The 55,529-nt window shown below is 61.9% G+C and carries 59 protein-coding genes (2 of these 59 running past the window's edge); 15 read left to right on the forward strand and 44 right to left on the reverse strand.

Annotation, left to right across the window (positions count from 1 at the left end; all coding sequences use genetic code 11):
* Nucleotides 1–524 carry the 3' portion of an aspartate/glutamate racemase family protein gene (locus I2G20_RS13040; RefSeq protein WP_196260166.1) on the forward strand. Its footprint begins 163 nt before the window's first position, so 524 of the gene's 687 nt are visible here — the last part of the coding sequence; the start codon falls outside the window, past its left edge; it ends in the stop codon at nt 522–524.
* Nucleotides 525–560: 36 nt separating this feature from the next.
* Here I2G20_RS13040 and I2G20_RS13045 read toward each other — a convergent pair whose 3' ends face one another.
* From I2G20_RS13045 to I2G20_RS13080, 8 genes are all read right to left on the reverse strand, one after another.
* The gene (locus tag I2G20_RS13045; RefSeq protein ID WP_196260167.1) at nt 561–2,570 is read right to left on the reverse strand and encodes a methyl-accepting chemotaxis protein; all 2,010 of its coding nucleotides are present in this window, start codon (nt 2,568–2,570) and stop codon (nt 561–563) included.
* A gap of 304 nt (nt 2,571–2,874) precedes the next feature.
* Nucleotides 2,875–4,950: a methyl-accepting chemotaxis protein gene (locus tag I2G20_RS13050; protein ID WP_246473080.1), complete on the reverse strand. Its 2,076-nt coding sequence runs from the start codon at nt 4,948–4,950 to the stop codon at nt 2,875–2,877.
* A 172-nt stretch (nt 4,951–5,122) separates the two neighbouring features.
* Nucleotides 5,123–5,545 carry a F0F1 ATP synthase subunit epsilon gene (locus tag I2G20_RS13055; protein ID WP_196260168.1) on the reverse strand — a complete coding sequence of 141 codons (423 nt, stop codon included), beginning with the start codon at nt 5,543–5,545 and terminating at the stop codon, nt 5,123–5,125.
* A 16-nt stretch (nt 5,546–5,561) separates the two neighbouring features.
* Complete coding sequence (gene atpD / locus I2G20_RS13060) at nt 5,562–7,001, reverse strand: F0F1 ATP synthase subunit beta (RefSeq protein ID WP_196260169.1); 1,440 nt, start codon at nt 6,999–7,001, stop codon at nt 5,562–5,564.
* 17 nt (nt 7,002–7,018) lie between these two features.
* Nucleotides 7,019–7,897 carry a F0F1 ATP synthase subunit gamma gene (locus I2G20_RS13065; RefSeq protein ID WP_196260170.1) on the reverse strand — a complete coding sequence of 293 codons (879 nt, stop codon included), beginning with the start codon at nt 7,895–7,897 and terminating at the stop codon, nt 7,019–7,021.
* A gap of 40 nt (nt 7,898–7,937) precedes the next feature.
* The gene (atpA, locus tag I2G20_RS13070; RefSeq protein WP_196260171.1) at nt 7,938–9,473 is read right to left on the reverse strand and encodes a F0F1 ATP synthase subunit alpha; all 1,536 of its coding nucleotides are present in this window, start codon (nt 9,471–9,473) and stop codon (nt 7,938–7,940) included.
* Entirely contained in the window at nt 9,473–10,033 is a 561-nt protein-coding gene (locus tag I2G20_RS13075) for a F0F1 ATP synthase subunit delta (protein WP_196260172.1), read from the reverse strand. The genes atpA and I2G20_RS13075 overlap by 1 nt, the downstream gene beginning before the upstream one ends.
* Nucleotides 10,034–10,264: 231 nt before the next feature.
* Nucleotides 10,265–12,445 carry a primosomal protein N' gene (locus I2G20_RS13080; protein WP_207747637.1) on the reverse strand — a complete coding sequence of 727 codons (2,181 nt, stop codon included), beginning with the start codon at nt 12,443–12,445 and terminating at the stop codon, nt 10,265–10,267.
* Between the two features lie 114 nt (nt 12,446–12,559).
* Between I2G20_RS13080 and I2G20_RS13085 the strand changes: the two genes are divergently transcribed.
* From I2G20_RS13085 to I2G20_RS13095, 3 genes are read left to right on the forward strand one after another with little or no spacing between them, the layout of a single operon-like run.
* Nucleotides 12,560–13,489 (forward strand): tyrosine recombinase XerC, encoded by a 930-nt coding sequence (locus I2G20_RS13085; RefSeq protein WP_196260174.1) that lies wholly within the window; start codon nt 12,560–12,562, stop codon nt 13,487–13,489.
* 47 nt (nt 13,490–13,536) lie between these two features.
* Nucleotides 13,537–14,511, forward strand: coding sequence for a DMT family transporter (locus I2G20_RS13090; RefSeq protein WP_196260175.1), 975 nt, complete (start codon nt 13,537–13,539; stop codon nt 14,509–14,511).
* An 11-nt stretch (nt 14,512–14,522) separates the two neighbouring features.
* Entirely contained in the window at nt 14,523–16,262 is a 1,740-nt protein-coding gene (locus I2G20_RS13095) for a hypothetical protein (RefSeq protein ID WP_196260176.1), read from the forward strand.
* Nucleotides 16,263–16,346: 84 nt separating this feature from the next.
* On the opposite strand, the gene lpdA is transcribed toward I2G20_RS13095, so the two are convergent.
* The 16 genes from lpdA to sdhC form a co-directional block, all read right to left on the reverse strand.
* Nucleotides 16,347–17,753, reverse strand: coding sequence for a dihydrolipoyl dehydrogenase (gene lpdA / locus I2G20_RS13100; RefSeq protein WP_196260177.1), 1,407 nt, complete (start codon nt 17,751–17,753; stop codon nt 16,347–16,349).
* A gap of 37 nt (nt 17,754–17,790) precedes the next feature.
* Nucleotides 17,791–18,180 carry an MAPEG family protein gene (locus I2G20_RS13105; RefSeq protein WP_196260178.1) on the reverse strand — a complete coding sequence of 130 codons (390 nt, stop codon included), beginning with the start codon at nt 18,178–18,180 and terminating at the stop codon, nt 17,791–17,793.
* Between the two features lie 20 nt (nt 18,181–18,200).
* Complete coding sequence (gene odhB / locus I2G20_RS13110; protein WP_196260179.1) at nt 18,201–19,424, reverse strand: 2-oxoglutarate dehydrogenase complex dihydrolipoyllysine-residue succinyltransferase; 1,224 nt, start codon at nt 19,422–19,424, stop codon at nt 18,201–18,203.
* A gap of 77 nt (nt 19,425–19,501) precedes the next feature.
* Nucleotides 19,502–22,489: a 2-oxoglutarate dehydrogenase E1 component gene (locus I2G20_RS13115; RefSeq protein WP_196260180.1), complete on the reverse strand. Its 2,988-nt coding sequence runs from the start codon at nt 22,487–22,489 to the stop codon at nt 19,502–19,504.
* Between the two features lie 141 nt (nt 22,490–22,630).
* Nucleotides 22,631–23,536 carry a succinate--CoA ligase subunit alpha gene (gene sucD, locus I2G20_RS13120; protein WP_196260181.1) on the reverse strand — a complete coding sequence of 302 codons (906 nt, stop codon included), beginning with the start codon at nt 23,534–23,536 and terminating at the stop codon, nt 22,631–22,633.
* Nucleotides 23,537–23,544: 8 nt separating this feature from the next.
* Entirely contained in the window at nt 23,545–23,919 is a 375-nt protein-coding gene (locus I2G20_RS17295; protein WP_196260182.1) for a cupin domain-containing protein, read from the reverse strand.
* A gap of 5 nt (nt 23,920–23,924) precedes the next feature.
* Nucleotides 23,925–25,118: an ADP-forming succinate--CoA ligase subunit beta gene (gene sucC, locus I2G20_RS13130; protein ID WP_196260183.1), complete on the reverse strand. Its 1,194-nt coding sequence runs from the start codon at nt 25,116–25,118 to the stop codon at nt 23,925–23,927.
* Nucleotides 25,119–25,221: 103 nt separating this feature from the next.
* Entirely contained in the window at nt 25,222–26,184 is a 963-nt protein-coding gene (gene mdh, locus I2G20_RS13135; protein WP_196260184.1) for a malate dehydrogenase, read from the reverse strand.
* 175 nt (nt 26,185–26,359) lie between these two features.
* Nucleotides 26,360–27,505 (reverse strand): cell division protein ZapE, encoded by a 1,146-nt coding sequence (gene zapE / locus I2G20_RS13140; protein WP_246473081.1) that lies wholly within the window; start codon nt 27,503–27,505, stop codon nt 26,360–26,362.
* Between the two features lie 4 nt (nt 27,506–27,509).
* Nucleotides 27,510–28,136 carry an AprI/Inh family metalloprotease inhibitor gene (locus I2G20_RS13145; protein WP_196260185.1) on the reverse strand — a complete coding sequence of 209 codons (627 nt, stop codon included), beginning with the start codon at nt 28,134–28,136 and terminating at the stop codon, nt 27,510–27,512.
* A 145-nt stretch (nt 28,137–28,281) separates the two neighbouring features.
* Nucleotides 28,282–28,509: a hypothetical protein gene (locus I2G20_RS13150; RefSeq protein WP_196260186.1), complete on the reverse strand. Its 228-nt coding sequence runs from the start codon at nt 28,507–28,509 to the stop codon at nt 28,282–28,284.
* Nucleotides 28,510–28,578: 69 nt separating this feature from the next.
* Nucleotides 28,579–29,364 (reverse strand): succinate dehydrogenase iron-sulfur subunit, encoded by a 786-nt coding sequence (locus tag I2G20_RS13155; protein ID WP_196260187.1) that lies wholly within the window; start codon nt 29,362–29,364, stop codon nt 28,579–28,581.
* Between the two features lie 11 nt (nt 29,365–29,375).
* Complete coding sequence (locus I2G20_RS13160) at nt 29,376–29,822, reverse strand: DUF3052 domain-containing protein (RefSeq protein WP_196260188.1); 447 nt, start codon at nt 29,820–29,822, stop codon at nt 29,376–29,378.
* Between the two features lie 12 nt (nt 29,823–29,834).
* Complete coding sequence (gene sdhA, locus I2G20_RS13165; protein WP_196260189.1) at nt 29,835–31,634, reverse strand: succinate dehydrogenase flavoprotein subunit; 1,800 nt, start codon at nt 31,632–31,634, stop codon at nt 29,835–29,837.
* A gap of 5 nt (nt 31,635–31,639) precedes the next feature.
* Nucleotides 31,640–31,987, reverse strand: coding sequence for a succinate dehydrogenase, hydrophobic membrane anchor protein (gene sdhD / locus I2G20_RS13170; RefSeq protein ID WP_196260190.1), 348 nt, complete (start codon nt 31,985–31,987; stop codon nt 31,640–31,642).
* Between the two features lie 12 nt (nt 31,988–31,999).
* Nucleotides 32,000–32,383 (reverse strand): succinate dehydrogenase, cytochrome b556 subunit, encoded by a 384-nt coding sequence (gene sdhC / locus I2G20_RS13175; protein WP_196260191.1) that lies wholly within the window; start codon nt 32,381–32,383, stop codon nt 32,000–32,002.
* Between the two features lie 265 nt (nt 32,384–32,648).
* Here sdhC and I2G20_RS13180 point away from each other — a divergent pair, with 265 nt between their 5' ends.
* The gene (locus I2G20_RS13180) at nt 32,649–33,203 is read left to right on the forward strand and encodes an NUDIX domain-containing protein (protein WP_196260192.1); all 555 of its coding nucleotides are present in this window, start codon (nt 32,649–32,651) and stop codon (nt 33,201–33,203) included.
* A gap of 21 nt (nt 33,204–33,224) precedes the next feature.
* Here the strand turns inward: I2G20_RS13180 and I2G20_RS13185 are convergent, their stop codons facing one another.
* Nucleotides 33,225–33,665 carry a MarR family winged helix-turn-helix transcriptional regulator gene (locus tag I2G20_RS13185; protein WP_196260193.1) on the reverse strand — a complete coding sequence of 147 codons (441 nt, stop codon included), beginning with the start codon at nt 33,663–33,665 and terminating at the stop codon, nt 33,225–33,227.
* Nucleotides 33,666–33,741: 76 nt separating this feature from the next.
* On the opposite strand from I2G20_RS13185, the gene I2G20_RS13190 reads away from it, so the two are divergent.
* Together I2G20_RS13190 and I2G20_RS13195 are read left to right on the forward strand one after the other, a co-directional pair.
* Complete coding sequence (locus I2G20_RS13190) at nt 33,742–34,155, forward strand: VOC family protein (protein WP_196260194.1); 414 nt, start codon at nt 33,742–33,744, stop codon at nt 34,153–34,155.
* Nucleotide 34,156: 1 nt separating this feature from the next.
* Nucleotides 34,157–34,396: a YdeI/OmpD-associated family protein gene (locus tag I2G20_RS13195; protein ID WP_196260195.1), complete on the forward strand. Its 240-nt coding sequence runs from the start codon at nt 34,157–34,159 to the stop codon at nt 34,394–34,396.
* Here I2G20_RS13195 and I2G20_RS13200 read toward each other — a convergent pair.
* Nucleotides 34,393–34,602 carry a DUF1737 domain-containing protein gene (locus I2G20_RS13200; protein WP_196260196.1) on the reverse strand — a complete coding sequence of 70 codons (210 nt, stop codon included), beginning with the start codon at nt 34,600–34,602 and terminating at the stop codon, nt 34,393–34,395. The two genes, I2G20_RS13195 and I2G20_RS13200, sit on opposite strands and share 4 nt — an antisense overlap.
* Nucleotides 34,603–34,690: 88 nt before the next feature.
* Here I2G20_RS13200 and I2G20_RS13205 point away from each other — a divergent pair, with 88 nt between their 5' ends.
* Nucleotides 34,691–35,335: a carbonic anhydrase gene (locus I2G20_RS13205; RefSeq protein WP_196260197.1), complete on the forward strand. Its 645-nt coding sequence runs from the start codon at nt 34,691–34,693 to the stop codon at nt 35,333–35,335.
* Between the two features lie 52 nt (nt 35,336–35,387).
* Here I2G20_RS13205 and I2G20_RS13210 read toward each other — a convergent pair whose 3' ends face one another.
* The 3 genes from I2G20_RS13210 to I2G20_RS13220 form a co-directional block, all read right to left on the reverse strand.
* Nucleotides 35,388–36,272: an EamA family transporter gene (locus I2G20_RS13210; RefSeq protein ID WP_196260198.1), complete on the reverse strand. Its 885-nt coding sequence runs from the start codon at nt 36,270–36,272 to the stop codon at nt 35,388–35,390.
* A gap of 104 nt (nt 36,273–36,376) precedes the next feature.
* Nucleotides 36,377–36,685, reverse strand: coding sequence for a YciI family protein (locus tag I2G20_RS13215; protein ID WP_246473093.1), 309 nt, complete (start codon nt 36,683–36,685; stop codon nt 36,377–36,379).
* Nucleotides 36,685–37,728, reverse strand: coding sequence for an aspartate-semialdehyde dehydrogenase (locus I2G20_RS13220; RefSeq protein WP_196260200.1), 1,044 nt, complete (start codon nt 37,726–37,728; stop codon nt 36,685–36,687). The genes I2G20_RS13215 and I2G20_RS13220 overlap by 1 nt, the downstream gene beginning before the upstream one ends.
* 319 nt (nt 37,729–38,047) lie before the next feature.
* Between I2G20_RS13220 and I2G20_RS13225 the strand changes: the two genes are divergently transcribed.
* Nucleotides 38,048–38,332: a hypothetical protein gene (locus I2G20_RS13225; RefSeq protein WP_196260201.1), complete on the forward strand. Its 285-nt coding sequence runs from the start codon at nt 38,048–38,050 to the stop codon at nt 38,330–38,332.
* 4 nt (nt 38,333–38,336) lie between these two features.
* Here I2G20_RS13225 and I2G20_RS13230 read toward each other — a convergent pair whose 3' ends face one another.
* A complete protein-coding gene (locus I2G20_RS13230) occupies nt 38,337–38,918 on the reverse strand; it encodes an acyloxyacyl hydrolase (protein ID WP_196260202.1) in 582 nt (193 codons plus the stop codon).
* 98 nt (nt 38,919–39,016) lie between these two features.
* Here I2G20_RS13230 and I2G20_RS13235 point away from each other — a divergent pair, with 98 nt between their 5' ends.
* The 3 genes from I2G20_RS13235 to I2G20_RS13245 all read left to right on the forward strand — a co-directional run bounded on the left by I2G20_RS13235 (nt 39,017) and on the right by I2G20_RS13245 (nt 41,078).
* Nucleotides 39,017–39,505: a YciE/YciF ferroxidase family protein gene (locus I2G20_RS13235; RefSeq protein WP_196260203.1), complete on the forward strand. Its 489-nt coding sequence runs from the start codon at nt 39,017–39,019 to the stop codon at nt 39,503–39,505.
* 62 nt (nt 39,506–39,567) lie between these two features.
* Nucleotides 39,568–40,560 (forward strand): LLM class flavin-dependent oxidoreductase, encoded by a 993-nt coding sequence (locus tag I2G20_RS13240; protein WP_196260429.1) that lies wholly within the window; start codon nt 39,568–39,570, stop codon nt 40,558–40,560.
* A gap of 62 nt (nt 40,561–40,622) precedes the next feature.
* Nucleotides 40,623–41,078, forward strand: a complete 456-nt coding sequence (locus I2G20_RS13245) for a hypothetical protein (RefSeq protein ID WP_196260204.1) — start codon at nt 40,623–40,625, stop codon at nt 41,076–41,078.
* On the opposite strand, the gene leuB is transcribed toward I2G20_RS13245, so the two are convergent.
* The 4 genes from leuB to leuD all read right to left on the reverse strand — a co-directional run bounded on the left by leuB (nt 41,075) and on the right by leuD (nt 43,716).
* Entirely contained in the window at nt 41,075–42,172 is a 1,098-nt protein-coding gene (gene leuB / locus I2G20_RS13250; RefSeq protein WP_196260205.1) for a 3-isopropylmalate dehydrogenase, read from the reverse strand. The two genes, I2G20_RS13245 and leuB, sit on opposite strands and share 4 nt — an antisense overlap.
* 117 nt (nt 42,173–42,289) lie before the next feature.
* Nucleotides 42,290–42,718, reverse strand: a complete 429-nt coding sequence (locus tag I2G20_RS13255) for a GNAT family N-acetyltransferase (protein ID WP_196260206.1) — start codon at nt 42,716–42,718, stop codon at nt 42,290–42,292.
* Nucleotides 42,715–43,104, reverse strand: coding sequence for a RidA family protein (locus I2G20_RS13260; protein ID WP_196260207.1), 390 nt, complete (start codon nt 43,102–43,104; stop codon nt 42,715–42,717). The genes I2G20_RS13255 and I2G20_RS13260 overlap by 4 nt, the downstream gene beginning before the upstream one ends.
* Nucleotides 43,105–43,110: 6 nt before the next feature.
* Entirely contained in the window at nt 43,111–43,716 is a 606-nt protein-coding gene (leuD, locus tag I2G20_RS13265; RefSeq protein WP_196260208.1) for a 3-isopropylmalate dehydratase small subunit, read from the reverse strand.
* A 164-nt stretch (nt 43,717–43,880) separates the two neighbouring features.
* On the opposite strand from leuD, the gene deoD reads away from it, so the two are divergent.
* On the forward strand, nt 43,881–44,597 hold the full coding sequence (gene deoD, locus I2G20_RS13270; protein ID WP_196260209.1) for a purine-nucleoside phosphorylase: 717 nt from the start codon (nt 43,881–43,883) through the stop codon (nt 44,595–44,597).
* Here the strand turns inward: deoD and I2G20_RS13275 are convergent.
* The 6 genes from I2G20_RS13275 to htpX form a co-directional block, all read right to left on the reverse strand.
* A complete protein-coding gene (locus tag I2G20_RS13275) occupies nt 44,594–44,911 on the reverse strand; it encodes a DUF190 domain-containing protein (RefSeq protein WP_196260210.1) in 318 nt (105 codons plus the stop codon). The two genes, deoD and I2G20_RS13275, sit on opposite strands and share 4 nt — an antisense overlap.
* Entirely contained in the window at nt 44,908–45,873 is a 966-nt protein-coding gene (locus I2G20_RS13280) for a sodium-dependent bicarbonate transport family permease (protein WP_196260211.1), read from the reverse strand. Before I2G20_RS13280 ends, I2G20_RS13275 begins: the two co-directional genes overlap by 4 nt.
* 57 nt (nt 45,874–45,930) lie before the next feature.
* Complete coding sequence (gene purH, locus I2G20_RS13285; protein WP_196260212.1) at nt 45,931–47,523, reverse strand: bifunctional phosphoribosylaminoimidazolecarboxamide formyltransferase/IMP cyclohydrolase; 1,593 nt, start codon at nt 47,521–47,523, stop codon at nt 45,931–45,933.
* An 85-nt stretch (nt 47,524–47,608) separates the two neighbouring features.
* Nucleotides 47,609–49,252 (reverse strand): heparinase II/III domain-containing protein, encoded by a 1,644-nt coding sequence (locus tag I2G20_RS13290; protein WP_196260213.1) that lies wholly within the window; start codon nt 49,250–49,252, stop codon nt 47,609–47,611.
* 202 nt (nt 49,253–49,454) lie between these two features.
* Nucleotides 49,455–50,759, reverse strand: a complete 1,305-nt coding sequence (locus I2G20_RS13295; protein ID WP_196260214.1) for an RsmB/NOP family class I SAM-dependent RNA methyltransferase — start codon at nt 50,757–50,759, stop codon at nt 49,455–49,457.
* A 14-nt stretch (nt 50,760–50,773) separates the two neighbouring features.
* On the reverse strand, nt 50,774–51,745 hold the full coding sequence (gene htpX, locus I2G20_RS13300; RefSeq protein WP_196260430.1) for a zinc metalloprotease HtpX: 972 nt from the start codon (nt 51,743–51,745) through the stop codon (nt 50,774–50,776).
* A 117-nt stretch (nt 51,746–51,862) separates the two neighbouring features.
* Here htpX and I2G20_RS13305 point away from each other — a divergent pair, with 117 nt between their 5' ends.
* Nucleotides 51,863–52,051 carry a DUF1674 domain-containing protein gene (locus I2G20_RS13305; protein WP_196260215.1) on the forward strand — a complete coding sequence of 63 codons (189 nt, stop codon included), beginning with the start codon at nt 51,863–51,865 and terminating at the stop codon, nt 52,049–52,051.
* 154 nt (nt 52,052–52,205) lie between these two features.
* Here I2G20_RS13305 and I2G20_RS13310 read toward each other — a convergent pair whose 3' ends face one another.
* The 4 genes from I2G20_RS13310 to tsaD all read right to left on the reverse strand — a co-directional run bounded on the left by I2G20_RS13310 (nt 52,206) and on the right by tsaD (nt 55,155).
* Nucleotides 52,206–52,619, reverse strand: a complete 414-nt coding sequence (locus I2G20_RS13310) for a DUF1761 domain-containing protein (RefSeq protein ID WP_196260216.1) — start codon at nt 52,617–52,619, stop codon at nt 52,206–52,208.
* Nucleotides 52,620–52,684: 65 nt separating this feature from the next.
* On the reverse strand, nt 52,685–53,101 hold the full coding sequence (locus I2G20_RS13315) for an EVE domain-containing protein (RefSeq protein ID WP_196260217.1): 417 nt from the start codon (nt 53,099–53,101) through the stop codon (nt 52,685–52,687).
* Between the two features lie 9 nt (nt 53,102–53,110).
* A complete protein-coding gene (locus I2G20_RS13320) occupies nt 53,111–54,103 on the reverse strand; it encodes an NAD(P)H-dependent glycerol-3-phosphate dehydrogenase (RefSeq protein WP_196260218.1) in 993 nt (330 codons plus the stop codon).
* Nucleotides 54,100–55,155, reverse strand: coding sequence for a tRNA (adenosine(37)-N6)-threonylcarbamoyltransferase complex transferase subunit TsaD (gene tsaD / locus I2G20_RS13325; RefSeq protein ID WP_196260219.1), 1,056 nt, complete (start codon nt 55,153–55,155; stop codon nt 54,100–54,102). The genes I2G20_RS13320 and tsaD overlap by 4 nt, the downstream gene beginning before the upstream one ends.
* 111 nt (nt 55,156–55,266) lie before the next feature.
* Between tsaD and hemC the strand changes: the two genes are divergently transcribed.
* Nucleotides 55,267–55,529 carry the beginning of a hydroxymethylbilane synthase gene (hemC, locus tag I2G20_RS13330; protein WP_196260220.1) on the forward strand. It continues 685 nt past the right edge of the window, so only the first 263 of its 948 coding nucleotides appear in the window; the start codon lies at nt 55,267–55,269; its stop codon lies beyond the right edge, outside the window.

Genomic DNA, 55,529 nt, shown 5'->3' on the forward strand with positions numbered 1-55,529 from the left:
GCGCATGGGAAGAGGCGGGATTCCTTCTTGCGCAAAGTGCCAGAACGCTTGAAACGGCTGGCGCCCAGATCGTCATTCTTGCAACCAACACAATGCACATCGCCGCCGGTGCGATAGAAACTGCAATTTCATGCCCGTTCCTGCACATCGCCGATCCCACCGCCGACGCGCTGCTGGCCGATGGCGCGGAGACCGTCGGACTCCTCGGCACACGCTTCACGATGGAGATGGATTTCTACAAGGACCGGCTGCGGGAGCGCGGGCTCGACCCACTTGTCCCTGACGTCGATCATACCAATCTCAACGCCATCATCTATGAAGAACTCTGCCGCGGGATCGTCTCGGACGCCTCGCGCGCGATCTATGTGCGCGCCATCGAGCGACTCGCTGCCAGAGGCGCCCAGGCCGTGATCCTGGGCTGCACCGAAATCGGCATGCTTATAGGCGACGACGACAGCCCGCTGCCGGTTTACGACACCACGAGCCTCCACGCCAAGGCTGCTGTCGCGGCGGCCCTGGCATAAAGGGCGTCTAAAAAAGACGCCCTTTCACGGCCAAGGCTAGAACTCGCTCCAGTCCGCATCGACCGCAGCATTGCCCCGCGCGAGGTAGGCACCGCGCGTCGCCTTCATCGTCGCTGGCTTCGGTTTTGAAGCCGGTATTGCCGGGATGGGCACGCTTTTGTCCACGCTCGTATCGAGCCTGAAGATATCGACAATCGTATCGAGGCGATTGGCCTCGGCTTCCGTCTGCTCAATGGCGGCATTGGTCTCTTCGACGAGCGCCGCATTGTGCTGGGTCATCTCGTCCATCTGGCGCACCGCGGTATTGACTTCCTCGATCGCCGATGCCTGTTCGCGGCTTTCCCGCGCAATGCCTTCCATCAGTTCCGTATTTGCCCGCGCCGCTTCGAGCATTACGGCGAGCTTTTCGGCCGCCCGCGCGACGAGTTTCGAACCACCTTCAACTTCCGAGCCGCTCTGCTCGATCAAAGCCTTGACCTCCGAGGAGGCTTCCGCTGCTGATTGCGCCAGCCGGCGCACCTCGATCGCAACGACAGCAAAGCCCTTGCCTGCCTCCCCGGCGCGCGCCGCTTCCACCGAAGCGTTCAGTGCCAATAGATTGGTCTGGAAGGCGATATCGTCGATCAGCTTGATAATATCCGAAACCTTGGCCGACGAGGTCGTGATGCGCTCCATGGCAGCATTGGCTTCACCCATCACGGCGCCGCCCTCTTCGGCCGCGCTGGTCACCGAAAGCGCGGTCTCGCTCGCTTGCTGCGCGCGCTTTGCATTCTCCATGACGGTCGTCGCCAGCTGTTCCATTGCCGCCGAGGTCTCCTCGATCGTCGCGGCCTGCTTGGTGGTGCGCTCGGAAAGATCGTTGGCGCCCGAGAGGATCTCGCTTGTCGCAATCTTCACCGCCCGTGACGTCCCCCGCAGCTTGGTCACGACGTCGGTCAGAGTGTCGGCAACCGTATTCATGTCTGTTTTGAGCTTGAGGAAGGCGCCGCGATGCTCGCCATCCATGCGTCGGGTAAGGTCAGTCTGGGCGAGCGCAGCGAGCACGCTGCCCGCCTCGGAAAGCCCGGCATCGACGCTTCCCAGCAGACCATTGAAATTGGTCGCAATCCGCGCAATGTCGGGGTCGGCGTAGTCTTCCCCGATGCGTATTGAAAAATCACCCTCGAGCGAAGCGGCCACGGCTGCATCGAAGTCGGCCTGGAAGGATTCCATCGTCCGAGCGCGTTCGGCGGTTGCCAGTGCTCGCGCCTTTTCCTCTTCTCCAAGGGCTGCCACAGTCCGGGCGTTGTCCCTGAACACCTCCAGCGTGCGCGCCATTGCGCCGATTTCGTCCTTATTTTCGACATAGTCTATTTGCGCATCGAGATCGCCGTCCGCCAGTGCCTGCATGCTTCCGGTCAGCCGCCCGATGGGGCGTGAAAGGTGAGTATTGCCGATATAAGCCGCTGCGGCGATTCCGGCCCCCAGGCCGATAGCAACGGTCACGAGGATAATCGTGAGCATCTGCAGCTGGAAGGATGTGATGGCGTCTTTGACTGCGTTGAATCCGACGAGATCCTCGGCAACAACCGCATCGATTTCAGCCTGAAATGCGCGCCGGTTCGCCCTATTTTCCGTGTTGTTGCCTTGCTCATTGGCAAGGGCTGGATCGACTTCCCGGCCCAGACGGGCTGTCTCGGTCCGGAATTCACGAAACTCCCCGGCTCGGGCAACCATCGTTTCGAAATCGGTCAGTTCGTCCGCGGCCACCAATGGGCGCCATTCTGCAAGCAACGTATCGATGCGATCGAGATAGTTCATCAGCCCTTCAGCGAAGGGAGCAGCGTCTTCTGTGGTCCGGGAAGCATAGATGCCGCGCGATTCCATCACCACAGCCGTGACGTAGCGATTGAGCCTCTCGCCCAAATAAACCTGATCCGCGTAACTCTCTAACGTGCGGATTTTGGAATTGTATTCGGCAGATACATAGATAGCCATGCCGCCGATAAGCGCCGAGACCAGCCCCATGAGACCGACGATGGCGAAGATTTTTGCCCTAATATTCATGTAATTGCCCCATATGGTCACTGGCTAAGGTGCAACAGCAGGGACAGGCAGGACGCATGGGCTGCTTCTGGCAACCGCCCTTGACGGACAGTCAAGTCCGGACGGTCAATGCGGCCCATGTCCGCCTGTCGGCGGCTCGCATTTGTTTCCCGATTTCGCGCTGCCCCCGCAGCCGATACCGACGTTTTGCATCCTTGGTCGATAAGTTATCCTTGGCGGCTTAATGGCGCGTAAACCTTGACCATACTTGCGAAAAAGAAAAAGCCGCCCACTGGGCGGCTTTTCGGTTCGACGGCAGGATGTGCTAGAACTCGTTCCAGTCCGCATCGATTGCAGCATTACCCTGGCTGAGATAGGCCGTCTGGGCCTGCCGGACCTTGGCTTTGACCGGAGCAGGCGCCGCCTCCGCCGGGCGGGGGGTTGCTGGCGCGGCTGCCGCCCCGCCATCGAGCCGGAAAATCTCGACGATCCGATCGAGCGCTGTGGCCTGCTCCTCGGTTTGGGCGATGGCTGCATTGGTCTCCTCGACCAGCGCCGCATTGTGCTGGGTCATCTCGTCCATTTGCCGTACCGCGGTATTGACCTCCTCGATCGAGGACGCCTGCTCGCGGCTCTGGCGGGCGATTTCTTCCATCTGCGCGGTGTTGGCGCGCGCCGCTTCGAGCATGGCGATCAACTTTTCCGCCGCCTGGGCGACGAGCTTCGACCCCCCGCTCACCTCGCTTGTCGACTGCTCGATCAGCGCCTTGACCTCCGAGGATGCCTCGGCTGCCGATTGCGCCAGCCGCCGGACTTCAACGGCGACCACGGCAAAGCCCTTGCCGGCTTCTCCGGCCCGCGCAGCCTCGACCGAGGCATTGAGCGCCAAAAGGTTGGTCTGAAAGGCAATGTCGTCGATCATCTTGATGATGTCGGACACCTTGGCCGACGAGGTCGTTATACGCTCCATCGCCGCGGTCGCCTCGTCCATGACCTTCCCGCCCTCTTCGGCTGCATTGGTCACCGTTCCTGCCGTCTGGCTTGCCTCCTGGGCACGCTTGGCGTTCTCCATGACGGTCGTCGCCAATTGCTCCATGGCCGCCGAGGTTTCCTCGATGGTCGCCGCCTGGCGCGTCGTACGTTCGGAAAGGTCGTTGGCCCCCGAAAGGATTTCCCCGGTCGCCGTTTTGAGGGCACCCGATGTGCCGCGCAGTTCCATGACGATGTCGGAAAGTTTTTCGGCCACCGCATTGGTATCATGCTTGAGGCGCGCGAAGGCTCCTTCGTAATGACCCTCGACCCGCCGGGTGAGGTCGGTCTGGGCGAGCGCGCTCAGAACGGTCCCGGTCTCGGCCAAACCGCGATCGACCGTCTGGACCAGTTCATTGACCGAATCGGCGAGCGCGTTGAGTTCGGCATCCGCAAATTTTGCTTCGACCCGCTTGCCGAAGTCCCCGGCGACCGCCGCATTGACCACGTCGCCGAAAGCGTCCTGCAATTCCGCCATCATCTTGCGGCGTGCTTCTTCGTCGGCGATGATCTTGGCCGCTTCGGCCTCCGTCATTTCGGCCACTTTGAGCCCATTCTGGCGGAACACCTCGACCGCTCGCGCCATGTCGCCGACCTCATTGGTGAACTCGGTATAGGGCACCTCGAGATCGAATTCGTTTTCCGCAATCCGGCCCATTACGCCCGAAAGTATGGGAATGGGGCGTGAAATCGCCCGCGAAGCAACGATGGCAACACCACCGATGACGACCACCGCGATGCCGCCCACCATCAAAAGGAGGTTCATCGTGTCGGTAACGACAGCTGTGATCGCGTCTTGGTTCACTCCGACATAGAGCAGGCCGAGCACATCGCTGCCCGAGAGATATTTGATCGGTTGGTAGACCGAGAAGTAGTGCTCGCCAGCAAAATCGGTCTCGATATAGACCGCGCCTTCCTCCCTCACCCGGTTGGCAAGGTCGCTGTCGCCTGCGACGGGATCGAGCTTGAGACGTTCGCCATTGGCGTCGGTCATGGAGCCGGTAACTTGCTCGAAAATGCCCGCTTCGGCGTTCCATGCGAAGATCGCCGTCGTTTCGCCGGTCACACGGGCGATCGAATCAGCAAGATCGTGGTTGTAGAAGCGCGGCATCACCCAGGTTCCGATCGAGCCGACGTCGCCCTCCTCGGTCCACTCTACCTGGATGCCGCCCATCCCGCCCAAGACGGTGGCGGCAGTGCGGATGTTGGACTTCTGCGTCGCAACCGCTACGTTCGCGGAATTGGCGGATAGATTGACATAAACGGCAGTGACCACAGCCCCAACCGAGAGTACGACGCCAGCGACCACTGTCGCGGCGATCATGGTCGTCATGCGAATGCGACCGAAGAATTTGCTGGTAAGCCCCTGCATAGCCCTGGCTCCTATCGACGAAATGCCGTGCCCCCACCCAAGGAGATCGACGCATACCCTAAGCAAATTTGTTTAAGTGAACGTTGCCGTTTTTTTCATCACGTTCTTTTTGCGGCCAACAAAAAAGGGCGCCTGAGGCGCCCTTTGACAATTCTTGATTTACTTGCCCTGATCAGTGCGCCGTGGCGCCCAGTGTTCCAAGCTCGAGCAGCAGGTTTTTCCAGGTATCGAGCGCGGTCTGCGCGTGGGCCTTGTCCTCGGGGGATACCGCGGCATCGAGGGTAGCCTGTGCCGCTGCAATGCGCGCTTCCACGTCTGCTCGGCCGAACGCACTGGCAGGCTTGGCCTCTTCGGCGAGGATCGCCACACCCGCATCGGAGATATCGGCAAACCCACCGGCAACAAAAAAGCTCGAACTTGCGCCCGTACGGTCGGTCACCGTGACAAAGCCCGGCTTCAATACGGTCATCACCGGCGCATGATCGCCCATGACCGTCATATAGCCATCGCCCCCCGGCACGACCACCGAGCGGGCTTCGGCGCTGAGAACCAGCGCTTCGGGCGATACGATTTCGACTTTGACGCCATCGGCCATCAGATCGATCCTTTACTTATGCAGCTTCTGCCGCCAGCCTCTGGGCCTTCTTGACCGCATCTTCGATGGTACCGACCATGTAGAAAGCCTGCTCGGGCAGGTGGTCGTACTCGCCGGCAACAAGGCCCTTGAAGGCCTTGATGGTGTCCTCGAGTTCCACATAGATGCCAGGGGCGCCGGTAAAGGCCTCGGCCACATGGAACGGCTGGCTCATAAAGCGCTCGATCTTGCGGGCACGGGCCACGGTCAGCTTGTCCTCTTCGGACAATTCGTCCATCCCGAGAATCGCGATGATGTCCTGGAGCGACTTGTAGCGCTGGAGGATTTCCTGCACTTCACGAGCCGTCTGGTAGTGCTCTTCACCGACAATGGACGCATCAAGCATGCGCGATGTCGAATCGAGCGGATCCACCGCAGGATAGATGCCCTTTTCCGAAATTGCGCGGTTGAGCACGGTCGTTGCGTCAAGGTGGGCGAACGAAGTCGCCGGCGCCGGATCGGTCAGGTCGTCTGCGGGAACGTAAATGGCCTGCACCGAGGTGATCGAACCCTTGTTGGTTGTGGTGATGCGTTCCTGCATGGCGCCCATGTCGGTCGCCAGCGTCGGCTGATAGCCCACCGCCGAAGGAATACGGCCCAGAAGCGCCGACACTTCCGAACCGGCCTGGGTGAAGCGGAAGATGTTGTCCACAAAGAAGAGCACGTCCTGGCCTTGGTCACGGAAATGCTCGGCAACCGTAAGTCCGGTCAGCGCCACGCGGGCGCGGGCTCCCGGAGGCTCGTTCATCTGGCCGAAAACCAGCGCACACTTGGAGCCTTCGGTCGAACCGCCATGCTCCTTGGGGTCTTTGTTCACGCCTGATTCGATCATCTCGTGGTAAAGGTCGTTCCCCTCGCGGGTGCGCTCGCCCACACCGGCGAACACCGAATACCCACCATGCGCCTTGGCGACATTGTTGATCAGTTCCTGGATGAGAACCGTCTTGCCCACGCCGGCTCCGCCGAACAGGCCGATCTTGCCGCCACGGGCGTAGGGGGCGAGCAGGTCCACGACCTTGATGCCGGTCACCAGAATCTGTGCTTCGGAGGACTGATCGACAAAGGCCGGCGCATCCTGGTGAATGCCGCGACGGCCTGCGGTCTTGACCGGACCTGCCTCGTCGATCGGCTCGCCGATGACGTTCATGATGCGCCCGAGCGTCTCGTCGCCCACCGGAACCGAGATCGATTCGCCCGTATCGACGACTTCAGCACCACGGGCCAAACCCTCGGTCGTGTCCATGGCAATCGTGCGCACTGCGTTTTCGCCCAGATGCTGGGCGACCTCGAGCACAAGCCGGTTGCCGTTGTTGTCCACTTCGAGGGCGTTGAGAATCGCGGGCAGGTGACCGTCGAAGGTGACGTCCACAACGGCGCCTGTAATCTGCGAAACGCGGCCGATTTTCTTGTCTGCCATAGTGTTCTGTCCTTACCTTAGAGCGCCTCGGCGCCCGAAATAATTTCGATCAGTTCCTTGGTGATCTGGGCCTGACGCTGGCGGTTGTACGAAAGCGTCAGCTTGTTGATCATCTCCCCGGCATTGCGGGTGGCGCTGTCCATCGCACTCATCTGCGCGCCGAAGAACGAAGCGTTGTTCTCCAACAGCGCGCGGAAAATCTGCACGCTCACATTGCGAGGCAGAAGGTCGGCAAGGATAGCATCCTCGTCGGGCTCGTATTCGTAGTACCGCGCCAGCCCTTCTTGGCCCGTTGTTTCGTCGAACTGCGCCGGGATGAGCTGCTTGGCGGTTGGGATCTGCGAGACGACCGAGCGGAATTCGGCGTAAAACAGCGTTGCTACGTCGAATTCGCCCGCGAGGTACATCGCAAGCACCTTTTCTCCGATGGCCTGCGCGGTGGTGTAGCCGAGCTGCTTGACCTCGCGCAGCGAGATGGTTTCGAGCATGTTCCTGGCAAACGAGCGCTTGAGGATATCGGCGCCCTTCTTGCCCACGCACAGGATCTTGACCGTCTTGCCCTCGGCAACGAGCTTGCTCGCCGTTTCGCGCGCCAGCCGCGCGATCGAGGAGTTGAACCCGCCGGCGAGGCCGCGTTCCCCCGTCGCGACGACCAGAAGATGGACGTCGGACTTTCCTGTTCCCGAAAGGAGCGCGGGCGCGCCCTCCCGGCCCTTACAGGCCGAAGCCAACCCGGAAAGCACCGTGCCCATGCGTTCGGCATAGGGACGCGCGGCAACCGCCGCGTCCTGGGCCCGCTTGAGCTTGGCCGCGGCGACCATCTGCATGGCCTTGGTGATCTTCTGGGTCGATTTGACCGAGGTGATCCGGTTCTTGAGGTCTTTCAATGAGGGCATGACGCCTCAATGCTCCTTGCCAGACGTGCCGAACAGGCCCTTAAGCCGCGTAGGTCTTCTTGAATGCATCAAGTGCTGCAATAAGCCGCTCCTTGATGGAATCGCTGAGCGCCTTTTCCTTGGCGATATCGCCAAGGATATCGGCATGCTTGGACCGCAATACACCCAGAAGCGCCTTTTCGAACGCTCCCACGCCACGCACCGGCAAGTCGTCGAGATAGCCGTTGACGCCCGCAAAGATCACCGCGACCTGCTCTTCGGTCTTCAAAGGTGAGAACTGCGGCTGCTTCAGCAGCTCGGTCAGACGTGCGCCGCGGTTGAGCAGACGCTGGGTCGCCGCATCGAGGTCCGAACCGAACTGGGCGAAGGCCGCCATCTCGCGATACTGGCTGAGCTCGCCCTTGATCGAACCGGCAACCTGCTTCATCGCCTTGATCTGGGCCGAACCGCCCACGCGCGAAACCGAAAGACCCACGTTCACCGCCGGACGAATGCCCTGGAAGAAGAGATTGGTCTCCAAAAAGATCTGGCCGTCGGTGATCGAAATCACGTTGGTCGGGATATAGGCCGACACGTCGTTGGCCTGCGTTTCGATCACCGGCAGTGCGGTGAGCGAGCCGAGCCCGTGGTTCTCGTTGAGCTTTGCAGCGCGTTCTAGGAGGCGGGAGTGGAGATAGAAAACGTCGCCCGGATAGGCTTCGCGCCCGGGAGGACGGCGCAGCAGCAAAGACATCTGGCGGTAGGCGACGGCCTGCTTGGAAAGGTCGTCATAGGCAATCACGGCATGCATGCCGTTGTCGCGGAAATATTCGCCGATCGCGCAGCCGGTGAACGGCGCAAGGAACTGCATCGGCGCGGGGTCCGAAGCGGTCGCGGCAACAATGATCGAATATTCGAGTGCTCCGGCGTCTTCGAGCACCTTGACGAACTGCGCAACGGTCGAGCGCTTCTGCCCGACGGCCACGTAGACGCAGTAGAGCTTTTCGCTTTCTGCAGCCCCCGCGGCGTGCGCGGGCTTCTGGTTGAGGAACGTGTCGAGAATGACGGCGGTCTTGCCGGTCTGACGGTCGCCAATCACCAGCTCACGCTGGCCGCGCCCGATGGGGATCAGCGCATCGATGGCCTTCAATCCGGTCGACATCGGCTCGTGCACCGATTTGCGCGGCAGGATGCCCGGGGCCTTGACGTCGACGCGGCGGCGCTCGGTATATTCGATCGGGCCCTTGCCGTCGATCGGATTGCCCAGACCATCGACAACGCGCCCGAGAAGGCCCTTGCCCACCGGGGTATCGACGATCGAGCCGGTCCGCTTGACGACATCGCCTTCCTTGATGTCGCGGTCGGCACCGAAAATAACGATACCGACATTGTCGGTCTCGAGGTTCAGCGCCATGCCCTTGATGCCGCCGGGGAATTCGACCAACTCGCCGGCCTGCACGTTATCGAGACCATAAACGCGCGCGATACCGTCACCGACCGAAAGCACCTGACCGACTTCGGAAACCTGGGCTTCCTTGCCGAAATCCTTGATCTGGTCTTTGAGGATCGCGGAAATTTCCGCAGCCTTGATATCCATTAGCTGATCCCTTTCATGGCGATCTTCATGGCCGAAAGTTTTGTCTTGAGCGAGGTGTCGATCATCTTCGAGCCGACCTTGACCACAAGGCCCCCGATGAGGCTTTCATCGACACGCGCATTGAGGGTGATATCCTTGCCCAGTTTGCCCTGGAGAACCTTGGCGAGCTCTTTTTCCTGCGCCGCAGTCAACTTGGTGGCCGAGACGACATCCGCCGCCACCTCGTTGCGCGCCTCGGCGGCTAGCGCCTTGTAGGCGGCAATGATCGCAGGCAGCGCAAAGAGCCGCCCGTTCCTGGCAACCAGCCGCAGCGTGTTGGCGACGAGCTCGGACGTCTTGGCTTTCCCAAGGATCGCCTCGAGCGCCTCGCGCTTGGCATCGGCGGAAATGGTTGGGCTTTTGAGAAACCGGGCAAAATCGTCCGAGGACGCGATGAGACCGGAAATGGCATCGAGATCCTTTTCGGTCGCCTCGACAGCCTTGGCGTCGCTGGCCAGATCGAAAAGCGCTGCCGCATAGGGTCGCGCGATCCCGGTAAGAACGGACAGTGTAGCGCTCAAGCCCTCAAACCCCGCTGCTGACCGTCATCTCATTCAACAGGATGGACCCGATGGCCGGTGATGAATGCGAGACGGGCGTGAATACCTCGACGAACCTGGGCTTCACCAGCGGCAAACGCGCGGTGCGCCTAAAGTTCGGGCTGGCCTTATCATGCCCAAAACGGGCACGCAATCCCAAGCTGGCCAATTTGCGGCGGCTCAAATGTCGCATAAGGGGCAGATGCGATCCGCTCAATAAAAGCTCATCGGATCGATGTCCACCTGGACCCTCAGGTTCCCCCGCGCCGGAACGGCATTTTCGAGCCAGAAGCGCACATAGCCCGAGAGGTCGAAACCCTTGGGACTCTGGACCAGTATCCGCACACGGTGCCGCCCCCTGACCATCGCGACCGGGGCATCTGCCGGCCCGAAACGCCGCACCTCGCTTGCGAGCGGCGCCGAACCCATCAGCCGTCTCGCGTAATCGGCCGTCTCTGTATGATCCTCGCCCGAAATGATAAGCGCCGCGAGCCTTCCGAACGGGGGCAGCCCGCCCTCCTCGCGCACCTTGAGCTCATGGGCGTAAAACCCTTCGCGGTCCCCCGCAATCATCGCCCGCATGACGGCGTGGTCCGGATGGTAGGTCTGCAGGAGCGCCTTGCCCGACCGGCTGGCCCGCCCTGCCCGGCCGGTCACCTGCGTGAGGATCTGGAAGGTCTTTTCCGCCGCGCGAGGATCGCCATGCGCGAGCCCGAGATCGGCGTCGACCACCCCGACAAGGCTGAGCTTTTCAAAGTGATGGCCCTTGGCAACGAGTTGGGTGCCGATAATGACGTCGTAATCCCCGCGCGCAATTTCTGAAAATCGCTCGCGGATCTGTGTCATCGACCCCATGTCAGAGGAAAGCACCACGGTTCGCGCGCCGGGAAACCGTTCGGCCACTTCCTCGGCCACCCGCTCGATGCCCGGCCCCACCGCCACGAGGGAATCGGTTGCCCCGCATTGCCCGCAAACCTCCGGCGCACGTTCCTCGTGCCCGCAATGATGGCACATCAGCACGCCCCTGAATCGGTGCTCGACAAGCCAGGTTGAACATTCAGGGCATTGATATTGATGTCCGCAAGCCCGGCAGAGCGTGAGCGGCGCATAGCCGCGGCGGTTGAGGAACAAAAGCGCCTGCTCGCCCCTATCGAGCGCATCGAAGACCGCCCGCGCCAGCCTCGGGGCGATCCACTGGCCCTTTTCCGGACCCTCAACCCGCATGTCGATGGCCGAGATGTCGGGCAATGCGGCATCGGCGAACCGGCTTTCCAGCCTTATATGCGCATAACGCCCGTGCTCCGCATTATGACGGCTCTCGATGGAAGGCGTGGCCGAAGAAAGAATAACCCGCGCCTCGGCGAGCGAAGCGCGCACCACGGCCATGTCGCGCCCGTGATAATTGACCCTGTCCGCCTGCTTGAACGCCCCGTCATGCTCTTCGTCAAGCACGAACAATCCAAGCTCGCGGAACGGCAGGAACAGCGCCGATCGCGCACCGATCACCGCCCGGATGTCTCCGCTCAACACCCCGCGCCAGACTTTTGCCCGCTGCACAGGGGTCATGTCCGAATGCCATTCGGCGGCCCGGTGCCCGAAGCGTTTTTCAAATCGTTCGAGAAAGGTGTGTGTGAGGGCGATCTCGGGAAGGATGATCGCCGCCTGCTTGCCGGCCCTGAGCGCGTCGGCGACGCTCTCGAAAAACACCTCCGTCTTGCCCGAGCCGGTTATCCCGTCGAGCAGCGCCACCGAAAACCCGCCCTCGGCACCTTTGTCGTGGGCACGCAGCTTTTCGAGCGCGGCCTGCTGGTCCCCCGAAAGCGTTGCCGGCGCAAAATCGGGCTCGGGCGGGAGGACCGGCGGCGGCGCTGGCATTTCCACCGCTTCTAGTGCCCCGGCCTTCACCAGCCCGTCGATAACCGAAGCCGAAACCCCGCTCGCCCCGACAAGCGCCGTCTTGGCCCAGGGATGGTCCTCTCCTTCGAAAAAATCGAGCACCCGCGCCCGCGCCGGCGTCAGCCGTTCGGGCACATGCCCGGTGCGCCTCAGCGCAACGATCGGCCGTGGCGGATCGAGCGCCTCCCGGCTCCGCAATGCCCCGCGCAGGACCATACCCGGCTGGGCAAGCGTATAGCGAGACACCCAATCGACGGTTTTCAAAAGCTCGTCGGGAAGCGGTGGCAGATCGAAGACATGGGCAATGTCTTTTGTGCGGTTGTGGGCGAAATTGTCCTTGGGTGCCCCCCAGACCACGCCGAGTGTCGGACGCGGACCCAGCGGCACGATGACAACAGAGCCGCGCTCGACCACCATGCCTTCGGGCACGCGATAGGAATACGGTCTGTCCACGGCAACGGCGACCATGACGGCAACGATGGAACCGGGCTCGAACATCATCGGGCTCAAAACGGGAAGAGAGGCGCCACAATAGGCGGTAATCGCGATTCGGCCAGACCCTCACGTGACACTCTTCGATCTTTATAAAGAAAACCGGCCTATCTTCGGGCCATGACCGACACCGGATTCGCCCTTTCCGAAACCCTCAGACATTTGCGCGCAGGTTGGCTCGAAGAGCTTTCCGCCATCCGCCGCCTGTCGCCCAAGACCGTCGAGGCCTATGTTCGCGATCTTGATCAGTTGATGTTTTTTCTTTCCGGCCATATCGGCGGCACAATCGATCTTGCCGATCTCAAGTCCTTGCGGGCCGCCGATCTGCGCGCCTTCCTTGCCGCCCGCCGGCGCGTCGGGATCGGGTCGACCTCGCTGGCGCGCGGGCTTTCGGGGATAAAGTCCTTTTTCGCCCATCTCGAGCGCAATGGCGTCATGGCGCTCGAAGCCCTTTCGGTTATCCGCACCCCCAAACGGCCTGCAACACTGCCCAAGGCGCTGACCGTTAGCGAAGCGAAATCGGTCATTGAAACGGTCGACGAGATGGAGACCCGGCCCTGGGTTGCCGCACGCGACGCCGCCGTGATCGCGCTCTGCTATGGGGCGGGCCTGCGCATCTCCGAAGCGCTCGCCGTCACGCGCCGCGATCTCGATGGGCAGAGCCTGCGGGTTACCGGCAAGGGCGGCCGCGTCCGCCTCGTGCCACTGATCGCCGCCGTAAGGGAGGCGATCGCTGAGTATTTGAAGCTCTGCCCTTTCGCGACCGGCGCCAGCGAACCGATGTTCAAAGGCACGCGCGGCGGCACACTCTCGCCCCGCCTCGTCCAGCTCCGCGTGGAGCAATTGCGCGGCGCACTCGGACTTCCGGCATCGGCCACGCCCCACGCCCTGCGCCATTCCTTCGCCACCCATCTTCTGGGCAGGGGTGGCGACCTGCGCGCCATTCAGGAGCTTCTCGGCCACGCCTCGCTTTCGACAACGCAGATCTATACCCACGTCGATACCCAAAGGCTGCTCGAAGCCTACGCCCGCGCGCACCCCCGAGGATGAAAACGGCGGTGGCGGGAACTGCAATCGGGGTGTAGACCCTCTCTATCATGACCGCTCCTTCTTCATCCTCCGCCCTTCCCGATCCGCGTGACGAGGCCTGGGGCTTGACCCTGGCCGCCCTCGGCGCTGCCTTCTTTGCGACCAAGGGCATTTTCGTCAAGCTCGCACTGGCCGACGGGCTCGACCCGGTCACCATCCTCACCTGGCGCATGATCCTGGCTACGCCCGCCTTCATGGTGCTGGGCTGGATGGGCTTTTCGGCGCGGAAGCGAGGCAGGGGCCGCCATGCGGGGGAGACGGTAGAAATGCGCCCGGTTCTTCTTGCGGCGGGCGTCGGAATTCTCGGCTACTACGGCGCGAGCTATCTCGATTTCGCTGCTCTTGCCTTTATTTCCGCCCAGCTCAACCGGCTGGTCCTGCTCACGTACCCCTTCATGGTCCTGATTTTGGGCGCCATCCTGTTCCGCCGCAAGCTCGCTTGGCAGGCGGTCTTGGCCGCGCTCATAGCTTATTGCGGCATTGCGGTGATCTTTACCCGGGATCTCGCCATCGAGGGTGAGAATGTACTCGTTGGGACCCTTCTGGTCCTCGGGGCCGCCGTCACCTATGCGCTCTACCAGCTCTTTGCCAAACCCGCGATCGATGCGCTGGGCTCCCAGCTCTTTACCGGCATAGCGATGAGCGCAGCCGGAGCCGCGGTTTTTACCCATTTCCTATCGACCCACCCGATCACCGCGCTGGCGATCGACGCGTCCACGCTCATGGTGCTTATGGCGCTTGCCCTCCTGGCAACGGTACTGCCTGTCTTCATGATCGCCGCAGCTATCGGGCGCATCGGGGCCGAGCGCACGGCCGTTTTCGGAAACATCTCACCCATCGTCACCATCGTCCTTGCCGTTGTCATTCTGGGGGAGGATTTCACCCTGGTTCACGGGCTCGGAACGGCACTGGTAATTTTCGGCATTTTGCTGTTCACTCGCCTCACCCGGCACAAACCGAGACCGGACAACGCCGCGGCCTGAGGGGACGCAAAATGAGGAAAACGGGCATATTGATGGGCAGCGCCGTAGTGGCGTTTGCCCTTTTGGCATCCTGGCCTGCGCTGAGCCAGTCCATCGATTTCGGCGACGACACGAGCCGCTGGGCCAATGACGGCCAATGCGACGATCCCCGCTTCGAGGGCACTGGCGCCGCCGCCGTTCGCATAGCGGCCGACGAAGGGCGTGACGCAACCGACTGCCGGACAGCATTCGAGGCTGGCACCGTGACCCTGGTCACGGATGCGCCCGAGCACCAGGCAGAGGTATCCGAAGCCCCCGAGGAAGGCGAAATCGATTTCGGAGATGATTCCGGCACCTGGGCCAACGACGGCGAATGCGATGATCCGCGTTTTGGTGGCGGGCTCGAGAGCCACCGCCGCGCCGACGCCACAGATTGCCGCTCCGCCTATGAGGCAGATTCCTCGATCTACATCGGCGAGAGTGACGTGTCCGACACTGGAGACATCGACTTTGGCGACGATTCCGGTACATGGGCCAATGACGGCGAGTGCGATGACCCGCGTTTCGGTGGCGGGCTTGAGAGCCACCGCTTCGCCGACGCCACAGATTGCCGCGCTGCTTATGAAGACGATCCCTCGATCTACATCGGCGAGGGAGGCTCGAACGGCGACATCGACTTTGGCAACGATTCCGGCTCATGGGCCAACGACGGCGAGTGCGATGACCCACGCTTCGGTGGCGGGCTTGAGAGCCATCGTCGCGCCGACGCCACAGATTGCCGCGCCGCTTATGAGGCAGATCCCTCGATCTACATCGGCGAGAGTGACGTGTCTGACACCGGAGACATCGACTTTGGCGACGATTCCGGCACGTGGGCCAACGACGGTGAGTGCGATGACCCGCGCTTCGGCGGCGGACTTGAAAGCCACCGCCTCGCCGATGCCACGGACTGCCGCGCCGCCTATGAGGCCGATCCCTCGATCTATATCGGCGAAAGCGAGACGTCCGATATCGACGGCATCGACTTCGGTGACGATTCGGGCGCCTGGGCCAGCGATGGCGAATGCGACGACCCCCGCTTTGGCGGGGGACTTGACAGCCACCGCTTCGCCGACGCCTCGGACTGCCGCGCGGCATACCAGGCCGATCCCTCGATCTATCTCGGAGACAGCGGACCGGTAACCGGAAGCCTCGATTTCGGCGACGACTCGGGGGACTACACCCATAGCGGCGTGTGCGACGACCCGCGCTTCGAAGGAACGGGTTCGGCCAGCGTTCTGCTCTTTGCCGACCGCATGGCCGATGCCACCGATTGCGAGACCTTGTATCGTGCCGGCGAAATCACCTTCGCCGGAGTGAGGGGCGACCCTGCTGTTGCTGGCGTCAACGAGATCGATTTTGGCGACGATACCAGCGACTATGCCAATAACGACAAATGTGACGATCCGCGTTTCGATGGTCCCGGCACCGACAGTGTCCTGCTGCACGGAGACCGCGGCCATGATGCCAGCGATTGCCGCGCGCTGTTCCTGTCCGGGGAAGTCTGGCTCGCCGGAACGTCATCGGACACGACGGGATCGACAAGCGAGTCCTCCTCGTTCCGTATCAATTTCGGCGACGATTCAGGTGACTATCCCCATGACGGCGAGTGCGACGACCCCCGTTTCCAGGGTCGCGGAGCCGCATCGGAGCTGTTTGAAAGCAATCGCATGCGTGACGCCACCGACTGCCGTGCCGCCTACGACGCCGGCACCGTGACCTATGAGCCCTAGGCTTTTCCGGCAGCCCATGAAAAAGGGCCGCGTCCCACCGACGCGGCCCTTTCTCTTTTCAGCACAGGCGCAGCGCCCGTGCGATCAAATGTGTATCGAACCGTCCCCGAGCCCCAGCGCAGCCTCGCGCACCGCTTCGCTCATCGTTGGATGCGCATGGCACGTGCGGGCGAGATCTTCGGCTGAACCGCCGAACTCCATCAGTACCGCAGCCTCGTGGATCATCTCGCCCGCGCCACGTCCAACGATGTGACAGCCCAGCACCCGATCGGTCGCCTTGTCCGCGAGAATCTTGACGAACCCGTCGGTCGCCAGCATCGCCTTGGCGCGCCCGTTCGCGGTGAAGGGGAACTTGGCGGCCTTGTAGTCGACACCCTCCGCCTTGAGTTCGTCTTCCGACTTGCCCACCGAAGCGACTTCGGGACTGGTGTAGACGACCCCCGGGATCACCCCATAATTGACGTGGCCTGCCTGGCCCGCGAGAATTTCAGCAATTGCGATCCCCTCATCTTCGGCCTTATGCGCCAGCATTGGCCCCGCGATCACATCGCCAATGGCGTAGATGCCATCGACATTGGTCTTGTAATGCCCGTCGGTCACGACCCGCCCGCGCTTGTCGAGCTCGACCCCCACGCCGTCGAGCCCAAGTCCTTCAGTATAAGGCACGCGCCCAATGGCGACCAACGCGACATCGACCTCGATGCTCGCCGCTTCCCCGCCCTGAGCCGGTTCGATCTGCGCAATAAGGCCCTGGTCCGATTTCTCGATTCCCGTGACCTTGGTTCCCAGCTTGAACTCGAAACCCTGCTTGGACAGCATCCGCTGGAACTGCTTGGCGACCTCGCCATCCATCCCCGGCAGGATGCGATCGAGGAATTCGACGACGGTCACCTTCGCCCCAAGCCGCGCCCAGACTGAACCGAGTTCGAGCCCTATGACCCCAGCACCGATCACCAGAAGATGGCCCGGCACCTTGTCGAGCTCGAGCGCACCCGTCGACGTCACGATCTTTTCCTCGTCGATCTCGATGCCCGGCAGGTTCGCCGGCACAGAACCCGTCGCGATGACGATGTTCTTGGTGGTGATCTCGCTCACCGTGCCGTCTTCGGCAGTGACCGTCACCTTCCCCGCCGCCGCGATTGTGCCTGTGCCGTAAAACGCCGTGATCTTGTTTTTCTTGAACAGATACTCGATGCCGCTGGTGTTGGATGCAACCACGTCGTCCTTGTGCGCCATCATTGCTTCGAGATTGATTCTTGGCGCATCGACCTCAATGCCGAGTTGGGGGAAGCTGTGCCTGGCTTCCTCAAAAAGCTCGGAGACATGCAGCAAGGCCTTGGAGGGAATGCAGCCGATATTGAGACAGGTGCCGCCGAACGTCGGCCACTTCTCGACCACGGCAACCTTCATGCCCAACTGCGCCGCGCGCACCGCGCAAACATAGCCGCCCGGTCCGGTGCCGATAACGGTAAGATCGAAAGTGTCGGCCATGATGGTGTTCCTTAGCTCATTATCTTTTGAGGATAGATCAGACGACGATCCCGGCAAACATCAGGATCAACCCGACCGCCGAAACGATCCAGATCGCGCTGCGCAGATAGGGTATGCCCGCCAGATAGAGAGGGAGATAGGCCCAGCGACTCCAAAAGTAGAGATGCGCGCCCCACAAAGTCAGCTCGCCGCCGCGCCCGCTCAATTCGACGGCTACGACGAGGGCGACAAAAACAGCATAGGTTTCGAGCAGGTTGCGCAGGGCTCTCTCGGCCCTGCCATTGAGCACGTTCGGCGGCGCTTCACCGTCGCGCGCGCCCCCCGCGAACACAACCCCATGCTGCAGCCGGTAACAAACTGACTGCGCGAGGACATAGAACGCGACCAGCGGCACGCTCCAGACAAGAAGATTCAGTTCGCCGGACATAGCGGCTTCCCCGCTAAACCCTAGAGATCGAGCACCAGCCGTTGCGGATCCTCGAGGCTCTCCTTGACCCGCACGAGGAAGGTCACCGCTTCCTTGCCGTCCACGATCCGGTGATCGTATGAGAGCGCCAGATACATCATCGGGCGGATGGCGATCTGTCCGTCCACCACCACGGGGCGCTCCTGGATCTTGTGCATCCCGAGGATGCCCGACTGCGGCGCGTTGAGGATCGGGGTCGACATCAGCGAACCATAGACCCCGCCATTGGAAATGGTGAAGGTCCCGCCCTGCATGTCGGCCATCGAAAGCTGGCCGTCGCGGGCTGCGCGGCCGAGCCGGCCGATTTCCTTTTCGATCTCGGCAATCGTCATCTGGTCGGCATCGCGCACCACCGGCACTACGAGACCCTTGTCAGTCCCGACCGCGACCCCGATATGGGCGAAATTCTTGTAGATGATGTCTGTGCCGTCGATCTCGGCATTGACCGCCGGGATTTCCTTGAGCGCATGGACCACGGCCTTGGTGAAAAAGCCCATGAAGCCGAGCTTGACGCCGTGCTTTTTCTCGAAGAGGTCCTTGTAGGCGTTGCGCAGGTCCATGACCGGCTTCATGTCCACCTCGTTGAAGGTGGTGAGCATGGCGGCGGTCGCTTGCGCATCCTTCAAGCGCTTGGCAATAGTCTGACGCAGCCGGGTCATCTTGACCCGCTCTTCGCGGGCCGCATCCTCGCCCTGGGACGGCGCGCGGGCAGCAGCCGGAGCAGGCTGGGCGGCGGGCGCCGATCCGGTGCCCTCGAGCGCCTTCATGACGTCTTCCTTCAGGACCTGCCCCCGCTTGCCCGAACCGGCGACATCGGTGGTGTCGACCTCTTTTTCGGTCGCGAGCTTGGCGGCCGAGGGTGCAGGTGGCATTTCGGTCTTGGTTGGCGTGGCGGCAGGTTTGGGCGTCTCCTCTGCCTTGGCTTTTGGTGCTTCGGCGGGCTTTTCGACCGCTTTTGCCGGCGCGGCCCCGGCCGCGATTGCCGCGATCAGCGCGCCCACCTCGACCGTGTCCCCTTCATTGACCGAGATCGCTTCGAGCGTACCTGACACCGGCGCAGGCACTTCAATGGTCACCTTGTCGGTTTCAAGCTCGACAATCGGCTCGTCGGCAGCGACCGCATCGCCCACCTTCTTGAACCATTGCCCGATGGTGGCTTCGGTGACGCTTTCCCCGAGGGTCGGAACGCGGACTTCAGTGGACATCTCTTGGGTATCCTTTTGTTTGTCTCATCTGGGCGCGGCAAATGCGTGAGGCCGCCGCGCGCCCGTCAATCGGTTGTTCAGTCGAACGCTTCGTCGAGAAAGGCCTGCAACTGCGCGATATGGGTGCGCATCAGTCCCGTCGCCGTCGAAGCCGAAGCCGGACGGCCCACATAGCGCGGCCGGTCGCCCGGACGTCCCATCTGCTCGAGCACCCATTCGATATAGGGCTGCACGAACGCCCAGGCGCCCATGTTCTTGGGTTCTTCCTGACACCAGACGACCTCGGCGTTCTTGAAGCGCGAAAGCTCGTCGATCAGGGCCTTGGCCGGGAACGGATAGAGCTGTTCGAGGCGCATCAGGTACACATCGTTGATCCCGCGTTTTTCGCGGTCTTCGAGAAGGTCGTAGTAGACCTTGCCCGTACAGATGATGACACGGCGGATCTTGTCGTCGGACACCAGATTTACGTCGGTCTTGGGCAGGCCTGGCGCTTCCGCGTCGTCCCAGAGAAGCCGGTGGAAATAGCTCTCGGCGCCCATTTCGTTAAGCCCCGACACCGCGCGCTTGTGCCGCAAGAGCGATTTGGGCGTGAAGATCACCAGGGGTTTACGGAAATCGCGTTTCAATTGCCGCCGCAACGCATGGAAATAGTTGGCCGGCGTCGTGCAATTGAGAACCTGCAAGTTGTCCTCGGCGCACAATTGCAGGAACCGCTCGGGCCGTGCCGAGGAGTGCTCTGGCCCCTGCCCTTCATAGCCGTGGGGCAGGAGCATCACGAGCCCCGACATCCGCAGCCATTTGCGCTCGCCCGATGAGATGAACTGGTCGATCACCACTTGTGCGCCGTTGACGAAATCGCCGAACTGCGCCTCCCAGACGGTGAGAGCATTGGGTTCGGATAGTGAATAGCCGTATTCGAAGCCGAGCACGGCTTCTTCCGAGAGCATCGAGTTGATGACCTCGTAACGCGCCTGATTCTCACCGATATGGTTGAACGGCGTGTAGGTCGCCTCATTCTCCTGGTCGTAGAGCACGGTATGGCGCTGGGAGAAGGTGCCGCGCTCGACGTCCTGGCCCGAAAGCCGTACCGGGTGGCCGTCATCGAGCAGCGAAGTGAACGCCAGCGCTTCCGCCGTTGCCCAGTCGATGCCCTCGCCCTCGGCGATGGCCTTCCTCCGATTGTCGAGGAAACGCTGCACCGTGCGGTGGACATTGAAGTCCTGCGGCACTGTGGTCATCTTCTCGCCCAGAGCGCGCAGCTTTGAAACGTCGACCCCGGTAATCCCGCGGCGCGGACCGTCAGCTTCGGCGAGCTTTATGTTCTTCCACGCGCCGTCGAGCCAGTCGGCCTTGTTGGGACGGTAATCCTGTCCGGATTCGAACTCGGTTTCGAGATGTGCCCGCCAATCTGCCTTGATCTGCTCGACCTCTTCAGGGCTGACGACACCCTCGTTGACCAGCCGCTCGCCATAAAGCTCGAAGGTCGTCTTGTGGCCGCGGATAGCCTTGTACATCAGGGGTTGGGTGAAGCTCGGTTCGTCGCCCTCGTTGTGGCCGAACCGGCGGTAGCAGAACATGTCGATGACGACAGGCTTGCCGAATTTCTGGCGGAACTCGATCGCGATCTTGGCTGCATAGACCACAGCCTCGGGATCGTCGCCGTTGACGTGGAACACCGGCGCCTCGATCATCTTGGCGACATCGGTCGGGTAGGGCGAGGAGCGCGAGAAGTGCGGCGAGGTCGTGAACCCGATCTGGTTGTTGACCACCACATGGATCGACCCGCCCGTACGATGCCCCTTTAGGCCCGAAAGCCCGAAGCATTCGGCAACGACGCCTTGGCCGGCAAAAGCCGCATCGCCATGCAGCAGCAGCGGCAGCACGGATGTGCGGTCGGTATCGCGCGTATCCTCGATAAACCTGCCCCCCTTGGCCGAATTCTGGTCCTGCTTGGCCCGCGCCTTGCCCAGAACCACAGGGTCGACGATCTCGAGGTGCGAGGGGTTGGCGGTGAGCGAAAGGTGCACCTTGTTGCCGTCGAACTCGCGGTCCGAGGAGGCGCCAAGATGGTATTTGACGTCACCCGATCCCTCGACATCGTCGGGGTAGAATGCGCCGCCCTTGAACTCGTGAAAGAGCGCCCGGTGCGGCTTGCCCATCACCTGCGTCAGGACGTTGAGCCGACCGCGATGCGGCATCCCGAGAACGATATCCTTGACCCCCAGCGCACCACCGCGCTTGATGATCTGCTCCAGCGCCGGAATCAGCGCTTCACCGCCATCGAGCCCGAACCGCTTGGTGCCGGTATATTTGACATCGAGGAACTTCTCGAATCCTTCGGCTTCGGCGAGCTTGGCGAGAATCGCCCGCTTGCCGTTGCTCGTGAAGGTGATTTCCTTGTCGGGGCCCTCGATGCGCTCCTGGATCCACGCCTTGGCCTCGGGATCGGAGATGTGCATGAACTCGACGCCCATCGTCCCGCAATAGGTGCGCTTCAAAATCTCGAGCATCTGCGGCACGGTCGCAAATTCGAGCCCGAGATAGTTGTCGATGAAAATCTCGCGCGCATAGTCCGCCTCGGTGAACCCGTAGGCGGCGGGATCGAGTTCGGGCGCTTCTTCCCTCACCTCTAGCCCGAGCGGGTCCAGATTGGCGTGCAGGTGGCCGCGCATGCGGTAGGCGCGGATCATCATGATCGCGTGGATCGAGTCCCGCGTCGCCTGCATGACATCGGCGGTCGAAACCGGTGAATCGGCCGCCTTGGCCTTTTCGATCACTGCCTTTTGCGACTTGATGGCAATCTCGCCCCAGTTCCCGTCCAGCGCGGAAACCAGTTCGCCATTCCCGGTTCGCGGCCAGTCGGTGCGCCGCCAGCTCGGCCCTTCGGCGTTCTTCTTCACGTCTTCATTTGAATCCGGAAGCCCGCCGAAAAACTCCGCCCAGCTCGACTCGACGCTTTTAGGGTCGGCCTTGAACCGCGCGTAAAGCGCCTCGATGTAGTCGGCATTGCCGCCATAAAGGAAGGAAGTAAGGAGGAACGCTTCGTTCTGGTCCTGTCGTGCCATTTTTCTCTCTTGGGGGTCCCGATCCCCCCGCTATTATCCAACCAGCCGGCCCGCCATAGGGCCACAAATTGGGTTGGAACTATGACCGCGCCCGCCTCTCGTTTCGGTTAACCGCCAACAATCGGCGGGCGCGTTCGATCACTATCCCTTGAGGACCTCGACCAGCGTCGCCCCGATGCGCGCGGGCGATTTCGACACCTTGATGCCCGCCGCTTCCATCGCCGCGATCTTGTCCTCGGCGCCGCCCTTGCCGCCCGAGATCACCGCCCCGGCATGGCCCATGGTGCGGCCCTTTGGCGCGGTGAGCCCCGCGATGAACCCGGCCATCGGCTTTTTCCGGCCGCGCTTTGCTTCATCGATCAGGAACTGGGCAGCGTCTTCTTCCGCCGAACCCCCGATTTCCCCGATCATGATGATCGACTTCGTTGCCTCGTCGGCCAGAAACATCTCGAGCACGTCGATGAACTCGGTGCCCTTGACCGGATCGCCGCCGATCCCGACCGCTGTCGTCTGCCCCAGCCCTTCATTGGTGGTCTGGAACACTGCCTCATAGGTCAACGTGCCCGAGCGTGAAACGATGCCGACAGAACCCTTGGAAAAGATATTGCCCGGCATGATACCGATCTTGCATTCCTCAGGCGTCAGCACGCCCGGGCAGTTGGGGCCGATCAGCCGCGAGTTGGATTTTTCGAGCCTCGACTTGACCTTGACCATATCGAGCACCGGCACCCCTTCGGTGATGCAGACGATCAAATCGATTTCCGCTTCGATGGCCTCGATGATCGCATCGGCAGCGCCAGCAGGCGGCACATAGATGACCGAGGCGCTGGCGCCGGTCTTTTCCTTGCCCTCGGCCACCGAGGCAAAAACGGGAAGCGACGTGCCGTCGACACCCGACGCCCAGCTTTCCCCGCCCTTCTTGGGGTGGATTCCGCCCACCATCTGCGTGCCGAAATAGGCAAGCGCCTGTTCGGTATGGAAAGTGCCAGTCTTGCCGGTCAGCCCCTGGACCAGAACCTTGGTGTCTTTGTTGACGAGAATGGACATTGCGTTTCCTAAAGTCTCTTGAGTTCTGTGACAGTCAGCGCGCTGTTGCTGGCATTGCCGGTATTGAGGGTCGTCGCTGGTTCGAACATCAGGACGATGGGTTCGTGGGTGAGGGCACGCGGCCGGTGCTCGACGGTTTTGGGGATGGTGAGGAAATCGCCCTCGTCCATCTCGACAACGCCGTCGCGGAAATCGATGGCTACGCGCCCGCGGAGAACGAGGAACGCTTCATCCTCGTTCTCGTGCGCGTGCCAATCGAAAACCTCGCCGAACTTGGCGATCTTGACCTGGGACTCGTTGACGTCGCCGGCGACGTGCGGATCGAAGACTTTCGCGATCCGCTTTTCGGCTTCCTCAACGAGGCTGATCTTGCGCGGCGGCACCGGTCCTACTTCCCTACTGCCTTGACGATCTTTTGCGCGGCATCGTCGAGATCGTCGGCAGAAATCACGTTGAGCCCGCTCTCGTCGATGGTCTTCTTGCCTTCGGCCACCCTGGTGCCTTCGAGCCGCACGACCAGCGGCACATTGAGCCCGACGTCCTTGACCGCCGCGATCACGCCCTCGGCAATCACGTCGCACCGCATGATCCCACCAAAGATGTTGACCAGGATACCTTTGACGTTGGGATCGGCGGTGATGATCTTGAAGGCGGCCGTCACTTTTTCCTTCGAGGCCCCGCCCCCCACGTCGAGGAAGTTGGCCGGTTCGGCACCATAGAGTTTGATGATGTCCATCGTGGCCATCGCCAGCCCTGCGCCGTTGACCATGCACCCGATATTGCCGTCGAGCGCGACATAGGCGAGGTCCCACTTGGAGGCCTCGATCTCCTTGTCGTCCTCTTCGGTGAGGTCCCGAAGCTCGACGATGTCGGGATGGCGGAAGAGCGCATTGTTGTCGAACGAAACCTTGGCATCGAGCACGCGGACGTCGCCATTGTCCATGACGATGAAAGGATTGATCTCGAGAAGGCTCATGTCCTTTTCGACGAATGCCTTGTACAAGAGCTTGAAGACGCTCTTGGCCTGATCGGCGGTGTTGCCTTCGAGCTTGAGCGAAGCGGCCAGCCTGTCGGCATCGCTATCGGTCACCCCGGTATCGGGGTCGATCGGCAGGGTAAGGATCTTTTCGGGCGTTTCCTCGGCGACGGTCTCGATATCCATGCCGCCTTCGGTCGAGGCAACGAAGGCCACCCGGCCCGTCGTGCGGTCGACCAGCAGCGAAAGATAGAGCTCGCGCGCGATATCGGCGCCATCCTCGATATAGAGCCGGTTGACCTGCTTGCCCGCGTCGCCCGTCTGCTTGGTGACGAGCGTATTGCCAAGCATTTCCCTCGAATGGGCGACGGCCTCCTCGATCGAGAACGCCAGTCGCACGCCGCCCTTGGCGTCAGGTCCAAGCTCGGTGAACTTGCCTTTGCCGCGCCCGCCGGCGTGGATTTGGGATTTGACAACATAAAGAGGCCCTGGAAGCGACTTCGCAGCCGCTTCGGCTTCGTCCGCCGAAAAGATCGCAACGCCCTGCGCCACCGGCGCGCCATAGGATTTCAAGAGTTCCTTGGCCTGATATTCGTGGATGTTCATCTCTGGAAATGATCCTTTACGATGCCGCCGCCCGGGTTCGGACAGAAAGGAGAGGAAGCGGATTTAAAAGAACCCGGACGTTCTGGATCGCCCGGGCAGATAATCAGGCCAGCTTGGGAGCGATCTTCTTGCAGGCCTCGACAAGGCCGAGCACGGCGTCGACCGAGGTCTCGAACATCTTCTTCTCGGAGCCGTTGAGCTCGATCTCGACAACGCGTTCGACACCCGCCGCGCCGATCACCACTGGCACGCCCACATACATGTCCTTGATCCCGAACTCGCCCGAGAGATAGGCCGCCGAGGGCAGGATGCGCTTTTTGTCCTTGAGATAGCACTCGGCCATCTCTATGGCCGAGGCTGCAGGTGCGTAAAAGGCCGAACCGGTCTTTAAAAGACCCACGATCTCCGCACCGCCGTCACGTGTGCGCTGGATGATCTGATCGAGCTTTTCCTTGCTCATCCAGCCCATCTTGACGAGGTCGGGCAAGGGGATGCCTGCAACGGTGGAATAGCGCGCCAGGGGCACCATGGTGTCCCCATGCCCGCCCATTACGAATGCGGTGACGTCCTGCACCGAAACATTGAGCTCGTCGGCAATGAAATGCCGGAAACGTGCGCTGTCGAGCACACCGGCCATGCCCACAACCTTGGCCGTCGGCAACCCGGAGAATTTCTGCAATGCCCAGACCATCGCGTCGAGCGGGTTTGTAATGCAGATGACGAAGGCCTCGGGCGCATATTTGGCGATGCCCGCACCGACCTGCTCCATCACCTTGAGGTTGATCTCGAGAAGATCGTCGCGGCTCATGCCCGGCTTGCGGGGAACGCCGGCGGTAACGACCACGACGTCCGCGCCTTCGATGTCCTTGTATTCAGAGGTGCCCTTGAGGCTCGCATTGTAGCCTTCGACCGGACCCGACTGCGCGAGATCGAGCGCCTTGCCCTGCGGCACGCCGTCGACAATGTCGAACAGCACGACATCGCCCAATTCCTTGAGCGCGACCAGATGTGCCAGCGTTCCGCCGATCTGACCGGCCCCGATGAGAGCGATTTTCCTGCGCGCCATAGCCAAGTTTCCCTATAGGTAAAGTTGTGGTTTTCCCGCGCCCCTCTTAGCCCTTGTGACAATCGGACGCAAGTGAACCCTTCGTCTAACAGCCGGATTTCTTGACCGGCCATAATCTGATGGGTCTGCAAGGCTGACACTTTCCGCGACAGGGAAAGTTCCGACCCATAACAATCTACGTCCGCCCGGTCTGTCGCAGTGGCTGAGCGATATAATCGGCTGACCGCATCTCCTCGAGACGGGATAGGCAGCGCTGGAACTCGAAAGCGGTCTTGTCGTCCTTGGCGAGATTTTCCAGCGGAGCGGCAAAGCTCGCCGCGAGCTTGATCCCCCGGTCATAGAGCGTATCGATCAGGAGGATAAACCGCTTGGCCGCATCCGACCGGAGCTTGGAGAACACCGGAACGCCGTCGATGACCAGCGTATGATACTGATTGGCAAGTTTGAGGTAATCGCGCGCGCCGAGAGGTTTTTCGCACAGATCGGCAAAGGAAAACCGCGCCACGCCCATAGCCTGGGCCGGTACGACGATCACGCGTCCGAGATTTTCGAGGGCATCCGGCTTGACCTCCGCCCCGCCGGTCAGATGCGCAAAAAGCGCATCCATTTCCGCGCTTATCCCTGGTCCTTCGCCGACACGGTAGACGTCCTGTGCATCGAGCTTTTCGCGCCGATAATCGGTCGCCGCATCGAGATTGAGCACTTCGGTATGGGCCTTGAGCAGATCGATGAACGGCAGGAAGAGCTGCCGGTTGAGCCCGTTCCAGTAGAGCCTGTCGGGCGGAATATTGGAGGTCGCAACCACGACCACGCCGTCCCGGAAGAGGATTTCGAACAACCGGCTCAATAACATCGCATCGGTGATATCGGAGACGAAGAACTCGTCGAAACACAAAAGCCGTACCGCGCGGCTGATCGGGCGGGCCACCGCCGGGATCGGATCGCGCGCGCCCTTGGTCCCCGGATTTTGGGCCCGGAACGTGGCAATCGCCTCATGGACCTCGTTCATGAACTCATGAAAATGTACCCGCCGCTTGGCCGCAATCGGGACCGAGGCAAAGAACAGATCCATCAGCATGGTCTTGCCGCGCCCCACATCCCCCCAGATATAGAGCCCCTTGGGCGTTTGCCGCTTTTTCCTGAAGAGCTGGGCCAAAACCGAACCCGACCCGGCCTCGAGGTCGGCAAGCTGGTCAGCCAGAGCGCCAAGTTTTCCTGCGACGTCTCTTTGCGCCGGGTCGGGACGCACCTGCCCCGAAACGACCATGTCGGCATAAGTGTCGAGAAGCGAGGCGTCCGCCCCCCGGGCGCCGGAACTCAATAGATCAGCCCACCATGGAGACGGCTTGGCCTCCGGCCAGTGTACCGACGAATCTGTCCCCGCTCTTGAGAAGCGTACCGACGATCTCGTCGGCTTCGTTGTAGAGTTGGATCTGATTGCCCAGAAGCTGCCAGGAGGTCACGGTCGCCAGAACCGGTTGGTTGCAGGCCGGGGTCGACGCGCGGTAGCGTCCCGTGGCGCCCTTGGCAGTGTAGGTAAGGTTGAGCCGGCATTGCTCGGCCCCGGAAATGATCGTCCAGCCTCCAAGCAGCTTTTCCATGGTCAGCGCGCCCGAAAGGTCGCGCCCGCCCATCGTGTTACCGGGCGCACCCATGCCGTCGAGCGACACGAAACCGTCGGTGGAGGCGGTCTGGTTCAGCGGGTCGTAGAGCCCGGTCGTGTTGGCAGGATAGGCTCCGGTTGTGCCGGTGGTGGGGCTGGCCGCTGCGGGCTGACCACCGATCGGCGGCAGGTCTGCCGTCTGGACCGTGCTCGTGGCAACCGGCGCCGAGGCCTGTGGCTGGGGCAGCGGCGCTGGACGACTGCCGGTCGTGGGAGAACATCCCGCAATGACCGCGGCAAGCGCGACGCCCGCACCAAGCAAGCCCATGCGCGTGATCGAACGTGTCATCGTCAACTCTCCTCGGCCATCCGCGCTCGCGGCGATCCAATGGCGCGGTTATGGAATTTCGGAACGGCTCAGGCAAGCCCGCAAACATCTGCCCCCGTCCCTAAGCGCCACAATGTGGCAGTTTTAAGCATTTGCCGCGATTCGCTTATGCTTCCATATCGGCAAGCAGTGCCTCCGCGAGCGGCTTGGCGTCCGCCGCTTCCTCCTCGGGCACCGCAATCGGCACCCCCGTACCCGAAAACCCCGCACTTACCCCGGGCAAGCCGCCATCGGCGATATCGCGCGGCGAAAACCCGTGTGCCCTTAGCGCTGCGATCAGGACGCGCGCGCGCGCCTCGCTTCTTACATAAACAATGGTTTCGTATTCGGTCATGGGACGAGCCTATCACAAAAGAAGGGCCGTTTCCGGCCCTCTTTCAAATCGCCGGTCGCAGGACGAAAATTACGCGACCTTGCGCTCGACCATCATCTTCTTGATTTCAGCAATGGCCTTTGCCGGGTTAAGCCCCTTGGGGCAGACCTTGGCGCAATTCATGATCGTGTGGCAGCGATAGAGCTTGAACGGATCCTCGAGATTGTCGAGCCGTTCGCTGGTCGCCTCGTCGCGGCTATCGATCAGCCAGCGATAGGCCTGCAGCAGCACCGCCGGTCCGAGATATTTCTCCCCGTTCCACCAATAGGACGGGCACGAGGTCGAGCAGCATGCGCAAAGGATGCACTCGTACAACCCGTCGAGTTTGGCCCGGTCTTCCCGGCTTTGCAGCCATTCCGTATCGGGCGTGGGCGATTTCGTCTGAAGCCAGGGCTCCACCGATTTGTGCTGTTCGTAAAAGGTCGTGAGATCCGGCACCAGGTCCTTGACCACCGGCATATGCGGCAGGGGATAGACTTTGACAGGCCCCGCAGAAACTTCGTCCATGCCCTTTGTGCAAGCGAGCGTATTGGCGCCGTCGATGTTCATGGCGCACGATCCGCAAATTCCTTCGCGGCACGAGCGGCGAAGCGTCAGGGTCGGATCGACATTGTTCTTGATCCACAAGAGGGCGTCGAGAATCATCGGCCCGCAATCGTCGAGATCGACGAAATAGGTATCGATCCGCGGGTTGGCCTCGGTGTCCGGGTCATAGCGATAGACCTGGTATTCCCGGATATTGGTCGTGCCCTCCGGCTTGGGCCAGACCTTGCCCTTTTTTGGGCGGGAGCGCTTGTCGAGGATGAGTTCAGCCATTTGGTCTGTTCCTAATGCAGGTGGCGCCTGTCCTTGCGGATGACGAGTTTGAGACCCGACCACACCGCATCGACGGCACAGACTTTTACATCGACGAGATCGCGCTTGAGGGCCTCGTCCCTGACTACGTCTTCGGTAACGTCGGTTTCGAGCTTGGCCGCTTTTTTGGGCCATGAAATCCAGATCGTGCCATCGGGAGTAATCGCGGATTGAAGGGCGTCGGTCGAGGCGGACAATTCGGCATGTGAGCGCGTGAAGGCGTGGATCACATCGTAGCGCGTTGAAGGCGCCGTGAACCCGGCGAGCCCCGCCTGCCGGTCGACGGTGAGGAAACGGCAGCACGAGGCCAGCGCTTCGAGGTCTTGGGGCAACCCCACGAACAGGACGCGCTGGCCGTCCGCAAAGCCCAGCTTTTTGGGCAGCGGCGTTCCCGAATATCCTGTCGTCGCCAGCACCATCCCGCCCGTTCCCTAATAAACGCGCGCCTTGGGCGCGATTTTTTGCAGATCGATGCCATCGGTCAGCGGATCGACATGCACAGGTCGGTAGTCGAGCGTCACCCTGCCGGCCTCATCGACCCACGATAGCGTATGCTTGCGCCAATTGGCGTCGTCGCGTTCGGTGAAATCCTCGCGCGCATGTGCCCCGCGGCTCTCCTTGCGCGCCTCGGCCGAATAGACCGTGGTGATCGCGTTGACCATCAGGTTCTCGAGCTCGAGCGTTTCCACAAGATCGGAATTCCAGATCATCGAACGGTCGGTCACCTTGATGTCGGCCATCTCCGCCCAGATCTCGGACACCCTGCGGCAACCCGTCTCGAGCGTTTCTTGGGTACGGAACACCGCAGCGTCTTCCTGCATGGCGCGCTGCATCTTGTCCCTGAGCTGGGCCGTCGGCGTTCCGCCATTGGCGTGCCGAAGCCGGTCGAAACGGCCGAGAATTTTTTCCTCCACCGCCGTGTTCACGTCGGGGATCGCCGCATTGCGATCGATGATTTCGCCGGCACGGATCGCTGCAGCACGCCCGAAGACCACCAGATCGATAAGCGAGTTCGAGCCCAGACGATTGGCGCCGTGCACGGAGGCACAGGCCGCCTCGCCCACCGCCATCAGTCCTGGCACTGTCGCATCCGGGCCGCCACGGCGGGTATCGATCGCCTCGCCCCAATAGGTCGTCGGGATACCGCCCATATTGTAGTGGACCGTCGGGATCACCGGGATCGGCGCGCGGGTGAGATCGACCCCGGCAAAAATCTTTGCCGATTCCGAGATCCCCGGCAGCCGCTCGTGCAGCACCGCGGGATCAAGGTGGTCGAGGTGGAGGAAGATGTGGTCCTTTTTCGGTCCCACGCCCCGCCCCTCGCGGATTTCCATCGTCATGCAGCGCGAAACGACGTCCCGGCTCGCAAGATCCTTGGCATTGGGCGCATAACGCTCCATGAAGCGCTCGCCTTCGGAATTGACGAGATACCCGCCTTCCCCGCGCGCGCCCTCGGTGATGAGGCATCCCGAGCCGTAAATGCCCGTAGGGTGGAATTGGACGAACTCCATGTCCTGGAGCGGAAGCCCGGCGCGCGCCACCATGCCGTTGCCGTCGCCGGTGCAGGTATGGGCCGAGGTCGCCGAAAAATAGGCGCGCCCGTACCCGCCGGTTGCCAGCACCACCATCTTGGCGCGGAACCGGTGCAGCGTGCCGTCGTCGAGCTTCCAGGCGATGACCCCTTGGCAGGCGCCATCCGCGCTCATCAGCAGATCGAGGGCGAAATATTCGACGAAGAACTCGGCATTGTTTCTGAGCGACTGGCCATAAAGCGTATGGAGGATCGCATGGCCGGTGCGGTCGGCCGCCGCGCAGGTGCGCTGTACGGGGGGGCCGTCGCCATAATTTTGCATATGGCCCCCGAACGGGCGCTGGTAGATCTTGCCCTCTTCGGTGCGCGAGAACGGTACGCCGTAATGTTCGAGCTCGTAGACCGCCTGCGGCGCCTCGCGCGCGAGATATTCCATCGCATCGTTGTCGCCCAGCCAGTCCGACCCTTTGACGGTATCGTACATGTGCCACTGCCAGCTATCGGGGCCCATGTTCGAGAGCGATGCGGCAATCCCGCCCTGCGCGGCGACCGTATGCGAGCGCGTGGGAAACACCTTGGTCACGCACGCGGTCTTGAACCCCTGCTCGGCCATGCCGAGGGTCGCGCGCAAACCTGCGCCGCCTGCGCCGACCACAACGACATCATAGGCGTGGTCAACGATGGTATAAGCCGAAGCCATATGTTCTAGCCTCCGAACGCGAGGACGAGCACCGCGATGACGGCAACGGCGCCGATGGCGATGGTGAAGACGGTATTGGCGAGCTTTGCGAGATTATGCAGCGCCGGCGCGTGGACATAGTCCTCGATGATCTCGTTCATCCCGATTCGCATATGCGTGAGTGCCGATCCGATGAGAACCAGTGCCAGGATATAGACGATGGGGTTCGAGAACGTCGCGACCATCTGCGCCCTGTTCGCGCCCTGGAGCGAGACGATCAGCCAGATGAAGAACCCGATGAGGGGAATGTTGAGCGCGCCCGTTATGCGTTGACGGATAAAGGTCGCCGTACCCTTGTTGCCCGAATGTGCCATCCGCGTGCTCCCCTAGAACCAGATGAAGACGGACCAGACGATGAGTGTCATCGAAACCGAAAAGACGATGGTCGCGATAGAGATCGCATCGCGTGGCCCCGCCTCGAACCCGTGTCCCGTGTCCCAGACGAAATGCTTGATGCCCCCGGCCATGTGGTGGAACAGCGTCAGCGTATAGAGAAAGAGCACCACCTGGAGAAGCGGGTGCGCGAAAAACGCGTTGACCGTCGCGAGTGGCTCGTCGCCTAGGGCCGCCGCCCCGAGCCACAGTACAAACAGCAGCGTTCCAACGTAAAGGCCGACCCCCAGAATACGGTGCAGGATCGACAACGTCATGGTGAGGGTGAAGCGCCAGATCGAAAGATGCGGCGAGGTCGGTCGGAAGATTTGGGCCATTTTTGCCTCTGTGCCTCCGTGCCCCCCGGATCGAGGGCGAGGTTCGGTTTATCCTTCTCTAATCGCGCTTTCCCCATTCGTCAAAGGGCGCAGCCTAGACATTTTGTCTGAGGCAGCCCCAAGTAAAATATTGAGTTTCCTTATCATATTTAATTTCCCTCTGGTCTCTTTAGCCCAAACCGCAGCAAGGACTAAGAAAAGTCAGCTTGGTTTACCTATAACGTAAAGCAGTGCCATAATGGTTCGAATCCCTGCGATTCTTTCAATGAAAATTCTTTTCCAGGGCTGGAACACCCTCAGCCGGTACGAAATCGCGTTGCCCGGCCCGGAAGGCACGCTTGACCCGCACGGTCGCGAAGTCGCCGATCACGGACACGCCGCCGTTGTCCTGCTGATCGACAGGGAGAAAAAACGTATCACACTGGTACGTCAGTTCCGCCTGCCCGCCCATCTCAATGGTGACGACGGCTTCCTGCTCGAAGCCTGCGCCGGCCTTCTCGATGGCGACGACCCGGAGACCTGTGCGAAACGCGAGGCGATCGAAGAGACCGGTATTGCACTCCACACGCTGATCCCCGTCTTCGACATCTATGCCAGCCCCGGTTCACTGACCGAAAAGAGCCATTGCTTCATCGGACTTTACAACGAGACGGACCGGATCGGCGCGGGCGGCGGACTCGCGCATGAAGGCGAGGAGATAGAGATCGTCGAAGTCCCCTTCGCCGATGCCCTGAACTTGATTCGCTCCGGCAGCATCGTGGACGCCAAGACGGTCGCCCTCATTCAGCACGCGCTTATTGAAGGATTTTTAGATGGCTAGAGGGGTGGCGCAGCGCGCTCCCTATACCTCCCCACGGTCGTAGGCGAAAACCCGCGCCAAACCTCTCGCCGCACCGCCCAACACGTCCCACTCGGCTTCGCTGAAATCGACAAGCACCTCGGCCAGGGCGGCTTCCCGCGCCCTACACGCAATCTCGACTGCGCGCCGCCCTCGCTCCGTCGCCCGAAGGTGCACCGTCCGCCTGTCCGCCGCATAGACCTCCCGCTCCACAAGCCCTGATCTGACGAGCGTTTCGATGATCCGTGATGCCGTTGGCACGCTGATTCGCTCCCGAGCTGCCAACCCGGACAGTGTTGAAACACTGGTATAAATCAACAGCCCAAGTGCGGAGAGCTGGGCCGCGCTGCACCCTGTCGCCCGGTCGGCAGTCTGGAGCGCGCGGTCGAGTGGCAACACCACCCGGTGCAATAGTTGCAGGGTCCGCCCCCTGTCATAGTGCATCCCGATTTTTCCTTTAGCATTGCTAATTATTGCTAGAGCTTATAGTATGGCTCCGCTCATAACAAGGGAGGACGAAATGCAGCACCATCGCGGCCGGTTGATCGATCATCTCCACCTGCGCGTCGCCGATCTGGAAAAAAGCCGTGCCTTCTACCGCGCAGTCCTTGAAGCTCTGGGACGCGACATCACCTACGAGACCGAGCATTTCTTTGCCGCCGACGAACTGCTCGTGGATGCCGCTGCCGACTACTCCTCCCGTTGCCACCTTGCCTTCCAGGCGCCGGATCGCGAGACCGTCGCCCGCTTCCATGAAGTAGGCCTTGCCAATGGCGGGACAGACAATGGAGCACCCGGCGAGCGGGCGTATCACCCGGGCTATTACGCCGCCTATTTCCTCGATCCCGATGGCAACAATCTCGAAGCGGTGTGGCACGGCCCGGCAACCCGTAGCGCCGGCAGCATCGTCATTACGCCCGAAGGAGAGACCTGAAATGGCGCTCACCCGCGCGACAAACCCCATGCCGTCCGATATCGCCGCTCTGCTCGATAAACGCGGGCTGCGCACGGCCTATGACGCCCGGCCAGCCTATCAGCGCAACGATTATTTAGGCTGGATCGGCGGCGCAAAACGCCCCGAGACGCGCCGAAAGCGCCTCGACCAGATGCTCGATGAACTCGAACGCGGCGGGGTCTATATGAATATGGTTTGGCGCGGAGGCTCTGGGTCCTAGACGTACTCGGTGAGTTTCTTGTCCGGATCGTAGATCTGCTCGGAGACCTCTTTGGTCACCGCCTGCCCGCAGCGCATTTTCCCAGCAATCGGGTCGAAAACATAGTGCGGTTCGCCATAGAGCAGCCAGCCTTCGGATAGCGCCTTGGTCACCTTGTGGCAAAACGCCGAGTCATCATCGCCCGACAGGAACCTGTAGATCACCATCGATAGGGCCTCCGGATGTCAAATAGATTGATATTGCCTCTCTATACCGCTAATCGCTCCGGGCGGCTCGGAAAAACGGCGAGGCGAAATGGCCCAACAGTTCCCTCAATTCCTTCTCGATGGCTACAAGAGTTTCATGTCCGGCCGCTATGCCGGAGAAAGGGATCGCTATAGGGCGCTTGCCCAGAACGGGCAGAAACCCACCACCCTCATGATCGCGTGCTGCGATTCCCGCGCCGCGCCGGAAACGATTTTCGATTGCGGTCCCGGCCAGCTCTTTGTGCTGCGCAACGTCGCCAATCTCGTGCCGCCCTTCGGGCCCGATGGAACCTACCACGCGACCTCCGCCGCCATCGAATATGCCGTCGTGCATTTGAAGGTTGCCCATATCGTCGTCATGGGACACGGGCGGTGCGGGGGCATAGAGGCCGCGCTCGCCACTGCCGCCGGCAAGGCCCCCGAGGGCGACTTCATCGGCAAATGGCTCTCGATGGTCAAGCCGGTCGCCGCCAAGGTCGAGGCCAATGATCTGCTGACCCCCTCCGAGCGTCAGACGGCGCTCGAACGCATCGCCATCCGTCAGTCGCTTGGCAATCTCTCGAGCTTCCCTTCTATCCGCTCCCGCGTCGAAGCTGGCGAAATCTCGCTCTACGGCGCCTGGTTCGACATATCGACCGGCGAGCTATGGGTCATGAACGGGGAAAGCGGCGACTTCACGCGACCTGACATCTAGGCAGAAGGGCTCGAATAAGGCTCAAAGTTGCTACACGGGACGCGGTCTCGCGCTAAGCTCCGGGCTGGAGCGGCGCCTGTTTCGGGCGGATCTTGAGTACCGTCAGCGCCAATCCGATCAGCACCAGCACGCCACCCGCCACATCGGCGGGATGGATCGGCTCGCCGAGGACCAGGACGCCCGATGCGATCCCCGTAATCGGCACAAGGAGCGTGAAGGGCGCAACCGTCGCCGCCGAATGGCGCGACAACAGCCCCGACCACATCGCAAACCCGAAAAGCGTCGTCGGATAGGCAAGAAAGGCAATCAGCCCGATAACCGTCAGGCTGGGCGGGAAGACATTGACCAGAACACCCGGCCCGCCTTCAAAAAGAAAGGAAAGGGCAAACAGCGGCACGCAACCGATGGCGTTGCCCCACACCGTAAAGGGCACCATGGGGATCGATCCCGCTTTCTTGGAAACGACATTAGCCACCGCCCATGAAAGCGCGGCCAGCATCAGCACCCCCAGCGGGATGAGCCCCGCCCCCTGCCAGTGACCCGCCGCAATCACCCCGATCCCTGAAATGGCCACCGCCGCGCCGACGATCTGGAGCTTGCGTGGCACTTCGCCGAGCACGAAGAACGCCAGCGCTATCGTGAACATGGCCTGCATCTGCAACGCAAGCGAGGCGAGCGAGGCCGGCATACCGAGCGCTATCGAGGTGTTGAGGAACGCATAGAGAGCGCATCCCATCGAAAGCCCGTAACCGACGACCAGCGTCCAGGGCGCCTTGGGGCGCGGGATAAAGAAGATGACCGGCACGGCAGCGAAAAAGAACCGCAGGGCTGCTGCCAGAAGCGGCGGCAACTCGGTAACCGAGAGCTTGATGACGGTGAAATTGACGCCCCAGATCGAAACGACGGCAAGGGCGATGAGCACATCGCGAAGGGGCATGAAACCGGGGAAGCGTTGAAAGAGACGATTTGACGTTTCTATCGCCTTCCGACAGAAAGGCAAAGAACCCGCCTGCCGGTTTTCCGGCAGGCAGGGGAATTATGTCACGCGGTTGGGGCGATCGCTACATCCTCAAAACCCGGAGCCGTGCCCCAGGCATAGACCCGCACCAAGGCCCGCAGGCCTTCGCGGTGGAAGGGATCTTCGCGGATGATCGCTTCCACCTCTTCGCGAGTATCGGCTTCGAACACCCATAGCCCGCCCACGGGCTTGCCATCCGGCGCCGGACGCATTGCGCCGGCCAGAACGATCTTGCCCTTGTTGGCCCTGAGAAAAGCCTGGTGGGCATCGGTGAACCGGGCGCGGATATCCGCACCATCGGTCTTGTCCTCGAACAACGCCACCCAGCGCATCACGCAGCCACCTTTTCGGAAACCAGCCCGCGTTCGATCAGCGCCTCGGCGATCTGGATGGTGTTGAGCGCGGCGCCTTTCCGCAGATTGTCCGAAACGACCCACATCGAAAGCCCGTTCTCGACCGTAGCATCCTCCCGGATGCGCGAAACATAGGTAGCATCCTCGCCCTTGGCCTCGACCGGCGTGATGTAGCCACCCGGTTCGCGCTTGTCGATAACGATCACTCCGGGTGCCTCGCGCAGCGCATCGCGCGCCTCGTCGGGTGTGATCGGCTGGGCGAATTCGAGATTGACCGCTTCCGAATGCCCCACGAACACCGGCACGCGCACCGCCGTGCAGGTCACCTTGATCTTGGGATCGAGAATCTTCTTGGTCTCGGCCAGGACCTTCCACTCTTCCTTTGTGTAGCCGTCCTCCATGAACACATCGATATGGGGGATGACGTTGAAGGCAATCTGCTTTGAGAACTTCCTGGCCTCGGGTGTATCGTTGACGAATATGCCCTTGGTCTGCGCCCAGAGCTCGTCCATCCCTTCCTTGCCGGCACCGGAAACCGACTGATAGGTCGAAACCACGACCCTCGTGATCGTCGCCAGATCGTGCAGCGGCTTCAAGGCGACGACGAGCTGAGCCGTCGAGCAGTTGGGGTTGGCGATAATGTTCTTGCGATCGTTCCTTGCCATATAGGCATCGAGCACCGCGCCATTTACCTCCGGCACGACCAGCGGCACGTCCTCGTGATAGCGCCAGGCCGAAGAATTATCGATAACGATAGCGCCAGTCGCCCCAATCCTCGGTGCCCATTGCTTGGAGATATCGCCCCCAGCGCTCATCAGCACGAAATCGGTGCCGGCAAAATCGAAATCATCGAGGTTGCGGCACTTCAGCACCTCGTCGCCAAAGCTCACCTCGCGCCCGACCGAGCGGGATGAGGCAAGCGGGACGAGTTCGGAAACCGGAAAATTGCGCTCGGCGAGAATGTCGAGCATTTCGCGCCCGACATTGCCTGTGGCGCCGACGACTGCAACCTTGAAACCCATTCGCTTGATCCTTTTTTACCACCTCCCGCGCCGGTTCGGCCACCGGCGGCCCAAGGGCCATTGCCGCCCTCCCCGCCGGGAGGAAGGCCCGGGGAGCGCGTCAGAAGGTTTTGGTGGTTTTTGCTGCGCGCGGCTTTACAGCCGATGCAGTTGCACCGGCAGGGCAAGTCGACTTCCAACGGATCCGCTGATCGGTCACTGGCGCACGCTCCAATATTGGAGCGTGTCATACGCCCTCTGGGAAAATAGTCAATTGCCAGTGGTCTGGGGCGGGCTTATTGGTGAGCCGATCTTGGCCGGAGGACGACAGGGGGCAGCGTTGGATCGTCGGGTTTGGAGCTACTGGTTCCTGGGGGTGTCGCTGGCATTGTTCTGTGCCGCGCTCTTTGTTTTCCCGTTTTTGCTGGAAGCACCCGAGCCAGACACCGAACGGTTCACGCTAGCCCAGTCGTTTCTGGGCGGCACCACGCTCGCTGCCCTCGGGCTCGTGGTAACGGGCATAAAGTACTGGCACTACCTGCTCGACGAGGGCTGGCTACCGACGGCATTGGCAGCATTCTTGCTGCTCTCGGCGCTCTTTTCAGGCATTCTTTATCTGGCGTGACGACCTAGAACTTGAACCCCACCTGCACCCCTACGTGAGAAATGCCGTCATTGGGTGTGCAGATCCCGAGGTTCGAGATGTGCTCGTAGACCAGCGTTGCCGTCACGGTTTCGCTCAAGTGTGCGCCGATCCCGAACGATTCGTAGAAATTGAGGGGGCAGCCGAAATTGCGTGCAGGGGCCGTTGCGCCGGAAAGCGCGCCATCTGTGAGGCTCGCGCCGAAACCAAGCTCGAGATAGAGCGGCGTCTCGAAGAGTCCGATCTGCCAGTTAAGATTGGCATGGACAAAATTCTCGCGTCGCCCGGCGAGATTGAATGTGCCGCCCATTTCGATACGCGGCGAACCGATCCAGGTGAAGGCGTCGATCTCTGGGGAGGCAAACAGCGCTGAAAACTTGACGTTTTCGATGCGCGAGAAATCGAAATTGGTCGAAGTGGGAACAAAGCCCACATACGCGTTGTGAGCGAACACCCCCGCCCTCAACTCATCGAGCACCAGGGCCTGCGACATCGCCGGGCTGGCAAGGAGCAAAGGGAGCGACGCGGCAGCAATACCGCCGAAGAGCGTTTTTGCGAGTCTTCTCATATCCCTCTTTATCGCTTCCCAAAGAGTCGATGACGGCACCGGAACGCCAGCGAACCTTTAAGCGTTCCTGTCGCACCACGCAACGGAGATGTGCCATCATGTCGATCGCCTCACTCGAAGATCTTTTCATCCATACGCTCGAAGACGTCTATTTCGCCGAGAACCTTCTCGCCAAGAAGCTTCCCGAAATGGCGAAAAAGTCGTCCGCCACCGCGCTCAAGAATGCCTTTGAAGAGCATCTTGCCGAGACCAGGACCCACATCTCGCGGCTTGATGAAGTGTTCAAGTCGCTGGGCCGGAAGCCTTCGGCAGAAGAGTGCCCCGCCATCGAAGGCATTCTCGAGGAGGCCGAAGAGCTTTTGGAGGAAATCACCAACGCCAAGACGCGCGATGCTGCGTTGATCGCGTCCGCGCAAGCCGCCGAACACTATGAGATCACCCGGTATGGCACGCTGATCGCCTGGGCGCGCGAGCTGGGTCATGAAGACATCCTGCCCCATCTCCGCGAAACGCTGGCCGAAGAAAAGAACGCCGACAACAAGCTTCTCCGGCTCGGCGAAGACCAGATCAACGCCAAGGCGGCGTAAACGGAAAAAACCTCTGGCGAGCGCGCTTGACCCCAGGCGCGCTCACGCCCATGTCTTGGGCCATGACAACGCCCCTCTCCATCCTCGACCTTGCCCCGATCGCGCAAGGGTTTTCCGCCGCCCAGGCCCTCGCCAGAACGCTCGACCTCGCCCGGCTCGGCGACGAAATGGGGTTTACCCGTCTCTGGTATGCCGAACATCATGGCATGGCGTCCATCGCCTCATCCGCCCCCGATATCCTGATCGGCAGTGCCGCGGCCCACACACATCGCATCCGGATCGGGTCCGGCGGGGTCATGCTGCCCAATCACGTCCCCTTGCGCGTCGTCGAGACCTTTCGGACGCTTGCCGGACTCTATCCCGGACGTATCGATCTCGGGATAGGCCGCGCCGGCGGTTCGGACGGACTGACGCTGCAGGCTCTCCGCTCCTTCGGCGGAGAAAGCTTTCCGGAAAACTTCGCCGAACTCATCGCTTTCGAGCAAGGGAGCTTCCCGTCCGATCATCCCTTTGCTCGCGTCAAGGTCGTACCCGGCGAAATCGCCTTGCCCCCGATCTATCTGCTGGGTTCCTCGGGCGCTTCCGCGCAGATGGCGGGCCAATACGGCACGGGCTACGGCTTTGCCGCACACTTCTCCGCCACCCCGCCACGACCGGCCTTCGAGGCCTATCGCCGCAGCTTCCGCCCCTCGGACAGCTTTGAAAAACCACACGCCATTCTTTGCCTCTCGGTCATTTGCGCTCCAACCGACGAGGAGGCGAAATATCTCTCAAAGTCGATGGAACTGACCTGGCTGCGCCTGCGCCAGAACAAGCCGCAAAAGATAGCCTCCCCCGAGGAGGCCGACGCCTACTCCTGGACCGAGAGCGAGCGCGCCTTCATCGAAAGCCAGTCGGATCTTTGGATCACCGGCAGCCCGCAAACGGTCAAGGCGGCGATGGAAGAAAAAATCGCGGCAACCGGTGCCGACGAAGTGATGATCGCCACGACCATCCACGACTATGAAAAACGCCTCGAAAGCTATCGCCTGCTCGGCGAGACCTGGGGTCTCTGACCCCTCGCAACGGCCAAGGGTTCGCGCTATGCTATGTGGGGCACAAACGGCGGAGGCCATGAATGCACATCGCATCCCTTGGAGGAGCGCTGGGGCTCGTACTACTGGCTTGGCCTCTCACCGCGCAGGAGCACCCACACATCGTTGACCGTGCCTTTGTGGTGACGGTGACCGACGCAGCTGGCAATGCCGAGAGCAAATACACAACCCGTGTGCCCCTCCTGCCGCGCCAGGCGTGTTTTTCCTGGCATATCCGCTTCGAAGGCGCCCCTTCCGAGTTGAAAATCACTGAGATCCTGCAGCTGCCTGCACCGGCTCAGATCTGGGAGACCGCCGGTTCGCAGATTTCTGCGGACCGGACCGCCGCCAAGACCACGCGCACAATCACCGTCGAAGAGGGCTGGATCGGAGCCTACTGGTGTCTGGCGGAAGGCGATCCCGCCGGACCACACACCATTGCCGTCTCATCGGGCGCTTGGCTTGACGAAACCTTTTCCTTTGAGGTCGTCGAGCGCTAGCCGAGCTTGGCGATGATCGCATCGCCCATCTCGGCCGTACCGACGCGCTTGCAGCCATCCTGCATGATATCCCCCGTCCGCAACCCGTCCTCGAGCACATCCGAGATCGCCTTTTCCACGCGTCCGGCCAAGTCGATCATGCCGAACGAATAGCGCAGCGCCATGGCGAACGAGGCGATCATCGCGATGGGGTTGGCCACGCCCTGCCCTGCGATATCGGGCGCCGAGCCGTGTACCGGCTCGTAAAGCGCCTTGCGCTTGCCGGTCTGAGCATCGGGCGCGCCGAGCGAAGCCGACGGCAACATGCCGAGCGATCCGGTCAGCATCGCAGCGGCATCCGACAGGATATCTCCGAAGAGATTGTCGGTGACCATCACGTCGAACTGCTTCGGATTGCGCACCAGCTGCATCGCAGCGTTGTCGGCGAGAATGTGATACAGTTCGATCTCGGGGTAGTCCCCGGCCGCCTGCCGGACCACTTCGTCCCACAGGACCCCCGACTTCATGACGTTCTTCTTGTCGGCCGAATGCACCTTCTTGCCGCGAGTCATCGCCAAATCGAACGCAACGCGCGCAATTCGATCGATCTCGTAGCTCTCATAGACCTGCGTATCGACGGCCCGCTTCTGGCCGTTGCCAAGCTCGGTGATTTCCTTGGGCTCGCCGAAATAGACCCCGCCGGTCAATTCGCGGACGATCAGGATATCGAGCCCCTCGACCAGTTCCTTTTTGAGCGATGACGCCTCGGCCAGCGCGGAATAGCAGATGGCCGGCCTGAGATTGGCAAAGAGCCCCAGATCCTTACGCAACCGCAAGAGCCCGGCCTCGGGCCGCACCTCATAGGGCACACTGTCCCATTTCGCCCCGCCGACAGCCCCGAAGATCACCGCATCGGCACCAAGCGCCTTTTCCATGTCCTCTTCGGAAATCGCCACCCCATGCGCATCGTAGGCGCTGCCCCCGACGAGCCCGTTCTCGGTGGTAAAGTCGGTCCAGCCCTTGGCATTGGTATGCGCAATCAGCTTTTCGACCTCGGCCATGATTTCTGTGCCGATACCATCGCCGGGAAGAAGAAAGAGGGAGTGGGTGGCCATGCTTGGTCCTCGCCGTACTGGTGGGTACACCTGAATTTGTGCCGACATAGCCGGTTTTTGGATCCCCGCGCAAGGCGGCTTCAACAACTCCGTCCGAGGCAATGTCTTTGGGAAGCTCTAAGTCAGCCGCTTCTGGAAGAATATGCGGCGCGAGCCTGCGGGATGGTCTTCGATTGTGCCGAACTCGGTAAATCCCAGGGCGCGATAAAAATCGGGTGCTTGGAAAGCAAAGGTATCGAGCCACATGCCCCCCAAGCCCTCCGCCCGTGCCCAGATCTCGGCCTGTTCTATCAGGAGCTTGCCAAAGCCTTGGCCGCGCAGATCCTCGGAAATGGCGATGAACTGGATAAACATCCAGTCGTAAAGCACATAGCCGGTGAGGCCGCCGACAATTACGCCGGCCTCATTCTTGAGCAGAAATCCATAGTCGCGGTAGTTGCCGCCCGGGCGCTGCGCCTCAGCGGCTGCGCCCAGGATGGCGGTGACGGCCTCGATGTCGGCCGAACCGGGCTCGTCAACGAATTCAAGGCGTGGTGCGTGGGTCACGATGTGGCAGCGCCTATCCGCGCGGTGACCTCGATTTCGAGTTTCATTTCCGGCGTCGTCAGCCCGCAAACGATCATCGTTGCAGCGGGCCGGATGTCACCGAACACATAGCCAGCCACCCCGACCAGCGCGTCGTAATCTTCCATGTCGACAAGATAATAAACAACCCGCACCACGTCCCTAAGCGAGGCACCCGCTTCCACAAGAGCCTTTTCAATCGTCGCGAATGCATTGCGCGCCTGCGCCGCGGCCTCCTGGGGCATGGTCATGGTCGCGTAATCATAGCCCGTCGTACCCGAGACATAGACCATGTCGCGATCAACGACCGCCCGCGAATACCCGATCCGTGCTTCGAACGGCGAGCCCGATGAAATCCGCCTGACCATCGCAGGCTAAACCCAGGGGCGGTTTTCTGCCATCTTGCCCTCGAACCCGGCAATCGCCGTGGCCTTCTTGAGCGTCATGGCGATATCGTCGAGCCCTTCGAGCAGTACCTGCTTGCGCGCCGGATCGATATCGAAATGGATCGTCCCCCCGTCAGGTCCCGAAATCGTCTGGGTTTCGAGATCGACTGTCAGCGTGGCGTTCGAGCCGCGCGAAGCATCATCGAGAAGAAGTTCGAGTTGCTCTGGCGTCACGACGACCGGCAGGATGCCATTCTTGAAGCAGTTGTTGTAGAAAATGTCGGCAAAACTCGTCGAAATGACGCAGCGGATACCGTAGTCGAGCAGTGCCCATGGCGCATGTTCGCGCGAGGATCCGCAGCCGAAATTGTCCCCGGCGATAACGATCTGCGCCTTGCGGTAGGCGGGCTGATTAAGGATGAAATCCTCTTTCTCGCTGCCGTCCTCATTGTAGCGCATCTCGGCAAAAAGCGCCGTACCGAGCCCGGTGCGCTTGATGGTCTTCAAATACTGCTTGGGAATGATCATGTCGGTATCGACATTGATGATCGGCAGTGGTGCTGCCACACCGGTCAAACTCGTGAACTTGTCCATTCTTCCAAACGCTCCCCGAAAAAATGCGCGGGCTATATCCTGTTGGCCAGACCTCTAATCCATGCGCGCGCGCTTGCCAAGCGCAAGTGCGGAACCGCCCTCTTGCGTCTGGCAAAGCGGCGGCCCTATGGTGCGCGTGGACAAATTTTGACCAAGAGATAAAAATGACGCCGCATAACCACGCACAGCCCGGGGATTACGCCGAGGCAATCCTTCTTCCCGGCGACCCCCTGCGCGCCAAATGGATCGCCGAGACCTTTTTCGAGGACGCCAGGGAAGTCAATTCGGTCCGCAACTGCCTCGGTTTCACCGGTACCTATAAAGGCAAGCCGGTCTCGGTGCAGGCCACCGGCATGGGCCAGCCGTCCACCGCAATCTATGTCCACGAGCTCATCAATATCTATGGCGTCAAGACGCTCGTCCGCGTGGGCACCTGCGGGGGGCTTAACGCCAAGGTCAAGGTTCGGGACGTCGTGATCGGCGCTTCGGCCTCGACCGACTCGACCATCGTCAAGGACGGTTTCGGCGCCTACAATTTCGCGCCGGCGGCGGATTATTCCCTGCTGCGCGCCGCCGATGATGCGGCGCACGCCAAGGGCAAGACGGTCCATGTGGGCGGCATCCTCTCTTCCGACATCTTCTATCACCCCTCAGGGCTCGAAACCTATTCGAGGCTCATTGCCCACGGTGTGCTCGGGGTGGAGATGGAAGCGGCAACGCTCTATACGCTCGCCGCGCGCTTCGGCGCCAGGGCGCTCGCCATTTGCACGATGACCGACTGCCTCATCACCGGCGAGGAGATCGATGCTGCCGCGCGGCAATCCTCGCTCACTGACATGATCGAGATCGCGCTCGAGGTCGCAATCGGTTCGAACGGCTAGAACCGCTCGGACCGGATCACCTCGACGGGGCTCCGCCAGACGATAAGCCGGTAGCTGTCGAGAAGCGGGGTCAGCGCCTCGACCAGCCGGTCGGCGGCGTCGGCGGTGGTTACCGTGAGAAAGACGAGCTTGGTGTCCGCCGCGCCGGTTACCCGGTCCTCGCGCCACGCCCCGCCGCTGCCTTCTCCGCCCAGCGCACGCAGTAGCGTATGGCCCGTCACCCCGGCCTCTTTTGCCGCGGCCACCACCAGCCGCACGAGCGGCGCATCGACCAGAACCTCGATCTTCACCCTTTGCGTTGTCGTGATGCTCATAGGCCCGAGAGTCCTTGTGCGAGGGCTGAATAAAGCGGAATGCCGAAAAGGATATTGAAGGGGAAGGTAACTGCAAGCGACATCGCAAGATAGAGCCCCGGATCGGCCTGCGGCAGGGCAAGCCGCATCGCGGCAGGCACCGCGATATAGGACGCGCTGGCCGCAAGGATCGTCAACGCCGCGACCGAACCGGGATCGAGCCCGATCAGCGTGCCCAGCACGGCGCCGATCGCCCCATTGATCAGGGGGATAAGGATGGCCAGTCCGGCCAGCCGGAAGGTCAGCGAACGGGCTTCCCGCAGGCGTCTTACGGCGATCAGCCCCAGATCGAGCAGGAACAGGCAAAGCATGCCCCGGAATCCGGCGTCAAAAACCGGCGCGATCTGCGTAAAGCCGTCTTTGCCGATCAGGACACCGATGACGAAACTGCCCATCAGCAGCACGACCGAACCGTTGAGTAGCGTTTCGCGCAGCAATTCCCCGCGCCCGTGAACGGCGGCGTCCGTCCGTCCTCGCGCCAGAACCAGCCCCATGATGATGGCCGGGGTCTCCATAAGCGCGAGCACGGCGACCATATAGCCCGCCGGCGGCATGCCACCCGTCGTCAGCACCTCGACGCCGGTGACGAAAGTCACCACCGAAACCGAACCGTAATGCGCCGCCACCGCGCCGCCATTGGTCCGATCGAGCCGGCCGAGCCGCGTCAAAAGGAAATAGGCCGGCAGGGGCAGCAATAAGCTTAAGCCCACCCCGGCCAGCGCGGCCAGCACCATTTCGACCGAAAAGCCCGCTGCCGAAACCTCGACCCCGCCCTTGAGCCCGATGGCAGCCATGAGATAGAGGGATATGCCCTTTCCCACCGCCTCAGGAATGGTGAGATCGGAACGCGCGACCGCAGCCAGCGCGCCCAGGATAAAGAACAAGATGACGGGCGAAAACAGAACGCCCATAGAACCGGCCATCGCCACACCCGCTTGTTTTACCAAAGGCTTACGGTAAAGCCCGGCAAAAAGGCAAGATCAGTGCCTGAAATGCCGCGTGCCGGTAAACACCATTGCCAGTCCCGCCGCATCCGCCGCCGCGATCACTTCGTCGTCGCGCATGGAGCCGCCTGGCTGGATCACCGCCGTCGCCCCGGCCGCGATCAGCGCTTCCAGCCCGTCGGCAAACGGAAAGAACGCGTCGGACGCAACGACCGAGCCGTTGGTCAACGCACCCTCGATCCCCGCCGCCTCGGCAGCATCGACCGATTTGCGGTGCGCGATGCGCGCCGAATCCACCCGGCTCATCTGCCCCGCGCCGATCCCCACCGTCGCGCCGTCCTTGACGTAAATGATGGCGTTGGACTTGACGTGCTTGGCGACCTTTGCCGCCACCAGCAGATCGGCCATTTCCTTGTCGGTCGGCGCCCTTTTGGTCACGACCTTGAGATCGTAATCGTCGGCATTGACGTTGTCGCGCGTTTGGACGAGCAGCCCCCCCGCGACCGAGCGCACCGTCATCCCCGACGCCTTTGGGTCGGGGAGCCCGCCGGTCACGAGAAGCCGAAGGTTTTTCTTTGCCTCGACGATCGCGATGGCTTCTTCCGAGGCGCCCGGCGCGATGATCACCTCGGTGAACAGCTTGACGATCTCGGTCGCCGCTTCCGCATCGAGAGGACGGTTGAGCGCCACGATCCCGCCAAAGGCTGAAACCGGATCGCACAACAATGCCGATTTATAGGCCTCTGCAAGCGTTGCCGCGAGCCCCACCCCGCACGGATTGGCGTGCTTGATGATCGCCACCGCCGCCGACTTTTCGGGGTCGAACTCGGCCACCAGTTCGAACGCCGCGTCGGTATCGTTGATGTTGTTGAACGAGAGCGTTTTGCCCTGCACCTGTCGCGCTGTCGCGACCCCGGGGCGCTCCGACCCATCGGTATAGAATGCCGCCCATTGGTGCGGATTTTCGCCGTAGCGCATCGTTTCGCGTATCGCCCCGGCAAAGCTGCGATGCCCCAGATCGGGCACATCAAGCGTTTTCGAGAACCAGTTCGAGATCGCCGCATCGTAAGCCGCGGTCCGTGCGTAAGCCTTGCCCGCCAGCCGCTTGCGATCTTGGAGCGGCACCTCGCCAGTGGCCGCAATCGCCTCGAGCACCATCCCATAGTCGGCGGGATCGACGAGCACGGTGACGTCTCCATGATTCTTGGCCGCCGCGCGGATCATTGCCGGCCCGCCGATATCGATGTTCTCGATCGTGGTTTCGTAATCGGCGCCGGCCTTCACCGTCGCTTCGAACGGATAAAGATTAACCGCGAGCAGGTCTATGCCCCCGATCTCGTGGGCCTCCATCGCCGCCCGGTGCTCGGAATTCTCCCGGACGGCCAGCAGCCCCCCATGCACCTTTGGATGGAGCGTCTTCACCCGTCCGTCCATGATCTCTGGAAACCCGGTCACCTCGGAAATGTCGATCACCGCCACCCCGGCCTCGGCAAGCGCCTTGCGGGTTCCGCCGGTCGAGATGATCTCGACCCCCAGCGCGGCAAGTTTCTGTGCGAAATCGACAATCCCCGACTTGTCCGAAACCGACAAAAGCGCGCGCTTGACCTTCAGAGAACCCGATTGCGGCATGGGCGATAATCCTTCGTGGCGAGGGGAGGAGGGTAATGGCCGCGCCCTATCACGGATCGGGTGGGGAGAAAACGGTAAAATAGGCCTACTGGCGGGTGAAAACCCAGGCCACCTCGTGCCCTGCCCGCACCCGGCCCGATAGGACGATCTGGTTGGTGCGCAAAAGCCCGAAATGCGCCGAATGGCGCACACTGTCCTCGATGTCGGCGTCCGCGCCCTCCCAGAGGAACGACCACGCCTCGCCGTTCTTGTGGACGATGCGGATGAGGTCTTCCGAGCCGGCGCGTTCGAGTGCAGCCCCCGGTGCGAGGTGAAACCGCAGGCTGAACCCGCCCTCGCGCCCCGGTTGACGACCTGCGGCGATGAAGCGGTCCTGACCGACGAGCGTGTGTCCTGCCCCCATAAGGGTCAGGCGCCGCGCGACATCGATCCCGAAACGCCCGCGATAGGCTGAAGAGAGCATTTCCAGCGCGTTTTCGTCCTCGATCAGCCGCACCGAAGGCGCGGGGCCAATGGGACGCAATCGGTCGGCGAGAAATCCGCGCCCCCCGACCTCCGCGCTCGATATATCATCGATGGTCGGCGCCGAATGCGCCGAGGAATGGCGGAATAGATTACGGCTCTCGGGCAACTGGCTCGGTGCCGGCCCGCAGCTCCCCGCCACCAGCGTCGTTCCCGAGGAGAACTCGAAACTCAGGGCGCCCGCATGCGCATGGCCCGCAAAGCCAAGGGGTGGCACAAGCCCGCTGTCGGCCACGAGCTTGCCGGCACCGTCGACGAGGATCCCATATCCCCCGCCTAGACCCGAACCCTGGGCCCGAGCGCCTGATTGCGCCCCGATCGACAGAATCAGATCGACCGGCACCTGCCCGCAGCCGTTCATATAGGCCGGTTCGCGTGTCCCGAGGACCAGCCTGTCGAGCATCCGGTGCATCGCCTCGGTCCGCGACGCGATCATTGCGGCAAGCCCGGCATGACGCTGCTTTAGAAGCTGGATCACGGGAATGAGTTCGCTCAGCAGCCGGATCTGGACCAGCGGCGATCGGGAAAGATGCATTCCATCGGCATCGAATTGCCGGCCGGCCAGGGCCTCGAGTTCGCGGACCAGCGTTCCAAGCGACTTTGGTTCCTCGGCCGCCGACAACGCCGCCCCGGTCAGTGCGATGGCCGCCATCAGCTGCGCTTCCGGGTCGGGATCGTATTGTGCCCGCAGCTTGAGCGATTGCACCTGGCTGTCGATGGCCGAATTGATGCGCCTTATCTCGTCAGGCCCTGCTTCTTCGGTCAGCAGCGCGTAGGATTTGAGCCAGTTGAGTACGCGGCGCGCCGTGATGAACACCCCCCAGCTATCGCGGTCGAAACGCCGGTTGCGCGCGATCCAGTCGAGCACCAGCGTGCGCGCGAACCGCCGCTGGCCGGTGTCGGTGAGGTCACGGAAATGCCTCAGCCACCCGAAAGCATTGAGATCGGCAAACCAGGCGTCCGAGCCGATGTCGATGGCAAAGGGCGAAATTCCCGCCGTATCGACCATTTCGCCGGCGAGCAGGTATTTGCCTTCCATCATTTCGAGAACGGACTGGCTGTCGGTGGGCCGGAACTCAGCAAGCCGCGCGACATAGCCCCCGCCGGAAGAATCCGCCCAGGTCCACGAAAATATCGGATTTGTGACAAACCTGTCCGCAAGGGACAAGGCAGTCCGCTGCAGAACGAAACGCAATACTTCCAGCACGCCGCTGCCTCAACACCACTCGCAATTTTCACAATAGCATCAACTGCGCGTTGACCACAAACGCCGAGTGCCGGGCGTTCGCGCGGCTTGAGGTATTCCAATGTCTGGGCTTATGCAGGGCCGCCGCTCGGGGCCAGGGTTCATCGTTCCGGAAATCATGGACCCTGGCTGTCCTCAGGGGGCATGAACGGCAGCCAATAACCTATGACCGCCGAACAAATCGCGCCGCGAAGAACCCATCGAGCGTTCCGCCCGCTTCGCCGGGAACAGTGAGCGCTGGATGGGTGCGCAGGGCACCGGCAGCGTTCAGCGCCTCAGTCCAGCTTTCGATCTCTTCAGCCCGGACCGGATCGAAAATAAGCCCCTCAACCGAATCCCGGACCCAGTCGAGTTGGGCTTCGCCTTCTTCAGCCTCGAGCGAGCAGACCGCATAGACCAACCGCCCGCCCGGCTTTAAAAGCCCTGCCGCCTTTTCGATGAGCGCGCGCTGCAGCGCGACCCGGCCCGCGACATCCTTTTTACTCCGCGAAAAGACCACCTCGGGGTGCCGCCGCAACGTACCGGTCGCCGAACACGGCGCATCGAGCAGCACGGCATCGAATTTTTTCCCCGGCTCGTATTTCAACGCGTCCGCAACAACGATCTCGGCATCAAGACCCAACCGGAGAAGATTCTCCTCGACCCGTTTCATGCGCTCGAGCGAGATATCGAGTGCTGTAACCGCGGCGCCCGCCGCCGCAAGTTGCGCCGTCTTGCCCCCCGGCGCCGCACAAAGGTCGAGCACGGATTCGCCGGCTTTTGCCGCCACGAACCGCGCGGGCAAGGCCGCCGCTACGTCCTGCACCCACCATTTGCCCTCTGCAAACCCCGGCAGATCGGCAACCGCCGCCTCGCGGGTCTCGAGCCTGTACGAACCCCCGAGCACCGGGATTGCGCCCAATTGCCCGGCGAGTTCCGCGTCGGGCGCTTTGAATGAAAGATCGAGCGGCGCACCATTCAAAAGCGCTTGCGCGAAAAGCGAAACAGCCGCCTCGCCGTAGAGCGTAGTCCAGCTTTCCTTGAGCCGATCGGGGAACAATAAGACCGGATCGAGCTCCCGCCAGCGTTCCGCCTCGCGCTGCACGGCCCGCAAGGCTCCGTTGACCAGTTTGTCGAACCGTCCTGCACGCCGGTCACGCCGCACGGCTTCAACCGAAAGATGGAGCGCGGAGTGATCCGCAATATCGTTCGAATAAAGCAATTGGGCGATACCCAACCGCAGGACCGCCTCAAGGAGCCCCGACCGCGGCGGGATACCTTTTGCCAGCACCCCATGGATGACGATGGAAATATGCCCGTGCCGCCTGAGCGCCAGCGTCGCCAACCGGTTGGCCAGCGCGCGATCGCGGCTGTCGCTGAATTTATCCGCTGCAAGCGGCACGAACGATTTGCCCGCCAGCACATCCCGCAAAGCCCAGGCGGCCTCGAGGCGGGGCCTGAGACCGGGTATGGAATCGATATCGCGCAAGCGGACGTCCGTTCTTATCCCCAGGGCCCTGAAGGACCTTCATCGCGCGGCCTTGTTCCCGGCGTGCGCCAGCTCTGCCCGGGCCGCGACGCGACGGGCCGCGTGTTGCTAGCACGGGAACGGGCGAATTGACCACCGCCGCCGCCACCCATACGGGCGATTTCGGTGAGTGCCGCGACGCGGTTCTCCACGTTGGGGTGGGTAGCAAAGAGGTTATCCATCCGCGCGCCAGAGAGGGGGTTGGAGATGTACATATGCGCCATGGCCGGGGCGCGCTCGGCGGCCATGTTGACCGTCCGACGACCGGTCGCCGAGATCTTTTGCAGCGCGCTGGCCAGGGCCATCGGATCCCCGCAGATCGCCGCGCCGTCTCGGTCGGCCTCGTATTCGCGTGTCCGGCTCACCGCCATCTGGACGAGCATCGCCGCGATCGGCGCCAGAATCACCATTGCGATGGTGCCGATCGCTCCCACGGGCGAATCATTGTTGCGCCCGCCAAAGAACAGCCCGAACTGGGCCAGCATCGAGATCGCGCCGGCCAGCGTCGCCGTTACTGTCATGGTCAGCGTGTCGCGATTCTTGATATGCGCCAACTCGTGCGCCACCACCGCCGCAACCTCTCGGCTGTCGAGATGGCGCAACAGCCCCCGCGTTACCGCAACCGCGCTGTTCTGCGGATTTCGCCCCGTAGCAAAGGCATTGGGCTGCTCGGTATCGATGACATAGAGCCTGGGCATGGGCAGCCCGGCATTATCGGCCAGGCGCTGGGTCATTGCGTAAAGTTCAGGGGCGGACTGGGGACTGATCTCCCGCGCGCCCTGCATCGAGAGCACCATCCTGTCCGAGTTCCAGTATGCAAAGACGTTCATGCCCGCCGCGACGACGAGCGCGATTATCATCCCGCCCTGCCCGCCGATGAGAAAACCCACGCCCATAAAGAGTGCGGTCATCCCGGCAAGAAGAACGGTGGTCCGCAATGTATTCATCATCGTTGTTGCTCGGCTTTCATTAAAACCCTCTTTGGCCTATAGGATGGTGTCCGGAAAGGGGCCGGACAAGTCCTGCCTTTCCTAAACTCTTTGTCATGAATTGGGTTGCCCGCCATGACCGCGCCGAACCACAAACGCCCCGACCCCGAAATCGCCCGGCGTGCGCTCGCCGAAGCTCAGGCGCGCAAGGCCGAAATCGACGAAAAGACGAAGAACGCGCCAAAGGAAATCGATGGCCGCGGCGGCCTCGACCCGGCACGCTATGGCGATTGGGAAGTCAAGGGAATTGCTCCGGATTTCTGAGGCCCGGAGCGGGCACAACTTAATCCTCGCGGGGGCAAGATGGGCGACAATCGCAGGTTGCCCTCGCCGCACCGGGACCACAAGACCCGAGATTGCGAATTTTAACTGAACGAATTGAACGAATTTCGTCCAATTCGTTCAATAAAGTATCCAGCTAGCCCAGAAGACCGAAGACCACGCCCTGGACGATCATGACGCCCAGGAGATAACCGCCATCGATTATCGCCAGCGACCATTTCTGACCCTGATAACGGTGATTGAGGATCATGGAGGTGACCATGAACCCGGCCCACAGATGGATACCGACGATCACGGTATTGGCGATGGTTACATCGCCCATGATCTGCGGCGTCAGGAGCGCGAGGAAATAGGCCATGACGAGCTCCATCGCCGCCCCCCAGATAAAGGGCGTCGCCTGTCCACCCGATCCGGCCATGATTTCTTCGGCACTCTTGCCCGTCGCGGCCAGCCATTGCTTGGAAAGCCCGGTGTACCACGCTGCGCCGAGCGCCATCGATGCGATCATCGCCAGCAGCACGGCCAGCCAGTTGACGTCGAGATAGTTCATTTTCCCCTCCCCACAGGGTCAGCCAATAGACACCCCAATCTGCACCCGAAACGGTGGCAAGTCCATCAGGGCGCGACGCCGCCCAGCCCGCAGATGATCTTCCATTCCTTTTCGCTGACCGGCTGCACAGAAAGCCGTGAATTGTTGACCAGCACCATCTTGCCCAGCTCCGGATGCGCCTTGATTTCATCGAGCGTCACAGGCCGGCCGAAGGGTCTGACCGCCTCGATATCGACGCACTCCCAGCGCGGATCGTCCGTTGTCGAATCCGGATGCGCCAGCGCCGCGACCTTGACGATTCCCACCACGGCCTTTTCCTTGACCGAATGGTAGAAGAAGCCCAATTCCCCGAGCTTCATCTCGCGCATGTTGTTGCGCGCCTGGTAATTGCGCACCCCGCTCCATTCTTCCGGAGCGCCCTTTTTCACTTGATCGTCCCAGCCCCAGGTTTCCGGCTCGGATTTGAACAGCCAATAAGCCATGACTACCCCCTATTGTTCGCGCTTGAGCGGACGCATCATCAGCATCGGCACCAGCGTATCGATTTTTGCATGTCCCGAAAGCAGAAGATTGACCGCTTCGATGAGCGGCGCATCGACGCCCTTTTCGCGCGCCAGCGCCAGCGCCACCGGTGCGGTAAAGACGCCCTCGGCCAACCCCAGCCCCCTCTCGCGGATAGTTTCGACCGTCCCGCCTTCGCCCAGGGCCACCCCGAACGCGTAATTGCGCGAGGATGGCGAGGTGCAACTCAGGGCCAGATCGCCGATTCCCGAAAGCCCGGCCAGCGTCACCTCGCTCCCCCCATGCGCCACGATCACCCGCCCCATCTCGGTAAAAGCGCGGGCAAGGAATGCCGAACGCGCCGAAAGCCCCAGCCCCGCACCCTCGATGGCCCCAGCCCCGAGCGCATAGACGTTCTTGAGCCCCCCGCACATCTCGACCCCCGTCAAGTCCCCCGAGGCATAGGGCCTGAAGGAGGGGCCCGCGAGCAGCGCCGCAACCGCCTCGGCGCGTTCGACCGCTCGCCCGGCCAGTGTCACTGCCGTCGGCTTGCCCAAGGCGACGTCATGGGCAAAGGACGGACCGGACAGGACGAAGGGTTCTGCGTCCGGCGCGCATTGGGCAAGGATTTCGCTCTGGCGCCTGTTGGATCCCTTCTCGAACCCCTTGGCACAAAGCACCACCGGCTTGCCCGCCAGGCGCTTCGGCCCGATGGCGGCGACGGTTTCCCGCGTTGCCTGAGCCGGCACAACCATCAGGACAAGATCCGCCTCTTCAAGCCCTGCCACCCCGATCTGGGCCTCAAGCGCCGGATCGAGAACGATATCTCCGAGATAGGAGGGCAGGCGATGCGTCTCGTTGATCGCATCGACCGCCGGTGCGTTCCGCCCGACAAGACGAACCTCATGGCCCGCCGCCCGGGCAGCCTGCCCGAGCGCCGCCCCCCAGGCGCCCGCACCGATAACGAAAACCTTCCCCATCATGCGGTTCTCATGAGTGGCGTTTCCTCGAGCGGCCAGCGCGGGCGCGCGGCAACGTCGAACCCGTCAAACGCCCCGAGCGCGTACCGCTCCGCCCCCGCCCAGGCCACCATCGCCCCATTGTCGGTGCAAAGCACCGGCGGCGGGACGATCAGTTCGGCCCCCGCCGCGTCGGTTACCGCTTGCAGGGCGGCACCAATCGCCCTGTTGGCCGCCACCCCGCCCGCAACCACGAAACGCAATTGCGTGTTGGGATTTTCCGTCGCGAACCGCGACAATGCTGCGGCGCTGCGCGCCGACACGATATCGGTCACCGCCCCCTGAAAGCTCGCGCAGAGATCGGCGATATCCTTGTCCGACACCGGCGCCACCGATTCGGCGGCCAGCCGCAGCGCTGTCTTCAAGCCCGAAAAGGAAAAATCGAGCCGCTTTTCTTTCAGAAGCGGTCGCGGCAGGTCGAACCGGCGCGAATCGCCCTTCTGCGCCCATTTTTCGACCTCCGGACCACCCGGATAACCCAGCCCCAAAAGCTTTGCCGCCTTGTCGAAAGCCTCGCCCAAGGCATCGTCGATGGTCGTACCCCAAACCGTGTAGCGCCCCACCCCTTCGACCAGAACGAACTGGCTGTGCCCACCCGAGACGAGCAGCATCAGATAGGGAAATCCGACGCCGTGCGTCAGCCGTACCGTCAGCGCATGCGCTTCAAGGTGATTGACGGCAATCAGCGGCTTGGCCCGCGCCGCGGCAATCGCCTTGGCCGTCGTCAGGCCAACAAGGACACCCCCGATTAGCCCCGGCCCCGCCGTCGCGGCGATGGCGGAAAGATCGTCGAGCTTCGTCCCGGCCCCGTCCAGCGCCGCCTTGATGATGCGGTCGAGATGGACCACATGCGCGCGCGCCGCCAGTTCGGGCACCACCCCGCCGAAATCAGCGTGCTCGGAAAGCTGCGAGCGCACGATATTGGAGAGTATTTCGCCCCGTCCGTCCTCATGACGGCGGACGACGGCAGCCGCCGTTTCGTCGCAACTGGTTTCAATGCCGAGGATGAGCGTCATTGCGGCGATCTGGTCTCTGGCCTTCGGTTATGGTCTGATGGCACAAGGGAACGAAACTTTGGCGCCATATTTTCCCCTGTGCGCCCATTCTCTTACACCGACGAGGCCACATTGCAATCGCAACCGACCCCGCTATTGACCATCGGCACCCGCGGCTCACCGCTCGCGCTCGCCCAGGCCCATGAGGTGCGCGACAGGCTCTGCGCCATCCATGGCTTTGACCCCGAGACCCTCGCGATAAAGGTCATCAGGACCAGCGGAGACGCCATTCAGGACAAGCCTTTGGCCGAAGTCGGCGGCAAGGGGCTCTTCACCAAAGAGATCGAAGAACAACTTTTGTCCGGGGAAATCGATCTGGCGGTTCATTCCTCCAA

The organism is Pelagibacterium limicola (assembly GCF_015694405.1).
GTDB lineage: Bacteria > Pseudomonadota > Alphaproteobacteria > Rhizobiales > Devosiaceae > Pelagibacterium > Pelagibacterium limicola.

Bases quoted from the DNA above. Each gene is read 5' to 3' on its own strand.
- sdhA (WP_196260189.1), bottom strand. From the start codon at position 31,634: ATGGCTTCGGCTTATACCATCGTTGACCACGCCTATGATGTCGTTGTG.
- I2G20_RS13115 (WP_196260180.1), bottom strand. From the start codon at position 22,489: ATGGCACGACAGGACCAGAACGAAGCGTTCCTCCTTACTTCCTTCCTT.
- I2G20_RS13105 (WP_196260178.1), bottom strand. From the start codon at position 18,180: ATGTCCGGCGAACTGAATCTTCTTGTCTGGAGCGTGCCGCTGGTCGCG.
- I2G20_RS13315 (WP_196260217.1), bottom strand. From the start codon at position 53,101: ATGGCTTATTGGCTGTTCAAATCCGAGCCGGAAACCTGGGGCTGGGAC.
- sucD (WP_196260181.1), bottom strand. From the start codon at position 23,536: ATGTCCATTCTCGTCAACAAAGACACCAAGGTTCTGGTCCAGGGGCTG.
- tsaD (WP_196260219.1), bottom strand. From the start codon at position 55,155: ATGACGCTCATCCTCGGCATTGAAACCAGTTGCGACGAAACGGCGGCT.
- I2G20_RS13055 (WP_196260168.1), bottom strand. From the start codon at position 5,545: ATGGCCGATGGCGTCAAAGTCGAAATCGTATCGCCCGAAGCGCTGGTT.
- atpD (WP_196260169.1), bottom strand. From the start codon at position 7,001: ATGGCAGACAAGAAAATCGGCCGCGTTTCGCAGATTACAGGCGCCGTT.
- I2G20_RS13280 (WP_196260211.1), bottom strand. From the start codon at position 45,873: ATGGCCGGTTCTATGGGCGTTCTGTTTTCGCCCGTCATCTTGTTCTTT.
- leuD (WP_196260208.1), bottom strand. From the start codon at position 43,716: ATGGACAAGTTCACGAGTTTGACCGGTGTGGCAGCACCACTGCCGATC.
- I2G20_RS13260 (WP_196260207.1), bottom strand. From the start codon at position 43,104: ATGGTCAGGCGGATTTCATCGGGCTCGCCGTTCGAAGCACGGATCGGG.
- sucC (WP_196260183.1), bottom strand. From the start codon at position 25,118: ATGAACATCCACGAATATCAGGCCAAGGAACTCTTGAAATCCTATGGC.
- I2G20_RS13310 (WP_196260216.1), bottom strand. From the start codon at position 52,619: ATGAACTATCTCGACGTCAACTGGCTGGCCGTGCTGCTGGCGATGATC.
- purH (WP_196260212.1), bottom strand. From the start codon at position 47,523: ATGCCGCAATCGGGTTCTCTGAAGGTCAAGCGCGCGCTTTTGTCGGTT.
- I2G20_RS13215 (WP_246473093.1), bottom strand. From the start codon at position 36,685: ATGCGCTGGGTGGCGTTGTTCGAGGACAAGACCGATGGTGCGGATATC.
- sdhD (WP_196260190.1), bottom strand. From the start codon at position 31,987: ATGGCACATTCGGGCAACAAGGGTACGGCGACCTTTATCCGTCAACGC.
- I2G20_RS13245 (WP_196260204.1), top strand. From the start codon at position 40,623: ATGCACATCGCATCCCTTGGAGGAGCGCTGGGGCTCGTACTACTGGCT.
- I2G20_RS13195 (WP_196260195.1), top strand. From the start codon at position 34,157: ATGGCGCTCACCCGCGCGACAAACCCCATGCCGTCCGATATCGCCGCT.
- I2G20_RS13275 (WP_196260210.1), bottom strand. From the start codon at position 44,911: ATGAGCATCACGACAACGCAAAGGGTGAAGATCGAGGTTCTGGTCGAT.
- I2G20_RS13205 (WP_196260197.1), top strand. From the start codon at position 34,691: ATGGCCCAACAGTTCCCTCAATTCCTTCTCGATGGCTACAAGAGTTTC.
- I2G20_RS13210 (WP_196260198.1), bottom strand. From the start codon at position 36,272: ATGCCCCTTCGCGATGTGCTCATCGCCCTTGCCGTCGTTTCGATCTGG.
- I2G20_RS13305 (WP_196260215.1), top strand. From the start codon at position 51,863: ATGACCGCGCCGAACCACAAACGCCCCGACCCCGAAATCGCCCGGCGT.
- leuB (WP_196260205.1), bottom strand. From the start codon at position 42,172: ATGGCCACCCACTCCCTCTTTCTTCTTCCCGGCGATGGTATCGGCACA.
- I2G20_RS13080 (WP_207747637.1), bottom strand. From the start codon at position 12,445: ATGTTCGAGCCCGGTTCCATCGTTGCCGTCATGGTCGCCGTTGCCGTG.
- I2G20_RS13220 (WP_196260200.1), bottom strand. From the start codon at position 37,728: ATGGGTTTCAAGGTTGCAGTCGTCGGCGCCACAGGCAATGTCGGGCGC.
- lpdA (WP_196260177.1), bottom strand. From the start codon at position 17,753: ATGGCCGACACTTTCGATCTTACCGTTATCGGCACCGGACCGGGCGGC.
- atpA (WP_196260171.1), bottom strand. From the start codon at position 9,473: ATGGATATCAAGGCTGCGGAAATTTCCGCGATCCTCAAAGACCAGATC.
- I2G20_RS13190 (WP_196260194.1), top strand. From the start codon at position 33,742: ATGCAGCACCATCGCGGCCGGTTGATCGATCATCTCCACCTGCGCGTC.
- I2G20_RS13230 (WP_196260202.1), bottom strand. From the start codon at position 38,918: ATGAGAAGACTCGCAAAAACGCTCTTCGGCGGTATTGCTGCCGCGTCG.
- I2G20_RS13045 (WP_196260167.1), bottom strand. From the start codon at position 2,570: ATGAATATTAGGGCAAAAATCTTCGCCATCGTCGGTCTCATGGGGCTG.
- I2G20_RS13145 (WP_196260185.1), bottom strand. From the start codon at position 28,136: ATGACACGTTCGATCACGCGCATGGGCTTGCTTGGTGCGGGCGTCGCG.
- I2G20_RS13155 (WP_196260187.1), bottom strand. From the start codon at position 29,364: ATGGCTGAACTCATCCTCGACAAGCGCTCCCGCCCAAAAAAGGGCAAG.
- I2G20_RS13095 (WP_196260176.1), top strand. From the start codon at position 14,523: ATGAGGAAAACGGGCATATTGATGGGCAGCGCCGTAGTGGCGTTTGCC.
- I2G20_RS13160 (WP_196260188.1), bottom strand. From the start codon at position 29,822: ATGGTGCTGGCGACGACAGGATATTCGGGAACGCCGCTGCCCAAAAAG.
- I2G20_RS13235 (WP_196260203.1), top strand. From the start codon at position 39,017: ATGTCGATCGCCTCACTCGAAGATCTTTTCATCCATACGCTCGAAGAC.
- deoD (WP_196260209.1), top strand. From the start codon at position 43,881: ATGACGCCGCATAACCACGCACAGCCCGGGGATTACGCCGAGGCAATC.
- I2G20_RS13065 (WP_196260170.1), bottom strand. From the start codon at position 7,897: ATGCCCTCATTGAAAGACCTCAAGAACCGGATCACCTCGGTCAAATCG.
- I2G20_RS13180 (WP_196260192.1), top strand. From the start codon at position 32,649: ATGAAAATTCTTTTCCAGGGCTGGAACACCCTCAGCCGGTACGAAATC.
- I2G20_RS13185 (WP_196260193.1), bottom strand. From the start codon at position 33,665: ATGCACTATGACAGGGGGCGGACCCTGCAACTATTGCACCGGGTGGTG.
- I2G20_RS13240 (WP_196260429.1), top strand. From the start codon at position 39,568: ATGACAACGCCCCTCTCCATCCTCGACCTTGCCCCGATCGCGCAAGGG.
- I2G20_RS13320 (WP_196260218.1), bottom strand. From the start codon at position 54,103: ATGATGGGGAAGGTTTTCGTTATCGGTGCGGGCGCCTGGGGGGCGGCG.
- I2G20_RS13150 (WP_196260186.1), bottom strand. From the start codon at position 28,509: ATGACCGAATACGAAACCATTGTTTATGTAAGAAGCGAGGCGCGCGCG.
- I2G20_RS13200 (WP_196260196.1), bottom strand. From the start codon at position 34,602: ATGGTGATCTACAGGTTCCTGTCGGGCGATGATGACTCGGCGTTTTGC.
- I2G20_RS13050 (WP_246473080.1), bottom strand. From the start codon at position 4,950: ATGCAGGGGCTTACCAGCAAATTCTTCGGTCGCATTCGCATGACGACC.
- I2G20_RS13085 (WP_196260174.1), top strand. From the start codon at position 12,560: ATGACCGACACCGGATTCGCCCTTTCCGAAACCCTCAGACATTTGCGC.
- sdhC (WP_196260191.1), bottom strand. From the start codon at position 32,383: ATGGCCCAAATCTTCCGACCGACCTCGCCGCATCTTTCGATCTGGCGC.
- I2G20_RS13090 (WP_196260175.1), top strand. From the start codon at position 13,537: ATGACCGCTCCTTCTTCATCCTCCGCCCTTCCCGATCCGCGTGACGAG.
- odhB (WP_196260179.1), bottom strand. From the start codon at position 19,424: ATGTCCACTGAAGTCCGCGTTCCGACCCTCGGGGAAAGCGTCACCGAA.
- htpX (WP_196260430.1), bottom strand. From the start codon at position 51,745: ATGAATACATTGCGGACCACCGTTCTTCTTGCCGGGATGACCGCACTC.
- mdh (WP_196260184.1), bottom strand. From the start codon at position 26,184: ATGGCGCGCAGGAAAATCGCTCTCATCGGGGCCGGTCAGATCGGCGGA.